At 69.9% G+C, this 56,455-nt stretch carries 56 protein-coding genes, 1 tRNA gene and 1 other RNA gene; 38 read left to right on the forward strand and 20 right to left on the reverse strand.

Annotated features, from left to right (window positions below; all coding sequences use genetic code 11):
* Positions 1–281: 281 nt before the first annotated feature.
* Together K6U06_RS17290 and K6U06_RS17295 are read left to right on the forward strand one after the other, a co-directional pair.
* Positions 282–773 (forward strand): hypothetical protein, encoded by a 492-nt coding sequence (locus K6U06_RS17290; protein WP_262323211.1) that lies wholly within the window; start codon positions 282–284, stop codon positions 771–773.
* The gene (locus tag K6U06_RS17295; RefSeq protein ID WP_262323212.1) at positions 773–1,402 is read left to right on the forward strand and encodes a hypothetical protein; all 630 of its coding nucleotides are present in this window, start codon (positions 773–775) and stop codon (positions 1,400–1,402) included. Before K6U06_RS17290 ends, K6U06_RS17295 begins: the two co-directional genes overlap by 1 nt.
* Positions 1,403–1,433: 31 nt before the next feature.
* On the opposite strand, the gene tadA is transcribed toward K6U06_RS17295, so the two are convergent.
* Complete coding sequence (gene tadA, locus K6U06_RS17300; protein WP_262323213.1) at positions 1,434–1,904, reverse strand: tRNA adenosine(34) deaminase TadA; 471 nt, start codon at positions 1,902–1,904, stop codon at positions 1,434–1,436.
* A gap of 141 nt (positions 1,905–2,045) precedes the next feature.
* On the opposite strand from tadA, the gene K6U06_RS17305 reads away from it, so the two are divergent.
* The 9 genes from K6U06_RS17305 (at position 2,046) to mctP (ending at position 11,809) form a co-directional block, all read left to right on the forward strand.
* Positions 2,046–2,576: an NUDIX hydrolase gene (locus K6U06_RS17305; RefSeq protein ID WP_262323214.1), complete on the forward strand. Its 531-nt coding sequence runs from the start codon at positions 2,046–2,048 to the stop codon at positions 2,574–2,576.
* A gap of 210 nt (positions 2,577–2,786) precedes the next feature.
* Positions 2,787–4,127 (forward strand): MCE family protein, encoded by a 1,341-nt coding sequence (locus K6U06_RS17310; RefSeq protein ID WP_262323215.1) that lies wholly within the window; start codon positions 2,787–2,789, stop codon positions 4,125–4,127.
* Positions 4,124–5,272 carry an MCE family protein gene (locus tag K6U06_RS17315; RefSeq protein ID WP_262323216.1) on the forward strand — a complete coding sequence of 383 codons (1,149 nt, stop codon included), beginning with the start codon at positions 4,124–4,126 and terminating at the stop codon, positions 5,270–5,272. The genes K6U06_RS17310 and K6U06_RS17315 overlap by 4 nt, the downstream gene beginning before the upstream one ends.
* Positions 5,272–6,297, forward strand: coding sequence for an MCE family protein (locus K6U06_RS17320; protein ID WP_262323217.1), 1,026 nt, complete (start codon positions 5,272–5,274; stop codon positions 6,295–6,297). Before K6U06_RS17315 ends, K6U06_RS17320 begins: the two co-directional genes overlap by 1 nt.
* On the forward strand, positions 6,294–7,538 hold the full coding sequence (locus K6U06_RS17325; protein WP_262323218.1) for an MCE family protein: 1,245 nt from the start codon (positions 6,294–6,296) through the stop codon (positions 7,536–7,538). Before K6U06_RS17320 ends, K6U06_RS17325 begins: the two co-directional genes overlap by 4 nt.
* On the forward strand, positions 7,535–8,731 hold the full coding sequence (locus K6U06_RS17330; protein WP_262323219.1) for an MCE family protein: 1,197 nt from the start codon (positions 7,535–7,537) through the stop codon (positions 8,729–8,731). Before K6U06_RS17325 ends, K6U06_RS17330 begins: the two co-directional genes overlap by 4 nt.
* Positions 8,728–9,816, forward strand: a complete 1,089-nt coding sequence (locus tag K6U06_RS17335) for an MCE family protein (protein WP_262323220.1) — start codon at positions 8,728–8,730, stop codon at positions 9,814–9,816. The genes K6U06_RS17330 and K6U06_RS17335 overlap by 4 nt, the downstream gene beginning before the upstream one ends.
* A 98-nt stretch (positions 9,817–9,914) precedes the next feature.
* Complete coding sequence (locus tag K6U06_RS17340) at positions 9,915–10,184, forward strand: DUF3311 domain-containing protein (protein WP_262323221.1); 270 nt, start codon at positions 9,915–9,917, stop codon at positions 10,182–10,184.
* 2 nt (positions 10,185–10,186) lie between these two features.
* Complete coding sequence (mctP, locus tag K6U06_RS17345; protein WP_410051079.1) at positions 10,187–11,809, forward strand: monocarboxylate uptake permease MctP; 1,623 nt, start codon at positions 10,187–10,189, stop codon at positions 11,807–11,809.
* A gap of 39 nt (positions 11,810–11,848) precedes the next feature.
* Here mctP and K6U06_RS17350 read toward each other — a convergent pair whose 3' ends face one another.
* Entirely contained in the window at positions 11,849–13,003 is a 1,155-nt protein-coding gene (locus tag K6U06_RS17350; RefSeq protein WP_262323223.1) for a TIGR04053 family radical SAM/SPASM domain-containing protein, read from the reverse strand.
* A gap of 229 nt (positions 13,004–13,232) precedes the next feature.
* Between K6U06_RS17350 and K6U06_RS17355 the strand changes: the two genes are divergently transcribed.
* On the forward strand, positions 13,233–13,940 hold the full coding sequence (locus K6U06_RS17355; RefSeq protein ID WP_262323224.1) for an endonuclease/exonuclease/phosphatase family protein: 708 nt from the start codon (positions 13,233–13,235) through the stop codon (positions 13,938–13,940).
* Here K6U06_RS17355 and K6U06_RS24805 read toward each other — a convergent pair.
* Positions 13,921–14,466 (reverse strand): STAS domain-containing protein, encoded by a 546-nt coding sequence (locus K6U06_RS24805; protein ID WP_410051075.1) that lies wholly within the window; start codon positions 14,464–14,466, stop codon positions 13,921–13,923. The two genes, K6U06_RS17355 and K6U06_RS24805, sit on opposite strands and share 20 nt — an antisense overlap.
* Before the next feature lie 75 nt (positions 14,467–14,541).
* On the reverse strand, positions 14,542–15,315 hold the full coding sequence (locus tag K6U06_RS17360) for a methyltransferase domain-containing protein (RefSeq protein ID WP_410051076.1): 774 nt from the start codon (positions 15,313–15,315) through the stop codon (positions 14,542–14,544).
* A gap of 185 nt (positions 15,316–15,500) precedes the next feature.
* Between K6U06_RS17360 and K6U06_RS17365 the strand changes: the two genes are divergently transcribed.
* The gene (locus tag K6U06_RS17365; protein ID WP_262323226.1) at positions 15,501–16,361 is read left to right on the forward strand and encodes an SCO6745 family protein; all 861 of its coding nucleotides are present in this window, start codon (positions 15,501–15,503) and stop codon (positions 16,359–16,361) included.
* A 233-nt stretch (positions 16,362–16,594) separates the two neighbouring features.
* Here K6U06_RS17365 and K6U06_RS17370 read toward each other — a convergent pair.
* Positions 16,595–16,679, reverse strand: a tRNA-Ser gene (locus K6U06_RS17370).
* Between the two features lie 57 nt (positions 16,680–16,736).
* On the opposite strand from K6U06_RS17370, the gene ffs reads away from it, so the two are divergent.
* The 5 genes from ffs to K6U06_RS17395 all read left to right on the forward strand — a co-directional run bounded on the left by ffs (position 16,737) and on the right by K6U06_RS17395 (position 21,243).
* Positions 16,737–16,835: signal recognition particle sRNA small type (gene ffs, locus K6U06_RS17375), an RNA gene on the forward strand.
* A gap of 175 nt (positions 16,836–17,010) precedes the next feature.
* A complete protein-coding gene (gene dnaX, locus K6U06_RS17380) occupies positions 17,011–19,143 on the forward strand; it encodes a DNA polymerase III subunit gamma/tau (protein WP_262323227.1) in 2,133 nt (710 codons plus the stop codon).
* Between the two features lie 25 nt (positions 19,144–19,168).
* Positions 19,169–19,528, forward strand: coding sequence for a YbaB/EbfC family nucleoid-associated protein (locus K6U06_RS17385; RefSeq protein ID WP_410051080.1), 360 nt, complete (start codon positions 19,169–19,171; stop codon positions 19,526–19,528).
* A 37-nt stretch (positions 19,529–19,565) separates the two neighbouring features.
* Positions 19,566–20,174: a recombination mediator RecR gene (recR, locus tag K6U06_RS17390; protein WP_262323229.1), complete on the forward strand. Its 609-nt coding sequence runs from the start codon at positions 19,566–19,568 to the stop codon at positions 20,172–20,174.
* Between the two features lie 13 nt (positions 20,175–20,187).
* Entirely contained in the window at positions 20,188–21,243 is a 1,056-nt protein-coding gene (locus K6U06_RS17395; RefSeq protein WP_262323230.1) for an alpha/beta hydrolase family protein, read from the forward strand.
* Here K6U06_RS17395 and K6U06_RS17400 read toward each other — a convergent pair.
* Positions 21,240–22,424, reverse strand: coding sequence for an acetyl-CoA C-acetyltransferase (locus K6U06_RS17400; RefSeq protein WP_262323231.1), 1,185 nt, complete (start codon positions 22,422–22,424; stop codon positions 21,240–21,242). The genes K6U06_RS17395 and K6U06_RS17400 overlap by 4 nt on opposite strands.
* A gap of 205 nt (positions 22,425–22,629) precedes the next feature.
* On the opposite strand from K6U06_RS17400, the gene mce reads away from it, so the two are divergent.
* The 3 genes from mce (at position 22,630) to K6U06_RS17415 (ending at position 24,714) form a co-directional block, all read left to right on the forward strand.
* On the forward strand, positions 22,630–23,049 hold the full coding sequence (gene mce, locus K6U06_RS17405; RefSeq protein WP_262323232.1) for a methylmalonyl-CoA epimerase: 420 nt from the start codon (positions 22,630–22,632) through the stop codon (positions 23,047–23,049).
* Positions 23,050–23,081: 32 nt separating this feature from the next.
* Positions 23,082–24,041: a type I methionyl aminopeptidase gene (map, locus tag K6U06_RS17410; RefSeq protein WP_410051081.1), complete on the forward strand. Its 960-nt coding sequence runs from the start codon at positions 23,082–23,084 to the stop codon at positions 24,039–24,041.
* Between the two features lie 190 nt (positions 24,042–24,231).
* Positions 24,232–24,714 (forward strand): hypothetical protein, encoded by a 483-nt coding sequence (locus tag K6U06_RS17415; protein WP_262323234.1) that lies wholly within the window; start codon positions 24,232–24,234, stop codon positions 24,712–24,714.
* 183 nt (positions 24,715–24,897) lie between these two features.
* Here the strand turns inward: K6U06_RS17415 and K6U06_RS17420 are convergent, their stop codons facing one another.
* From K6U06_RS17420 to K6U06_RS17430, 3 genes are all read right to left on the reverse strand, one after another.
* Positions 24,898–25,431: a DUF5666 domain-containing protein gene (locus K6U06_RS17420; protein WP_262323235.1), complete on the reverse strand. Its 534-nt coding sequence runs from the start codon at positions 25,429–25,431 to the stop codon at positions 24,898–24,900.
* Positions 25,432–26,226: 795 nt separating this feature from the next.
* Positions 26,227–26,796 (reverse strand): HAD family hydrolase, encoded by a 570-nt coding sequence (locus tag K6U06_RS17425; protein ID WP_262323236.1) that lies wholly within the window; start codon positions 26,794–26,796, stop codon positions 26,227–26,229.
* Positions 26,793–28,130, reverse strand: coding sequence for an MFS transporter (locus tag K6U06_RS17430; protein WP_262323237.1), 1,338 nt, complete (start codon positions 28,128–28,130; stop codon positions 26,793–26,795). The genes K6U06_RS17425 and K6U06_RS17430 overlap by 4 nt, the downstream gene beginning before the upstream one ends.
* Before the next feature lie 71 nt (positions 28,131–28,201).
* Between K6U06_RS17430 and K6U06_RS17435 the strand changes: the two genes are divergently transcribed.
* Complete coding sequence (locus K6U06_RS17435; RefSeq protein WP_262323238.1) at positions 28,202–28,603, forward strand: PaaI family thioesterase; 402 nt, start codon at positions 28,202–28,204, stop codon at positions 28,601–28,603.
* Between the two features lie 285 nt (positions 28,604–28,888).
* Here K6U06_RS17435 and K6U06_RS17440 read toward each other — a convergent pair whose 3' ends face one another.
* Positions 28,889–29,779 carry a L,D-transpeptidase gene (locus K6U06_RS17440; RefSeq protein ID WP_262323239.1) on the reverse strand — a complete coding sequence of 297 codons (891 nt, stop codon included), beginning with the start codon at positions 29,777–29,779 and terminating at the stop codon, positions 28,889–28,891.
* A 114-nt stretch (positions 29,780–29,893) separates the two neighbouring features.
* Between K6U06_RS17440 and K6U06_RS17445 the strand changes: the two genes are divergently transcribed.
* Together K6U06_RS17445 and K6U06_RS17450 are read left to right on the forward strand one after the other, a co-directional pair.
* The gene (locus tag K6U06_RS17445; protein WP_262323240.1) at positions 29,894–30,649 is read left to right on the forward strand and encodes an SCO6745 family protein; all 756 of its coding nucleotides are present in this window, start codon (positions 29,894–29,896) and stop codon (positions 30,647–30,649) included.
* A 52-nt stretch (positions 30,650–30,701) separates the two neighbouring features.
* Positions 30,702–31,577, forward strand: coding sequence for a 5'-3' exonuclease H3TH domain-containing protein (locus K6U06_RS17450; protein ID WP_262323241.1), 876 nt, complete (start codon positions 30,702–30,704; stop codon positions 31,575–31,577).
* A 215-nt stretch (positions 31,578–31,792) separates the two neighbouring features.
* Here K6U06_RS17450 and aat read toward each other — a convergent pair whose 3' ends face one another.
* On the reverse strand, positions 31,793–32,491 hold the full coding sequence (gene aat, locus K6U06_RS17455) for a leucyl/phenylalanyl-tRNA--protein transferase (RefSeq protein ID WP_262323242.1): 699 nt from the start codon (positions 32,489–32,491) through the stop codon (positions 31,793–31,795).
* Between the two features lie 268 nt (positions 32,492–32,759).
* Between aat and K6U06_RS17460 the strand changes: the two genes are divergently transcribed.
* The 3 genes from K6U06_RS17460 to K6U06_RS17470 are packed head-to-tail and all read left to right on the forward strand — an operon-like array spanning position 32,760 to position 35,526.
* On the forward strand, positions 32,760–34,301 hold the full coding sequence (locus tag K6U06_RS17460) for an acyl-CoA carboxylase subunit beta (RefSeq protein ID WP_410051082.1): 1,542 nt from the start codon (positions 32,760–32,762) through the stop codon (positions 34,299–34,301).
* Positions 34,298–34,486 (forward strand): hypothetical protein, encoded by a 189-nt coding sequence (locus K6U06_RS17465; RefSeq protein ID WP_262323244.1) that lies wholly within the window; start codon positions 34,298–34,300, stop codon positions 34,484–34,486. Before K6U06_RS17460 ends, K6U06_RS17465 begins: the two co-directional genes overlap by 4 nt.
* Positions 34,462–35,526 (forward strand): metallophosphoesterase family protein, encoded by a 1,065-nt coding sequence (locus tag K6U06_RS17470; RefSeq protein ID WP_262323245.1) that lies wholly within the window; start codon positions 34,462–34,464, stop codon positions 35,524–35,526. The genes K6U06_RS17465 and K6U06_RS17470 overlap by 25 nt, the downstream gene beginning before the upstream one ends.
* 49 nt (positions 35,527–35,575) lie before the next feature.
* Here the strand turns inward: K6U06_RS17470 and K6U06_RS17475 are convergent, their stop codons facing one another.
* A complete protein-coding gene (locus K6U06_RS17475) occupies positions 35,576–37,558 on the reverse strand; it encodes a protein meaA (RefSeq protein WP_262323246.1) in 1,983 nt (660 codons plus the stop codon).
* 161 nt (positions 37,559–37,719) lie between these two features.
* Between K6U06_RS17475 and K6U06_RS17480 the strand changes: the two genes are divergently transcribed.
* The gene (locus K6U06_RS17480; protein WP_262323247.1) at positions 37,720–38,340 is read left to right on the forward strand and encodes a class I SAM-dependent methyltransferase; all 621 of its coding nucleotides are present in this window, start codon (positions 37,720–37,722) and stop codon (positions 38,338–38,340) included.
* Positions 38,337–39,095: a Type 1 glutamine amidotransferase-like domain-containing protein gene (locus tag K6U06_RS17485; protein WP_262323248.1), complete on the forward strand. Its 759-nt coding sequence runs from the start codon at positions 38,337–38,339 to the stop codon at positions 39,093–39,095. The genes K6U06_RS17480 and K6U06_RS17485 overlap by 4 nt, the downstream gene beginning before the upstream one ends.
* Here K6U06_RS17485 and K6U06_RS17490 read toward each other — a convergent pair.
* The 3 genes from K6U06_RS17490 to K6U06_RS17500 form a co-directional block, all read right to left on the reverse strand.
* On the reverse strand, positions 39,053–39,736 hold the full coding sequence (locus tag K6U06_RS17490; protein WP_262323249.1) for a GNAT family N-acetyltransferase: 684 nt from the start codon (positions 39,734–39,736) through the stop codon (positions 39,053–39,055). The genes K6U06_RS17485 and K6U06_RS17490 overlap by 43 nt on opposite strands.
* Positions 39,737–39,746: 10 nt before the next feature.
* Positions 39,747–40,301, reverse strand: coding sequence for a peptidylprolyl isomerase (locus tag K6U06_RS17495; protein ID WP_316044732.1), 555 nt, complete (start codon positions 40,299–40,301; stop codon positions 39,747–39,749).
* A 76-nt stretch (positions 40,302–40,377) separates the two neighbouring features.
* Positions 40,378–41,241, reverse strand: coding sequence for a peptidylprolyl isomerase (locus K6U06_RS17500; protein ID WP_262323250.1), 864 nt, complete (start codon positions 41,239–41,241; stop codon positions 40,378–40,380).
* Between the two features lie 90 nt (positions 41,242–41,331).
* Between K6U06_RS17500 and K6U06_RS17505 the strand changes: the two genes are divergently transcribed.
* A complete protein-coding gene (locus K6U06_RS17505) occupies positions 41,332–42,549 on the forward strand; it encodes an aspartate kinase (protein WP_262323251.1) in 1,218 nt (405 codons plus the stop codon).
* The gene (locus K6U06_RS17510; RefSeq protein WP_410051077.1) at positions 42,549–43,565 is read left to right on the forward strand and encodes an aspartate-semialdehyde dehydrogenase; all 1,017 of its coding nucleotides are present in this window, start codon (positions 42,549–42,551) and stop codon (positions 43,563–43,565) included. The genes K6U06_RS17505 and K6U06_RS17510 overlap by 1 nt, the downstream gene beginning before the upstream one ends.
* A gap of 15 nt (positions 43,566–43,580) precedes the next feature.
* Here K6U06_RS17510 and K6U06_RS17515 read toward each other — a convergent pair whose 3' ends face one another.
* Complete coding sequence (locus K6U06_RS17515; RefSeq protein ID WP_262323253.1) at positions 43,581–44,246, reverse strand: glycosyltransferase family 2 protein; 666 nt, start codon at positions 44,244–44,246, stop codon at positions 43,581–43,583.
* 1,054 nt (positions 44,247–45,300) lie between these two features.
* On the opposite strand from K6U06_RS17515, the gene K6U06_RS17520 reads away from it, so the two are divergent.
* The 7 genes from K6U06_RS17520 (at position 45,301) to K6U06_RS17550 (ending at position 51,378) form a co-directional block, all read left to right on the forward strand.
* Complete coding sequence (locus K6U06_RS17520) at positions 45,301–46,275, forward strand: glycosyltransferase family 2 protein (protein WP_262323254.1); 975 nt, start codon at positions 45,301–45,303, stop codon at positions 46,273–46,275.
* Positions 46,272–47,078, forward strand: a complete 807-nt coding sequence (locus K6U06_RS17525; RefSeq protein ID WP_262323255.1) for a polysaccharide deacetylase family protein — start codon at positions 46,272–46,274, stop codon at positions 47,076–47,078. The genes K6U06_RS17520 and K6U06_RS17525 overlap by 4 nt, the downstream gene beginning before the upstream one ends.
* A 45-nt stretch (positions 47,079–47,123) precedes the next feature.
* Positions 47,124–47,375, forward strand: a complete 252-nt coding sequence (locus K6U06_RS17530) for a hypothetical protein (RefSeq protein WP_262323256.1) — start codon at positions 47,124–47,126, stop codon at positions 47,373–47,375.
* A 74-nt stretch (positions 47,376–47,449) separates the two neighbouring features.
* On the forward strand, positions 47,450–48,202 hold the full coding sequence (locus K6U06_RS17535) for a type II CAAX prenyl endopeptidase Rce1 family protein (protein WP_262323257.1): 753 nt from the start codon (positions 47,450–47,452) through the stop codon (positions 48,200–48,202).
* Between the two features lie 2 nt (positions 48,203–48,204).
* A complete protein-coding gene (locus tag K6U06_RS17540) occupies positions 48,205–50,019 on the forward strand; it encodes a hypothetical protein (RefSeq protein WP_262323258.1) in 1,815 nt (604 codons plus the stop codon).
* 109 nt (positions 50,020–50,128) lie between these two features.
* Positions 50,129–50,521, forward strand: coding sequence for a hypothetical protein (locus tag K6U06_RS17545; protein ID WP_262323259.1), 393 nt, complete (start codon positions 50,129–50,131; stop codon positions 50,519–50,521).
* A gap of 170 nt (positions 50,522–50,691) precedes the next feature.
* Entirely contained in the window at positions 50,692–51,378 is a 687-nt protein-coding gene (locus K6U06_RS17550) for a glycoside hydrolase family 16 protein (protein ID WP_262323260.1), read from the forward strand.
* Between the two features lie 63 nt (positions 51,379–51,441).
* Here the strand turns inward: K6U06_RS17550 and K6U06_RS17555 are convergent, their stop codons facing one another.
* The 4 genes from K6U06_RS17555 to K6U06_RS17570 all read right to left on the reverse strand — a co-directional run bounded on the left by K6U06_RS17555 (position 51,442) and on the right by K6U06_RS17570 (position 56,432).
* Entirely contained in the window at positions 51,442–52,248 is an 807-nt protein-coding gene (locus tag K6U06_RS17555; RefSeq protein ID WP_262323261.1) for a hypothetical protein, read from the reverse strand.
* A gap of 166 nt (positions 52,249–52,414) precedes the next feature.
* Positions 52,415–53,626 carry a glycosyltransferase gene (locus K6U06_RS17560; protein ID WP_262323262.1) on the reverse strand — a complete coding sequence of 404 codons (1,212 nt, stop codon included), beginning with the start codon at positions 53,624–53,626 and terminating at the stop codon, positions 52,415–52,417.
* A 146-nt stretch (positions 53,627–53,772) separates the two neighbouring features.
* Complete coding sequence (locus K6U06_RS17565) at positions 53,773–55,086, reverse strand: glycoside hydrolase family 16 protein (RefSeq protein WP_262323263.1); 1,314 nt, start codon at positions 55,084–55,086, stop codon at positions 53,773–53,775.
* Positions 55,087–55,355: 269 nt separating this feature from the next.
* Positions 55,356–56,432, reverse strand: coding sequence for a GNAT family N-acetyltransferase (locus K6U06_RS17570; RefSeq protein ID WP_262323264.1), 1,077 nt, complete (start codon positions 56,430–56,432; stop codon positions 55,356–55,358).
* Positions 56,433–56,455 lie beyond the last annotated feature (23 nt).

Consider the following 56,455-nt stretch of genomic DNA (forward strand, 5'->3'; position numbering starts at 1 on the left):
CGCAAGCCCGCCCACCGCATCGCCCAGTTCGCCCTGGCCGTCACATTCCTGCTCGTCGCCAAACTCATCGACTGGCGAAACCGCTGGTCACCGGCATCAACACCAATCCGCTGAGCCTCTTAGTGGAGCTAAGGATACTCGGTGGTCGCTGCGCCGGCCGGTGAGTTTCGTCCTCGACACCTTCATCGCCTGGTACGGCTCTCGCTGAACTGACCTCCGCGGGCGTGGCCGGAGCGGGAGGGGGTAGTACCAGGCCACGAGCCGACAGAGGAGGCACGCGGATGGCAGACGGGATCACGGGCGGCACGCTCGGACGGCTGGTCGGAAAAGCCAAGGCCAAGGTCGGCGAGGTGACCGGCCGCGACGACTTGGCGAGGGAAGGCCGGCTGCAGGAGAGCAGCGCCGACGCTGCAGCCGAGGCCTCGGCCCGCCGGGCCGAGGCCGAGGAGAAGTCCGAGCAGGCCGACCTCACCGCCGAGCGCGACCGGCTGCTGATCGAGCGGCGCCGGCTGGAGGCGGAGCAGTCGGCGGCGGAGGCCGAGCGCGCCGCGGCGCGCGACGAGCAGCGCCGGTCAGCGCAGATCGCCGCCGAAGCCGCCGCCGCCCGCGAGGCGGTCGCTGCAGACGAGGTGGCACGGGAGCGGCAGGCTGCCGAGCGGCAGACCGAGGCGGAGGCCGCTCACGCCCGGACCGTCGCTGACGCCGACCGCCTGGAGCGCGACGCGGCCAACGCCGAGGCGCGAGCCGACGCCCTGGACCCGGAGGGCTCGTGATGGCGTTGCCGGCGCCCGCCCGCCGGGCGATCACCTTGTACCTCGACGCGCTGCGCCTGCCCCTGGAGTGCATCGCGCCGGTGCTCGGTCAGGGCGACGCGTCGTCGCCGCTTCGCAGCACGCTCGTTCGGGCCGACGCCAGCGCCCGGATCGCCATCGGGCGAGCGGTGAGCGACGCCGACTTGGTCGTCGACGGCCAGCGGAGGCGGGTCGCCGCCGACCAGCGGGCCGGAGCTGACGACCTCCGAGCCGGGGCGGCTACCGCCCGAGCGCAGGCCGACTCGCAGCTGGAGCGCCGCCGCGAGGACGAGCGGCGAGCCGTCGCCGCCGCCGAGCGTGACGCCGCAGCACGCGCCGCGCAGGTCGACCGAGCCGAGCGCCGGGCGGCCAGTGCCGCCTCGCAGGGCGCGCAGCGTCGCAAGGCCGCAGCTCGGACCACCCAGGCCCGAACCGAGGGGCGCCTCGACGCTGAGGCCCGGCGCCGCCGGCTTGACGAGATCGCCGCCGAGGAGGCGGCCCTCGCCACGCGGCAAGCCGCGGTGCGCAGCGAGCAGGAAGCCGAGCGCCTCGACGAGGCCGCGGCGAAGGTCAAGCGCGCCCGGCGTAACGGGACGGCCGAGCCCTCCTAGGCGAGGCGACCGGCCCGGCGGGGGCGCGCCGTCAGCCGCCCTCGCCCGTCGGCGCCGCCCGGCGGGCCGCGAACCACCCCGACAGCAGCTCGGAGCACTCGTCGGCCCGCACCCCGATGCTCACCGGCACCTCATGGTTGAGGCGAGGATCGACGCAAAGGTTGTAAAGCGACCCGACCGCCCCCGCCTTCAGGTCGGCCGCCCCGTACACCAGCCTTCCCAATCTGGCGTTCACCAAGGCGCCGGCGCACATCGCGCACGGCTCGAGCGTCACATACAGCGTCGCCTCACCTAGCCGCCATTTCCCCAACCGATCTGCCGCGGCCCGCAATGCCAGGATCTCGGCGTGCGCCGTCGGGTCCCGATCGGTCTCCCGCCGGTTGCCGGCCGACGCCACCACCTCGCCGTCGACCGCCACCACCGCGCCAACCGGCACCTCGCCGTTGCGTCCCGCCTCGCGGGCCTCCGCCAAGGCGGCGTCCATCAGCTCGTCGTCGACCACTCGACCGCGCACGGTAGCCCAGGCAGGAACCGCGCGGGTAGCCGGCGAACCTTGGCGGGTCCGGACGCGACGTCGGGTGGTCCTTCGGGGCGGCGCTGGGGCCGTCCGGTAGGAGCGCCCGGCTCGCTTACCCTCACGGGCATGCGTTGGCGGGTGCACGGCGAGACGGCCATCTACGACTCCCCGTGGGTGGGGCTGCGCCTAGCCGACGTCGAGCTTCCCGACGGCCGGCGCTTCGACCACCACGTCGTGCGCATGCCGCTGCCCGCGGCCGGGGTGGTCGTGACCGGAGCCGACGGCGTGCTGCTGCTGTGGCGGCACCGGTTCGTCACCGACACCTGGGGTTGGGAGATCCCGGCCGGGCGGGTCGAGGCCGGCGAGGACCTCGCCGCGGGCGCGGCGCGCGAGGTCCTGGAGGAGACCGGATGGCAGCCGGGGCCCCTCCAACCGCTCACCTCCTACCACCCCTCCAACGGCCTGTCCGACCAGACCTTCCATCTGTTCAAGGCTGACAGTGCCACCCGCGTCGGACCGCCGACGGACTGGACCGAATCGGAGCGGGTGGAGTGGCTGCCCGTCGAACGCCTCCGCCACGAGATGCAAGTCGGGAAGGTCTCCGACGGCCTCAGCCTCACCGCGCTGTGCTGGTGCCTGGCGTTCGGGCACCTGTAAGGCCGCCTTCCCCCCGGGCCCGGCGGGAAGGAGAGCGGGTCGGACGCGTCGAATGACCTCTCGTAACGACTGACCGGCCCGCACAGGGGCCGACGGCACGACAAACCGGGGGATTCCGAGGTTGGCCCGATCCGAGGTGGCCGCCGCCTGCCCTGGTCACCGCTGGAGGTGGCCCGGTGCGGCCGGCGCAATCGAGCGCAGGCTCCTCCGGTGAGCGCGACCGCCCGGTCCTTCGAGGCTCACCAGCGGGCCGCCAACCGCCGGACCTTGCTGCTCGCCGGAGCGGGCGTCGCGCTCGTCGCAATCCTCGTCGCGGCGGTCGCCGGGATGGTCCTGTCGTTCAGCGGTGCCTTCACCGACTACGTCGCGGTGACCGCCACCTTGCCTCCGGGCCAGCCCGTCGACCCCGGCGCGCTGGTGACCTTCCGCCAGGTCCAGGTCGGCACCGTGCAAGGGGAGGGGCGCACCACCAGGGACGGGTCGGTGGTGGTCACCTTGCACCTGACCCCCTCCAAGATCACCAACATCCCCTCCAACGTCAGCATCGCCGTCGCTCCCGCATCGATCTTCGGGGTGCAGTCCGTCGTGCTGACCCCCTCACCGGCCGCGGCCGGCCGCCTGCACGCCGGGGAGATGCTGGCCGCGGCGACGACCGGCTCGGCGTCGCTGCAGGGCACCCTGGCGGACACCAACCGGCTTCTCACCGGGCTGCACCCGGCCCAGATCGACACCACCCTCAACGCCCTCGGCACCGCCCTCCAGGGGCAGGGGCCCTCTGTCGGGCAGGCCGTCGACCGCCTCACCGCCTACCTGGACGGCATGATCCCCCAGCTGCCGACCTTCAACAACGACATCGCCTCGCTGGGCCCGGTGCTCGACGGGCTGTCCGCCGCGGTCCCCAACCTCCTCGCCACCGCCTCCAACTCTGCGACGGTCGCCCAGACCGTGACGGGCTCCGCCGCTGACCTCACCAACGCCCTCGGTCTCGGGAGGTCCGTCGCCGACCAGAGCACCCAGCTGCTCACGAGCATCGACGGGGCGCTCCACGCGTTCCTCACCAACTTCCTGCCGATCCTCGTCGACGTCCAAGCCAACCCCGACGTCATCCCCCAGACGCTCACCAACCTCAACCTGCTGGCGACCAAGCTGTTCCCGGCTCTGGAGCAAGGCCCCTACGTCAAGTTCGAGGCTGGGATCTTCCTCTCAAACCCGATGGACTCCCTCTTCGCCGGGAGCTTTCTGCTTCCGGCGCCCATCGCCAACTCCGAGGCCCAGTACGCCTTCGCGTCGCTGATGAACCCCCCGACCTACACCGCCGCTAACTGCCCGTCCTACGGCACCGAGAAAGGCCCCAACTGCGGCACCGCAACCGCCGCCGCCACCCAGGCCGCGGCGTCGCGCGGTGTCGCCACCACCGCCGTCGCCCCCGCCGCTCAACAACAAGTGGCCACCGCGCTTTTGTCGCAGGCGTCGGGCGCCTCGCCGGCGACCACCTCCCCGGCGGCCGCCGCCGTGCTCGGCTCGCTGCTCGGCAGCCTGGGGTCGGCATGAGCAAGGCGCTGGCGGGGATCGTCGTCAAGCTGGCCGTGTTCACCGCCGCGTCGCTCGTGCTCACCGCGGTTGTGGTGGCCAGCCTCCTCGATCTCGACACCTCCCCCACCCACCGCTACAAGGCGCTGTTCACCAACGCGTCGTCGCTGCAGAACGGCGACCCGGTGCGCGTCGCGGGCGTCAAGGTCGGGCGGGTCAGCTCCGTGTCGCTGCGAGGCAACGACGCCCTGGTCAGCTTCACCCTCGACACGTCCCAGCAGCTGCGCACCACGTCACAGGCGCAGATCGAGTTCGAGAACCTCTTCGGGCAGCGGAACCTGACCCTCACCGCCGGCTCCGGCGGCGGCCCTCTACCGCCCGGCTCCACCATCCCCGTGTCGCGCACCCAGCCGGCGCTCGACCTGACCGACTTGTTCAACGGGTTCCAGCCGCTGTTCCAAGCTCTCACCCCCGCCGACATCAACCAGCTGACCGCCAACATCATCGGCGCTTTCCAGGGGCAGTCGACCAACATCTCGGGGCTGGTCACCGAGACCGCCCGGCTGACCAACAACCTGGCCGACCGCAGCCAGATCATCGACCAGGTCGTCAGCAACCTCAACACCCTGCTCACCACCGTCGCCGGTCACGACACCCAGGTCGGCCAGTTCATCGACAGCTTCGCGTCGCTGGCAGGCAACCTGGCGGGGGAGCGAGGCCTCATCTCATCGGCCATCTCCAGCGCGTCGACCCTCACCGGCGGCCTCAGCGGCCTGACCGGCCAGATCCAGCCGTCCCTGCAGTCGTCGATCACCGACCTCACCGGCGTCACCGCCGCCATCGCGGCCAACCAGACCTCCCTCGACGGGTTGCTGCGGACCACCGGCGGCACCCTGACGAGCCTGAGCGGCACCCTCCAGAACGGGACCTACGCCAAGTTCTACCTGTGCAACCTGACGGTCAACCCGGCGAAGCCGCTCCCGTTGACGCTCGTCGATCTGAGCACGCTGATCAACGGGTTGACCGGCGCCGGCGGCGCGCTCCCGGCGCCGGTCGCGTCTCTCCTCACCAACCTGACCGGCAGCCTGGCGCCGGTCACCAACGGCATCAACCTCCCGCACGGACCGCTCGGCGACCCGAGCCAGCACACCCCGAACTGCCAGTGATGAAGCCCTTCCGCGAGCGCAACGTCAAAATCGTCGCCGTCGTCGCCGCCGTCGTCTTGGTGGCCGCGGTGCTGGTGGCGTTCAACTTCGGCCGGCTGTTCAACACCACCGACCGTTACTACGCCGACCTGGCCGACGCCGGTCAGCTGGTCAAAGGCGAGAACGTCGAGATCGCCGGCGTCAACGTCGGCACCATCAACGGCGCCACGCTGCAAGGCAACCACGTCGTGCTGTCGTTCAACGTCAAGCACGGCATCCCGCTCGGCTCGACGACGACCCTGCAGGTCAAGGTCCTCTCACCTCTCGGCCAGGAGTACATCCAGCTCGATCGCAGCGGCCCCGGCACGATGCGCCCGGGTCAGACCATCCCCATCGAGCGGACGTTCGGCTCGCCGAGCATCGTAGGTACCGTCACCCAGTTCGGCACCGAGGTGTCCCAGATCAACCAGCAGCAGCTGGCCAAGGCCCTCACCGTCGCCGAGCAGGACCTGGCCGGCACGTCGCCCTCGGCCACCGCGGCGGCGATCCACGGGCTCGGCGCGCTCTCCAAGGTCATCGCCGACCGGCAGGACCAGCTGTCCAGCCTGGTCGCCGAAGCCCAGCAAGTCACCGCCACCCTCGACGCTCACCAGCAGCCGCTCCTGACGCTGATCGGCCAGAGCACGCTGGTCCTGCAGGTGGTGGAGGCCCGCAAGACCGACATCGACAACCTCTTGGCGTCGACGCAGTCCCTCAGCCGGCAGGTCAGCTCGATCCTGACCGATCCGAAGGCCAACCTGAGCGCCCTGCTCGCCAACCTGCAGACGGTGTCCGGGGTCCTGGCCAAGGACTCGGCGTCGCTCGGCCAGACCATCCCGATCCTGGCCGGCTTCTCGAAGTACGTCACCAACGCCACCGGCAACGGCCCGTACCTCGACGCGGTGGCCCCGACGCTGCTGATCGCCGACAACGTCATCAAGGAGTGCTCCAAGCCGGGAGCCGACACCGATTCCAACGTCCTGACCGGACAGGGGTGCAAGGCATGACCCTCCTCGACCCGGCTCTCCGTCGCGGGAGCGGCCCCGGTCGGCTGCCGGCGTGGGTCGGGGGCCTAACCCGCCGCGTCGGGCTGGTCCCGCTCGTCGGCGGGCTGGTCGCGGCGATCGTCGCCATCGGAGCGCTGGGCGTGGTGGTGACCCGCGGCTCCGCCCCGATGCGCACCATCACCGCGGTGTTCGCCCAGGCGCCGGGCCTCTACGCCGGCAACCACGTCGAAGTGCTCAGCATCCCCGTCGGGTCGGTCACGTCGGTCAAGCCCGGCGTGAACGGCGTCGTGGTGACCATGAAGGTCAAGCGCAGCGTGTCGATCCCGGCCGGCGCGTCGGCGGTCCTCATGGCCCCGCAGGTGGTCAACGACCGCTTCGTTGCTCTCACCCCTGTCTACAACGGGGGCCCGACGATGGCCGACCACGCGGTCATACCGACGAACCGGACCGTGATCCCGATGTCGATCGACCAGGTGCTGGGCACCCTGGACTCGTTGTTCAAAGCCCTCGGGCCGACCGCCGCCGACCAGCAGGGGGTGCTCGCCAGCCTGCTCAACGAGCTGAACAGCCAGCTCAACGGGCAAGGCCAGCCGCTCCACGACACCATCGCCGCCGCGGCGTCAGCCGCCACCGGCCTGGCCGCGGACGCCCCGCAGCTCGCCGGGACCCTGGACAAGCTCAGCTCGTTCGTCAAGACCCTGGCCAACGACAGCTCCAACTACGAGCTGTTCACCTCCACCCTCGCCGGCGCCGCCAGCCAGCTCAACGGCGAGAAGACCCAGCTGGCGGGCGCCCTCTCGACGCTCCAGCAGACCCTGGCCCAAGTCGCCAACTTCGTGAAGACCAACGGCACGACCATCGGCGCCACCATCCGCAACCTCGACGCGGCCGCGGCGGCCACCGCCAGCCAGCAGGCCAGCCTCGGCCAGGCCCTGCAGCTGCTGCCCCTCGCCGGCCAGAACCTGCAAAACGCGGTCGGTCTCGACATGACCGACCCGGCCCACCCGACGCCGATCCTGCAGGCCAGGGTGACGGTCCCCACCGCATCCCAGGGGCTCGTCAAGCAAGTGTGCGGCTCGACGCTGCTGCGCACCGTCCAGCTGTTCACCATGCAGTCGGCCGCTCCGGTGCTGGCACCGATCTGCTCGTTCTCCGCGGCGGCCACCGCCCTCAACGCCGCTCCCGGAACGCCCGCCGCCCCCGACCTGTCCCTAGCCGCACTCATGGACGCGTCCAAGTGAGCGGGCGACGAGTGCGCCGCCGGATGGTCGCAGTGGCAGCCGGCGTGGCGGCCACGCTGACCCTGGGCGGGTGCGGGCTGAGCCTGCAGTCGCTGCCCCAGATCGGCGGCAGTGGTGGCGGCGGCTACACCATCCACGCCGTGTTCAGCACCGTGGCGTCCCTGGCCCCCAACGCCAAGGTCCGCGACGGCGACGCGGTCGTGGGCCGGGTGAGCGCGATCCACGCCCGCAACTTCCAAGCCGTGGTCGACATGTCGATCCAAAAGGGTCTGGTCCTGCCGGTGGGCACCACCGCCGAAGCTCGCTTCTCGACGCCGCTCGGCGACGAGTACATCGCCCTCACCGTGCCGAGCGGCCCGCTGGCGTCCAGGTCCAGGTTGGCGCCAGGCGCCACCCTCGACGAGGCGCAGACCCACGCCGCGCCGACCGTCGCCGACACGCTCGCGGCGCTGGCGACGGTCCTCTACGGCAGCGGCTTGGGGCAGGCCAAGACCATCACCACCGAGCTCAACCAGATCCTGGGCGGACGGGGCCCGGAGTTCCAGAAGCTGCTGAGCGACGTCAACGTGACGGTCACGTCTCTGGCCGGCAACGACAGCGGCATCGACACCGCGCTGGCTTCGCTCGGGAAGATCTCGGCGCAGCTCAACGGCGGGACCGGGTCGCTTGTCGCCGCGCTCGACACCCTGCCCCAAGCGGCGCAGACGATCGACGCCAACAACACGGCGCTGGCCCAGCTCCTCACCAGCATCAACCAGCTGACCCCGGCGACCCTGGCGGTCATCTCCCACAGCGGCGCCAACCTGGTGCAAGACAGCCGCCAGCTGGCCCCGGTCGCGGCGCAGCTGGCCACCATCCAGGGCCAGGTCGGCACCGACCTGGCCGACCTGCAGCGGGTCATCGCCGACGTCGGCAAGACCGCGCCGGCCGGCTACGTCCAGGGAGACTTCTCCTTCGACACCACCTACCCGGGCGTGGGGTGCGTCCCCCACATCGGCGTGAACCTGGCGGCCTGCAACCCCCTCTACCCCTCCTCCAACGTGGCCCCGGAGAGCAAGCTGGAAGCCGACCCGGCGACGCCCAACAGCCCGCCGGCCTCGGGCGGCTCGTCCACCAGCGCCGCCTCCACCAGCGCCGCTTCGAGCGGCCAGGCGGCAGGCGCCGTCACCGAGATGGAGGCGGCGCTCCCGTGATCGCCAAGATCGTCACCCGCCTGTTCCTGCTCGCGGCCATCATCGCCGCGGGCCTCGGCTACATACTCTTCGGAGTGCTCGGTTTCCGCCTGGGCGCCCAGCCCTACAAGGTGACCGTCAACCTGCCCCGCAGCGGCGGCCTCTACAGCGGGGCGTACGTGGCCTACCGAGGAGTGGACGTGGGCCGGGTCTCCGGGCTGTCGATCACCCGCGACGGCGTCGCCGCCAGCTTGACCATCAACCCGGGCGCCAGGATCCCGGTGGCGAGCACCGTCGCGGTCCGGGACCTGTCCGCGGTCGGTGAGCAGTACGTCGACTTCACCCCGACCGCCGCGGCCAGCGCGCAGTCCGGCCCCTGGTTGCACGCCGGCAGCCGCATCGCCGTCGGTGCCAGCGGCGTGCCGGTCAACCTGGAGCAGGTCCTCACCGACGCCGGCAACTTCACCAACAGCATCAACACCAAGGCGTTCGGCCAGCTGCTCGACAGCGTCTCCACGGCGGTGCAAGGCAGCGGACCGGATCTCCGCAACGCCCTCGACGCCACCGAGCGGCTGTTCTCCACCCTCGAGACGGTCCAACCCCAGACTTCCACGCTGATCACCTCCGGCCAGCAGCTGCTGGCCACCGCCAAGGTGACCAACCCCGACATCGCCAGCCTGGCGGCCAACCTGGCCGCCCTCACCGCGCAGCTAGACACGTCGAGCGGCGACATCAAGAGCCTCCTGGCCAACGGCGTGAGCGCCGGCGGTCAGCTGCAGTCGCTCCTCAACGCCGACAGCAGCGCGCTGGTGTCGCTGACCGCGCACTCCGCGACCGTGGCCAATGTCTTCGCCCAGCACGACCCGGCGGTCCAGGCCCTGCTGCAGGTGCTGCCGACGGTCACCGCCGCACTCGGGTCGACGGTCTCCAACGGCGTGGTCCACACCCACTTCTTCATCGACGACGCCGACCCGGTCTGCACCTACGCCAACGCCCCGCTCGGGGAGCCCACCGCCCGCAGCGCCCCGGTAGACCTGTCACGGACCTGCACCGTCTCGGCGCCCAACCTCCAGCAGCGCGGCTCGGCCAACGCCCCCCAACCGTGACCGGCGGGCGGCGAAGATCTGTGCGCTTGGCTAGACACACCACGGGGTAGGCACTCCGGGATGCCGGCGGGGGGCCGGCGTCGCGGGAGGTGGTAGCCGTGAACGCAGACGTCGGCCTCGAGGCCGAGCCACTCGACCGGGGGAGCGCACTGCGCTACGCCTCCGTGGCGGTGCTGCTCGGCGCAACGTTCGTCGGGCTGCTGTGGGTGCCGAGCTACGCGCGGGTGACCCCGACGCTCGACGGCATCCCGTTCTTCTACTGGTACTCGGTGCTGTGGCTGGTGGTCAACGCGATCTGCCAGGTGATCGCCTACCGGATCATCCACCGCCACCGGCCCGCCCGCCCGGCTGCGGGGGTGGCCCGATGAAGATCAGCACCGCCCTCGACGGGACCGCGCTGGCGGTCTTCCTGGTCCTCTTCGGCGTCGTCACCGTGGTCGGTTTCGCCGCGGCCAGATGGCGGCGGCCGGCCACGCTGAACACCCTCGACGAGTGGGGCCTAGGCGGCCGGAACTTCGGCGGGTTCGTCACCTGGTTCCTGCTCGGCGGGGACCTCTACACCGCCTACACCTTCGTCGCGGTCCCCGGCGCCATGTACGCCGCCGGCGCAGTGTCCGGGTGGTTCGCGGTGGCCTACACCATTTTGGTGTGGCCCCTCGTGTTCGTCCTCATGCCACGGCTGTGGTCGGTGGCCCACCGCCACGGGTACGTCACCGCCGCCGACTTCGTGCGTGGCCGTTTCGGCTCGCGGGGGCTCGGCCTGGCCGTCGCGTTCACCGGGATCCTGGCTTTGATGCCCTACATCGCCCTGCAGCTGGTCGGCATCCAGTCGGTCCTTCAGGTGATGGGCGTGGGTAACGGGGCGTCGGGCTTCGTGAAGGACCTGCCCCTCATCGTCGCGTTCGTCATCCTCGCCCTCTACACCTACACATCCGGTCTGCGGGCCCCGGCGCTGATCGCGTTCGTCAAGGATCTCCTCGTCTACGTCGTCGTCCTCGTGGCCATCACCTACATCCCGATCCGCCTCGGCGGTTTCGCTCACATCTTCGCGGCGGTGAAGGCCCACTCGGTCAAGCTGGCGGCTGCGGCCGCCGCGAAGCACACCGCGTCGGGCTTCGTGTTCGTCCCCGGCCACAAGCAGTACTGGGGTTACGCCACGCTGGCCCTCGGGTCCGCGATGGCGCTGTTCATGTACCCCCACTCGGTCACCGGGGTGCTGGCCACCCGCGAGCGCGACACCATCCGACGCAACACCGCAGTGTTGCCTCTGTACTCGCTGGCCCTGGCCCTCATCGCCCTGCTCGGGTACATGGCGATCGCCTCGGGTGTCACCACCACCAACGCCCGGCTGGCGGCGCCGCTGCTGTTCCGGCAGATGTTCCCGAGCTGGTTCGCCGGTGTGGCGTACGCAGCGGTGGCGATCGGCGCCCTCGTCCCGGCCGCGATCATGTCGATCGCGGCCGCCAACCTGTTCACCCGCAACGTGTACCGCGACTTGCTGCGACCCCAGGCCACCCCCTCGGAGCAGGCGCAAGTGTCCAAGCTGGTGTCGCTGGTGGTCAAGTTCGGGGCTCTGGCGTTCGTGCTCGGGATGAACACCCAAAACGCCATCAACCTCCAGCTGCTCGGCGGTATCTGGATCCTGCAGACCTTCCCGGCCGTCGCCTTCGGGCTGTTCACCCGGTGGCTGCACCGGTGGGCGCTGCTGGCCGGCTGGTTGACGGCGATGGTCTACGGCACCTACATCGCGTACGGCACCTCCACCCCGACCGTCCACCACTTCGCGGTGTCGTCGGCGAAGGCCCCGCTGCTCGGCCAGACCGTGTACATAGGCGTCACCGCCTTGGTCCTCAACATCCTCGTCGCCGTTGTCGGCACGGTGATCTTGAGGCTCGTGCCCGGCACTGTCGGAGCAGACGAGACCGGCCACGCGGACTACCTAGCCGACGCCGGCGACCCCGGCCTCCAGGCGACCCCGATCCTCCTGGACTAGCCGGCCGGCTGAGCCGGGGCTACCCGGCTCGAACCGCTCCTAGTAAGGGCAGGCGGGGTCGTCGGCGAGCGCATCGCCGGTAGCGGCGTAGGCCCGCGCCCGGGACCCGCCGCAGCGATCCGAGTACTCGCAGCTCCCGCACCGCCCCGGGAATTCCGCGGCCCGGATCGCCTGGAGCAGCGGGTGCTCGGTGTAGATGTCTAGGAGGCCCCGGTCGCGCACCGAACCGAGGGACAGAGGCAGGAAGCCGGCCGGATAGACCTCCCCGTCGTGGGCCACGAAGATGATGCCCTTGCCGTCCCGGGTGGCGATCGTCGGCGCCAGCACCCTTGACGTCGCCTCGCCGAGCTCCCCCCGGAGCCGGTCGCGCAGCTGGCGGTACAACGTTCCCAGCCCGAACTCCGCGGCGGGGTCGTTGCCTTCGGCCCCGTCGCGCAGGTCCCGGGCCCGGCGGAAGAACGGCGCCTCCACGGTGCGCACGGTCATGCCGTACTGGGCTGCGTCGACGAGGAAGTGGCAAACGTCCTCGTAGTCGCCGGCGGCGATCTCGCTGACGCGCTGACCACGGCCGACGTTGATGAGGAAGAACACCTCCCAGGTCCGCACCCCGTGACGGAAGATCAGCGCGGCGATATCGGCGAGCTCGTGGACATTCTGGGCCATCACCGCAGTGTTGATCTGGACCGAGAAGCCGTTCGCCTGCAGCAGGTCGATGGCTCGAAGAGTGTCTTCGAAGTGTCCAGGGATCTGCCTGACGTGCTCGTGGGTGCCGGCCACGGCCCCGTCGAGGCTTAGCGACGCGGTACGCACGCCGTTGTCTCGAAGCATCCGCAGCGTCGCCTCGTTGAGGCTGTCGGACACCGACGGGGAGATGGCGACCGGCACGCCGAGGCGGTTCGCGTAGGAGGTGAGCGGCCCGAGGTCGCTTCGCTGCAGGCAGTCTCCGCCAGTCAGGATGAGCACGGGAGTCGGCCGGTCGGTGGCGGCCAGCTCATCGATGAGCGCCATCCCCTCCTCGGTGGTCAACTCGCCGGGCGCCGGGGAAGGCTGGGCGGTCGCCCGGCAGTGGACGCACGCCAGCGGACACGCCTTGGTCATCTCCCAAAACACCAAGCGCGGTTTGCGGTCGAAGTTGATCGGCCGCCGCCCGCTGTGGCCGTGCGCGGGGTGGTCCACTGTTGGTTCGCCTGTCATCCGGCTCCCGTTTCGAACGCGCGCCCGCACGGTTGCGGGCCCGCCAAGGATGCCCCCGGACTGCCCGGCGCCGGTAGGGCCGGAGGTCTCCTTCTCGGGGGCAACCGGTCCCGGCTGGGGCCGGTTCCCGCCCCGGCTTGGCTGGGGACCTGGTTGTGCTTGGCCGGCGTCGACGGTGGGCGCTCGAGGCTGAGCGACGGCGAGGACAGATCGGTCCTAGCATCCGCTCGTGCGGATAGCGACCTGGAACTGCTGCTCGGGTCCGACCGTGCCCAAGCTGGAACGACTCGCAGCGCTCGGCGTCGACGTGGCCGTGCTCTGCGAGTCGCCGCTCCTCGACCCCCGGGCGCCCGGGACCGTCCCTGACGATCAGGCGTCGTGGGTGTCGGCCGGTGAGCTTCCGAAAAAAGGCGTCGCCATCGCCGGGCTGACCACGAAGGTGACCGGCCTCGATGCCCGAAGCGCCGGCCGGTGGACCGTCGCGGCCGCCACGAGCGGAGGGCCGGCCGTGCTCGGCGTCTGGAGCGCGCCAAGTGACGCCGGGGCCGCGGCCTACAGCGCCCAGGTCGTCCGCTCCCTCGACGCGTACGCCGACCTGCTGACCGCCGGAGAGATGATCGTCGCCGGCGACTTCAACATCGGCCAGCACATCCCGGCCAGAGAAGCCAGGGACTGGACGCTCAAGGCCCGGGCCCGCTGGGAGTCCCTCGGGCTGGTCAGCGCCTACCACGCGTTCACCGGTGAGCCGTTCGGCTCGGCGACCACCGCGACTTACTACCACCGCAGGAAGCAGGACCAGCCGTTCCACATCGACTACGTCCTGGTCCCCGCCGACCGGCTCAGCTCGCTCAGAGGCGTCGATATCGGGACATACGACGACTGGGTCGCCTCCCGGAGAAGCGACCACGTACCGGTGATCATCGACCTGGACTGGTGACGCTCCTGGCGGCCCCGCACCTGACGTGATCCGACCCTGATCCGACCCCAGAGACAGCGGGCCGGGCGCTGCCAGGCCTGCCCGTTCGGCCCACCGCTGAAAGCAGCGGGTCCCGTAGGGGCGGTAGTGCGGGTCGCCCGCCGAGGACTCGGCGTGCGCGGCCCGGGCCACCTCCCGCCGGCGGGTCCTGCGTCGGTGGGACGCCTGCACCACCCTCGGGAGGGCGTCTGAGCGAAGCGAGCGCGCCAACACCCCCGAAGCGCAACGCTTCGAGGATCACAGGGACCGCGATGACCGTCACCTCCGTCCCGCGTGCGACCGCCGACCGGAGGCCGCTGAGCATGGCGGCGATACCGCCGCTGTCGATGAAACGCAACCCCACGGCGTCAACTGTCAACGTGGCGGTCGCTGCGGTAGAGGTGACGGCGTCGGCCAGCGACTCCGACCCCTCGGCGGTGAGCTCCCCCGACAAGCGGAGCCGCGGCGAGGAAGGGTCCGACTCGTCGCCATCGATCCGTAACGTCACACCCGCCTCGGTGCTGGCCGCACCCCGACAAGTTACCGTCGCTCTTAGACCGGCGACGTCCCAAAGGGCCGTCCGCTACTGCCTGCGGAGCTCGATGAGGTAGCGCTGCGAGTGGCACACAAACCGGCCGTCTCGATGGAGCTGCCCATGCAGCGCCGCCAGTCGGTCGTAGTAGCGCTCCACCGTGAAGTCGGGGACAGTCCAGGGCACCTTGCGAAGGAAGTGCACGACCGCAGCGATATCAAAGAAGACAACCTCCAGGGCTTGCTCTTGGATCTGCACGAGCTGCAGGCCGGCCGCGGCCGCGTCGGCCGACGCGACCTGTGACGACCGGCTTGGGTCGGAGCGCTGCGGTCCCATGAGGAACTCGTACAGTTCCCGGTTCGATCCAGGCCCGACCATTTGGGAGAAGAAGGTGCCGCCCCGCTGCAGCACCCTGGCCACCTCGGGCCAGACGACCTCCACCGGGTGGCGGCTCGAGACCAGGTCGAAGGCCCCGTCGCCGAACGGCAACGCTCCATCGTCGGCGGCTCGCACGACCCCGACCCGGAGGTGGCCAAGCCTCCGGGTGGCGAGCGTGGCGTTCGGCGGCCAAGACTCGGTGGCGGCCAGTCGGAACGGTCGCTGCGAGGTTTGCTCCAGCGCCCAGGCGAACACCTCGCCGCCTCCCGTTTGGATGTCGAGGGCAGAGCAAGCCTGCTGCAGCCGGCCGGAGAGAAGCCGTGCGTATCCCCACGACGGCCGCTGCTCGGTCGCCCGGCCATGAAACCACGAGAAGTCCCAGCCCTCGACCGGCACGTCCAAGCCCTCGGCTACCAGCGCGTCGAAGTTCACTGACGGAGGCTGCATTCTCCGCTGAGACCACTGCAACCGTATTCCCTGCCCGATCAACCGTGTTCCCTGCCCGATCAACCGTGTGCAACTGCCGGAATAGATGACGCGTTAACTAGGGCGGTCCCCGCGACACCCACCAAAGGCTCGCCCGTGAACCGGACCCACCGCGTCAAAGGGAGCGGAGCCGTATCGTGCCGTGAATGAGAGCTTCCCTGGATCCGGTCGTGGCCAGAAAGACCTGGAGGACCGTCGAGCCGCTCCACGGAATGATCTACTTCGTTCCCGAGGCGGTCCAGCGCTACGCCGCTTTGGGACTGAAGGGTCGGTCCGGCTATTTCGCCTCTCGCTCGGCGGCGATGGGCCCCGTGGGAGCCGAAGCGATCGTCGCCACGTTTTTCAACTTCTGGCCGCCCCTGGTGCACAGCTCCATGGCAGACGTCTGGTCGACCACCGCACCAGAGCAGATCCTGCACGCTCGTTTGGAGGCAGCCGACGCCGCATTGCGCCGGGCGCTCGGTGACGCCGTCGGATCGCAAGCGCTGGCCCAGGCCGCGCGGCTGGCTCGGGTCGCCGCCGAGGCCGCTGGAGAACGGCCGCAGGGACGTCCCCTCTTCGCCGGTCATGCCAGCCTGCCCTGGCCCGACGAGGACCACTTGGTTCTCTGGCACGCTCAGACCATCCTGCGCGAGTACCGCGGCGACGGGCATGTCGCTGCGCTGTGCAGCGCCGGTGTCGGCGGCGCTGAGGCTCTAGTAATCCACGCCGCCACCGGCGAGGTGCCCGCGGCGGTCCTGCGCACCACGAGGGCATGGCCTGAAAGCGAATGGGAGGACGCGGTCGAGTCCGTCCGCTCCCGGGGATGGCTGGCTGAGGACGGGACGCTGTCGTCCGAGGGAGCGGCCCACCGCCAAGGCGTGGAGGACCTGACCGACGCGCTGGCTGTACACCCATACGCAGTTTTGGGGGAACAGTGCTGCAGCGAGCTGCGGGCTCTGGCCCGGCCGCTCAGCCAAGCCGTCGTGTCAGCCGGGATGCTCCGGCCGGCTACCACACTTGAGTGACGGCCAGCCGACACGGCGCGGGTTGTGGCAGAGCTGAGCCCAGGATCCGTAGGTATCCGGCCCGAGAACGCCGCAGCGTGGATGGCGGTCTCCTCGTCGGTGACTCCCGGCAGCCGGAGGCGCTCGCAACGGGAACGTGCGAGCCGAGGACCGGGCCGAAGCTGGCCCTGGCTCCCGGGTGCGCCCAGGCGCGGCGAACCCTGGCCAGAACTGCCTGGCCAGGGTTCCCACGGCGGAGAGGGTGGGATTTGAACCCACGGTGGGTTGCCCCACACACGATTTCCAATCGTGCCGATTCGGCCGCTCTCGCACCCCTCCGTGGACTGCGGGGAGCTAGGGTACCCTGTATCGGAGTGGCCTGGCAGCCGGCGCGGCGGTTGGGTCCTGCGCAACGATGCACCGTGAACCGGGTCAGGGCCTGACGGCAGCAGCTCTCAGCGGATCGCAACGTGTGCCGCAGATCGCCTGACCGCCGCGCCGACCGCCAGGCCGCTGTCGCGCCCACGCGGCTTGTCCGAGGCGGCCTCTCCTGAAGCCGAGGCGGCCTCTCCCGAAGCCGAGGCGGCCTCTCCCGAAGCCGAGGCGGCCAATGTGGTCGCGGCGGGCCGGCCGACCGGGCCGTCGGTGGCCTGTCCTAGGGTGGGCGGCGATGTCTGACGAGCCCGCCGAGGTCTCCTACCAGTCCCTCTACCGCCGCTACCGGCCGCAGCGCTTCTCGGAGGTGCGGGGCCAAGACCACGTCACCACCGCGCTGCGCAACGCGGTTCGGCAAGAGCGCGTCGCTCACGCCTACCTCTTCAGCGGGCCGCGAGGCACCGGCAAGACCTCGACCGCCCGCATCCTGGCCATGGCCCTCGACTGCGAGCATCCCGTCGACGGGGAGCCGGACGGCACCTGCCCGTCGTGCGTCGCCATCCGGCGCGGCTCGTCGATGGACGTGCAGGAGCTGGACGCCGCCTCCAACCGCAAGCTCGACGAGATGCGCGACCTGCTGTCGCGGGTGTCGCTCGGGACCGGGGGCCGCTGGAAGGTTTACATCATCGACGAGGTCCACCAGCTGACCCCCGACGCTGCCAGCGCCCTGCTCAAGACCCTCGAGGAGCCGCCGGCGCACGTCGTGTTCGTGCTGGCCACGACCGACCCGCAGAAGGTGCTGCCGACCATCCGCAGCCGCACCCAGCACTATGAGTTCCGGCTCCTCTCGGCCGACACTCTCGGGGGTCTCCTCAACGACGTCAACCAGGCCGCCGGCCTCGGCGTGGCGCCCGAGGCCATCGACCTGGTGGTCCGTCGAGGCCACGGCTCGGCCCGTGACGCCCTTTCGGTCCTCGACCAGGTGGCTGCCGCGGGCGAGGCGGAGGACGAGTCCTCGGCCGTCACCGACATCGTCGAGGGTCTCGCCGACCGGGACGCCGGCCGGGTGCTGATCGCGGTGGCGGAGGGCATGGCCGCCGGGCGGGAGCCCCGCAGGTTGGCCACCGACCTGCTGGAGCACCTCCGCAACGGCTTCCTGGCCTTGACCGCCCGCGGGCTGGTGCACCTGCCCGACGACGCCGCGGCGGTCGTGGAAGGTCAGGCCCGCAGGATGGGTTTGGCCGGAACCGTAAGGGCGTTGGAGGCCATAGGGCAGGCGGCCGCGGATATGCGCGACTCGGTGGATCCCCGAGTGACCCTGGAGGTCGCCTTGGTACGGGTCGCGGCCCCTGCGGCAGACACCGACGTGGCCGCGCTCGCGGCGCGCCTGGAGCGCCTGGAGGCGGCCATTGCCCACGGCGCCCCGAGTGCACCGGCGCCGGAGCTCCCCATCGCTCGCACTGGAGGCCGCCCGCAGCAACCGGCCGCCCCCGAGGCGCCTGCCGGGCCCGCAGTCCCGCCCTCCCGCCCGGACCCCGCCGCCCGGATGCAGGACGGTCCGGCGCGCCTCGAAGGACCGCCGACGGGCCCGGCGGACCCCGCTCCGCCACCGCCAGGGCAGCCGGGCACCCTCCCAGGCCAGGCCGTCGGCCCGGGCCAGGATGTCGGTACGGGGCAGGACGTCGCCTCGGGCCAGGACATCGGTGCCCGCCCCCGACCGAGCGGCCGGCCTCCGAGGACCGACCGGCCGGCCCGCCGCGACGAGCCCCGTCCCACCCTGGGCGCGCCGCCGCCGGCCCCCAGACCGGGGCCTCCCGGCCCGCCAGCGCCGGGAGGGGGACGGCCTTCCCCGCCCGGACCGGCATCCCCGTCGCCGCGCCCGACGATCGGCGCCCACCGGCGTGGCGGCGACGTCGTGCCCGGACCGCAGGCGAAGGCACCGCCGGTCCCGCCTGGGCCTTCCGGCACCGCGCGGCCCCGGCCCGAACCAGCGGCGCCGGCCAACCTCGGCGGCCCACTGCCCACCAGGGACCAGCTGACCAAGGCGTGGGGTGACACGGTGCTGCCGGCCTTGCCGGCCCGGGTCAAGGCCTACCTCTCCCAAGGCCGTTTCGTGGCGGTGGAGGACGCCGTCGCGGTGTTCGCCCTTCCGGACCAGGGCCTGCTGAGCAGGGCCGCGGCCGTCCAGGGCGACGCCGAAGCGGCGCTGGCCGCGCACTTCGCCCGGCCGGTCCCGCTCCGTCTGGTGCTCGACGACGGCGCCGCCCCGGCTCGCCCGGACGGACCGCCGCCAGAGCCGCAGGGGTCCGCCGACGACGACTTCTCGAGCTACGACATCGATGACCTCGAAGACGCCGGTCCAGGGGTAGTCTCGCCGGAGCAGCGCCTGCTGGAGGCGTTTCCTGGCGCCGAGGAGGTCACCCAGTGAGGGTCCGCGTGTGGAGCGCCCCCCGATGAGCGTGGAGGGGCCGGGCGGCCAGAGCGGCGTCCCCGACCTGGGAGCGCTGCTGTCCCAAGTCGGGCAGATGCAGCAGAACCTGGCCGCCGCTCAGCAGCAGGCGGCCGAGACGGTGGTCGAGGGCAGCGCCGGCGGTGGGGCGGTGCGCGTCGAGGTCACCGGCGGCCTGGACTTCCAGTCGGTGACCATCGATCCGTCAGTCGTCGACCCGGCGGACGTCGAAATGCTCCAGGACCTCGTGCTGGCGGCCCTCCGGGCCGCGGTCGAAGCGGCCCAGTCGTTGCAGGCCGACGCGCTCGGCGACGTCGGCTTCGGTGACGGGCTGGGCGGCATCCAAGGGCTGCTAGGCGGCTGATGGCGGCCCCGCCCCACCGCCCCGCCGGCAAGGCGTGATGTACGCAGCACCGGTCCAGGACCTCATCGACGAGCTGGGCCGGCTCCCCGGCGTCGGGCCGAAGTCCGCGCAACGGATCGCGTTCCACATCCTCAAGCTCCCAGCCGACGACGCCATGCGACTGGCCCGCTCCATCGACGTCGTCAAGCGCACCGTGTCGTGGTGCCGGCGGTGCTTCAACATCGCCGAGGGCGGAGACGACGCCGAGTGCGACATCTGCCGGGACGACCGGCGCGACCCGACGGTGCTGTGCGTGGTGGAGGAGCCCCGCGACATCGTCGCGGTCGAGCGGACCCGCGACTTTCGGGGTCGCTACCACGTGATGCAGGGCGCCATAAGCCCGATCGACGGCATAGGACCCGAGCAGCTACGGGTCCGGGAGCTGCTGGCCCGCATCGAGGGGGAGGGCGTCGGCGAGATCATCCTCTGCTTCAGCCCCAACATCGAGGGGGACGCCACCGGCCTCTACCTGGCCTCCCTCCTCAAGGCGCTGCCGGTGCGGGTCACCAAGATCGCCAGCGGACTACCGGTGGGCGGCGACTTGGAGTACGCCGACGAACTGACCCTCGGGCGCGCCCTGGAGGGGCGGCGCGAAGTCGACGCCTGACGGGAAGCCAGCGGTGAGCGCCCGTCACGGCCCTGGTGTGGTGGCCGTGGCCGCGTGCGTCGCCATCACCGCCGGCGCATGCGCGCCGGGCCCCGACGTCAGCCCGACTCAGACCGCGGCCCCGACGACCACAATCGAGGCGCCCCGGCCCCGGCCGACCGTCCCGTCGCAGACGACCGCGGATCCCACCACCCTTCCCCCCGTCCCGCCGGCGCCAGCTCCTACTCCCGCCCCGACCGCTGCGCCGCCCGCCACCGCGCAGGTGGCCTCGGTGACACCCGGTCGCTATCCCCTCGTCACCGACACCCTGCCGTTGGTCGACGTCAGCCGGCCCACGATCAGCAACGGCCAGACGGTGTCGACCACCCGGGCCCTGACCACCCTGGTGTGGCGCCCGGCGGTCCCCGGGAGGTGGCCGCTTATCGTGTTCGCCCACGGGTTCCAGGTCGGGCCGACGCCCTACACAGCGCTCCTCGAGGCGTGGGCGTCAGCCGGGTACGTCGTCGCCGCTCCCGAGTTCCCGCTCACCGACTCGGCCGTCGCGGGCGCCAACACCGACGAAAACGACATCCAGAACCAGCCGGCCGACGTCCGCTTCGTGCTCGACGCCCTGGTTGCCCCCTCGACGCCGTTGTCCGCGGACATCGACCCCACCCGGGTGGTGTGGGCCGGTCACAGCGACGGGGCGGAGACGGCTCTGGCCGCGAGCCTGGCGCCCGCGCCCGCCGGCGAACCGGAGCCGCGAGCGGTGCTCGCGATGTCGGTGTCGCCGCTCGAAGGCGTCACCGCTACCGCCAACCCGCCGCTCATGGTCACCCAGGGAGACGCCGACACCATAAACCCTGCCGCGTTGGGGCAGAAGACCTACGACGAGGCGGCGGGACCGAAGTTCTACATGGACCTGCTCGGCGGTGGCCACCTGCCGCCCGTCGAGGCGGGCAGCCAGTGGCTGCCGTCGATCGAGGCCGCCACGCTCACCTTTTTCCACCTCTACCTCTACGGCGGCTCCCCGGCCGACGTGCTGGCGGCGGGCACCCGGCCGGGTCTGTCGACCATGAGGGAGGATTAGACGCTGCGGATCACCAGCGCGTCGCCCTGGCCGCCACCGCCGCAGAGAGCCGCCACCCCGGTACCGCCGCCCCGCCGGCGCAGCTCGTGGAGCAGCGTCAGCGCCAAGCGGTTGCCCGAAGCCCCAATCGGGTGGCCCAAGGCGACGGCGCCGCCGTTGACGTTGACCACATCCTCGGACAGGTGGAGGTCGTCCATCGCTCCGAGGGCCACCGCCGCGAACGCTTCGTTGAACTCGAAGAGGTCGACGCCGGCGACGTCGAGGCCGGCCTTGCCGAGCGCCTTCAGGGTGGCGCGCGACGGCTGCAGCATCAGGTTGGTGTCGGGCCCGGCGACCATCCCGTAGGAGAGCACTTCGCCGAGGGGGGCGACGCCGTAACGCCCGGCGGCGGCCTTGGACATCACCACGACGGCCGACGCCCCGTCGGAGATCTGGCTGGCGTTGCCGGCGGTGATCGAGCCGTCCTTGGCGAACGCCGGGCGCAGCTTGCCCAGCGACTCGGCGGTCGTGCCGGGACGGACCCCCTCGTCTGTGTCGACCACGACCGTGTCACCCTTGCGCTGCGGGATGTCGACCGCGGTGATCTCGTCGGCGAACCGGCCGTCTTTGATGGCCCTGGCGGCCCGCTCGTGGGACAGGGCGGCGAAGGCATCCTGGCGGGCCCGGGTGATGGCCGGGAACTGCGGCAAGTAGTGCTCCGAGTCCAAGCCCATCGCCTCGTGGGTGTGGGCGTCCTCGAGGCCGTCGTGCATCAACGCGTCGCGCACCACGGTGTCGCCCAGCCGGTAGCCGGAACGGGCCCCGAGCAGCAGGTGAGGCGCCTGGGTCATCGATTCTTGCCCGCCGGCCACCACGACGTCCGCGTCGCCGGCGGCGATCATCAGATCGGCCTGGTAGATGGCGTTCAGCCCTGAGAGGCACACCTTGTTGACGACGGTGGCGGGGGTGGTCATCGGGATCCCCGCCTTGCTGGCCGCCTGGCGGGCCGGTACCTGGCCGGTCCCGGCCAGGAGGACCTGACCCATGATCACGTAGTCGACATCGGCGGGTGCCACCCCAGCCCGCTCCAGCGCCGCAGCGATGGCGAAGCCGCCAAGCTCCGCGGCGGAGAGGGAGCCGAGCGCCCCCGACAGCTTGCCGATAGGTGTGCGAGCTCCAGCGACGATGACCGATCCGGGCATGGTCCCTCCAAAGGATGGTGCGACGGGTGTTGGCGACAGATGTCTGGCGGTGGGCGTTGCGAACGGCCGCTGCGCAGCGTCGGCTCGAGCTGGGCCCGCGACGACAAGTCATCGTACCGGGAGGCGGTGACAGTCCCCGAGGGCGGCCCGGCGCGCCGGCGGCCGGCTCAGGTAACTGCGGGCCTGACGGCTGTACCCTTGAGGCATGACCGCCACCGACGCCGGCCTGTTCACCGAGATCGATCACGTGGCCATCGCCGTGCGCGACCTGGACGCGGCCATCGCCTGGTACCGGGAGGCGTTCGGCGCGACCGTCGATCATCGCGAGGTCGTCGAGCATGACGGCGTCGAAGAAGCGCTGCTCAAGGTGGCCGACTCCTACGTCCAGCTGCTCACCCCGACCCGGGACGACTCGCCCGTCGCCAAGTACCTGGCGGCCAAGGGAGAGGGCCTGCACCATGTCGGCTACCGGGTTGCTGACTGTGCTGCGGCCCTCGACGCGGCTAAGGCAACGGGGGTCAAAGCCATCGACGCCGCGCCGAGACCGGGATCACGGGGGACGACGGTGGCGTTCCTCCACCCGAAGACCGCTTTCGGGACCTTGATCGAGCTGGTCCAGGAGTAGAGGTGAGCTCCTCCTCACGAACTGCGACCGCTTTGGGAGCCGACCACGCAGCTGGCGGCCCGGCCGCCGGCATCAAGTCCAACGACCCGTGCTGGTGCGGGAGCGGCCGGAAGTACAAGCGCTGCCACCGGGGTATGGAGGGCCGGGTTCTCGAGGGTCGGGTCAGCCCGATGCTTACCGTGCCTGCGGGCATCCCCCCGACTCCGTACTACGCCACCGGGGTGGTCGAGCGAACCGACGAGCGAATGGTCAAATCCCCCGAGATCATCGCGGCGATGCGCGTCGCGGGACGGCTGGCCGCCGAGGTCCTCGCGGTCACCGGTGCTGCCGTCGCGCCCGGCGTGACCACCGACGAGCTGGACCGGGTCGCTCACCAGGCGTACATCGATCGGGGCATGTTCCCGAGCACGCTCAACTACCACGAGTACCCCAAGTCGATCTGCACTTCGGTCAACGAGGTGATCTGCCACGGGATACCCGACGACCGCCCGCTCGAGGACGGCGACATCGTCAACATCGACGTAACCGGCTACATCGGTGGGGTGCACGGAGACTGCAACGCGACGTTCTACGTCGGGTCGGTGGACGACGAGTCCCGACGGCTGGTTGAGACGACCCGCGAGTGCCGCGACCTCGGGATCGCAGCGGTCCGCCCCGGACGGCCCATCTCCGACATCGGACGGGCCATCCAGCAGCACGCGGAGGCGGCCGGCTACAGCGTCGTGCGCATGTTCGTCGGGCACGGCATCGGCCAGCAGTTCCACATGTCGCCGAGCGTCCCGCATTACTACACGCCGGACGCGTCGACGATCATGGAGCCTGGCATGACCTTCACCGTCGAGCCGATGATCAACATCGGCGGCTGGCGGGAGAAGATGTGGGGCAACGGCTGGACGGCCGTGACCGTAGACGGGTCCCGCAGCGCCCAGTTCGAGCACACCCTGGTCGTCACCGAGGACGGTGTAGAGGTGCTCACCCCTGAACCCGCCTGAGGGCTCCGGGGCCCTGCCTCCCGTCGCGCCCCGGCCCGGCCCGGGTACGGCGCCCGCCCCGGGTTCCGGGTCCGGCGCGGGTTCGGGGACCGGGCCTCCAAGTGAACCGCCGGAGGGCGTCGGCTCGCCGGCCGGAGCGCGGTTGACGGCTGACCCCGAGACACCCCGGGCCGCTGGACGAGCGCGGCGAGTGTTGGAGTGGGTGATACCGGATGGCAACCCGTCCGGTGTCGTGTACGGCACGATCGTCACCGCCGCACTCCTCGCCGTGGAGAGCACCCGCCGCGAGTCCCTCCCCGCCGCGGCCGGCTCGGTCCTTCTGGCAGTGGTGATCCTGTGGCTGGCCCACAGCTACTCCGTGGCCCTGGGCGACCGTCTCCACAAGCCGGCCCCATGGACGCTGCGCCACCTCTTGGACGTAGCCAGGCACGAAGCCCGCCTGCTGCAGGGTGCGTTCCTCCCGATCGTGGTGCTCCTCGTCAGCGGCGCGGCCGGAGCGTCGGACCGCACCGCAGTACTCGCCGCGCTGATCGGGGCGGTGATGACACTTCTAATCTTGGAGCTGGCGGCCGGCGTGGCGAGCCACCTGGGCCGGGTCGCGCTCGCCGGGCAGGTGGCGCTCAGCCTCGTCATAGGAGCCGGCATATTGCTGCTGAAGGCGGTCGTCCACTAGCGAGACAAAGCGAACACCCACGTCAGCGAGCCCAATCTCAGGCCCGGGCCCGTCCGCCGCTGAACTCGCTGCTAGGGGGACCAGCCGCTCGGGCCTGCTCTGGGTTCATGAGATGGGCTGCCCTTGCGATCAGCCGACCCTTCCCTTCGGGTCAGGCGCTGCTCGGGTCAGGCGCTGCTCGGGTCAGGCGCTGGGAGCGGCGGGGCGGGGGCCCCAGTCTCCCCGGGAGCCGGGGGAACCCATCCGGCCAGCCGGCATCGCGCCGGGCGCCTCGCGAACCCTGATGACGTCGGCGGTCAAATGGGTCAGGGAGTCCTGGCTGCCCTCCGCCACGATGTAGCTATCCACCTTGACGGTAGAAGCCAACGCAGCGGTGGGGCCCGAGTAGTACTTGGTCGCTGGCGTGGTCGACACGGAGAGCGTCTGCCCGTCAGGCCCCACCAGGGAAATCTGTGCGCCGGTCACGTTGGTGACCCGGCCGGTAAGCGTCGGCTCGACGATCTCGACCCTCGTGGCGGTCACCGTGCCGGTCCCCGGAGCGACCGTTGAGGTGGCGTTCGGGCGAGGGGCAGCCACGTGGACGATGTCACCCACCTTCACCGCCGACAGCGAGACCGACTGCATCTCCTTGGTGAACTTGGTGGTCGCGGTGGTGTCCACCGTCTCGGTACCAGCCTCGGTGCGAAGCGTCAGGGTCGTGCCGCTGATGGCGGTCACCGTGCCACCGTGTCCAGGACCGCCAAACCCGGGGCCTCCGGGACCGAATCTGCGACCGGCAGGGTGGCTGCTGGGTGAAGGTGCGGGCGCTGTGGAACTCGCAGCAGACGATGACGTGGTGGTGGAGGAGCCCGCAGCCGTGGATCCCGCGGCTGCGGATATCCCTGTGACCGCTGCGAACGCAGCGCCCGAGGCCAAACCCCCGATCGCCACCAGCTTGGTCGCCCGGGATATCTTGCGCCCGGCTCCGTTGGACCTAATAAACCCGTTGCTCATGTGGCGACCGTATGCCCGCTGCATGAACGGGACCTCAAGGCGACCTGAGAGTGACCTGAATCCTGCTTGGCCCGCTTCGCCGGCCGGGCCTGGACGTTGTCGAGAGGAGTGAGCGGTGGAACCGCGCCGCACCTCAACGGTCCGGCCGCCTCGCTGCCTCGCCGCCTCGCCGGTGGATGGAACCCGCGACACACCTCGGACCGTCGGCGGGGGTCTGTCGCGCTTTGCACCGCCGCGAGCCATGCGGGCCGCGACAAACCAACGCCCGCCGACCCGGGTGTGTCGCGGGTTGCATTCGACCAGCCACTCGCCGGAGCAAGCGGTGGCAGCGGTCGCGAGCTGGAACCCCGCGGCCACCCCCGGCTCGGCCCCCGTCGTGATTGAGCAGCGCGTTGGGCACATGGGTCGCTCCCTCGCTGCGGTCGTCGTCGCCACCGCGTGCTGTAAGGCGCGGTCCCCGCATGTCAGTGCTACCAGCCGCCTGCCGGCGCTTGCATGTCGCCGCCTCAGCTCAGACCCTCACAACGTGTCCCACTGAGCCGGCTCGCGGAATACCTCGGCTCTCATCCCGGCCTCCCGTGCGGCTGCGACGTTGGCTGGGCGGTCATCAACGAAGATCACCTCGTGGGGCTGAGCGGCGAGCCGTTCCAAGGCGAAGGCGTAAGCGGCCGGATCCGGCTTCACTGCCCGGATGTCGTAGCTGAAGATCCGGGGAGCGAACTGCGCCAGCCACGGCTGAGCGTCGATCGCCGTCGCGACCTCGAGCGGCGCATTGGAAAGGATCGCCAGCTTCAGCCCACGAGCGGCGGCGCGAGCGACTCCGTCGAGGCTGGGCCGGTTGGGCCGCAGCCATCCCTCCACGTCGACCTCGATCAGCCGGGGCAGGCGTTCGCCGGGAGATTCCCCGATCAGTGACGTCCAGTACTCCTCGGCAGTGAGATCACCACGGTCGTAAGCGGGGCGGTGCCGCCAATAGGCCTCCTCGAAGTCGCCGCTTTCCATGCCGCACAGGCGGGCCAGGGTCGCCACGGAGCTGTCGGGCTGAGGATGGCAGAGCACCTCCCCGTAGTCGCAGAGCAACCAGGTCAACGGGGATTCTCCCCGCCGCCGCCGCCGCCGTCGTCGTCGTCGTCGTCGTCGTCGTCGTCGCCGCCGTCGTCGCCGCCGCCCGGCGTGCGGTCCCCAGAGCCGTAGCCGGCGGGGCCGTAGCCAGGGGGGCCGTTCCCGGCGTCGAGCGCCGGGGCGAGGACAGCGGCCGTCACGGCCACCGCGACGACGACCACCAGCGCAGCGGCCAGCCCGGTGACGTCAGCGATGGCCCCGATTAGTGGCGGTCCGGCCATCAGCCCTATGTAGCCGCAGCTGGTGACCAGCGCCAGGGACGGGCCGGCCGCCCCGAGGCGGGGAGCGGCGGAGAAGACGAGCGGCACCACGAACGACAACCCCAATCCCAATACCCCGAACCCGATCAGCCCGACGACCGGTCTCCCCGAGAGCAGCGAAGTGCCGAATCCGGCGGCGGCGACCAGGGCGGAGACCCGGACCAGGCGGACCGCACCCACTGCGTGGCCCAGGCGGTCCCCGATCAGCCGGCCTGCAGTCATGGTGGACGCGAAGACCGTGTAGCCGAGGGCGGCGAAGCCCGCCGACGCGCCGAGCGACCCATGGAGGTAGACGGCGCTCCAGTCGTTGGCGGCCCCCTCGGCTAGGAAACAGCCGAAGGCGACGACTGCCAGGGCGGCGAGGGTCCACGACGGGCGCGGCATCTGATGTCCGTGCCGGCGATCGCGCCGCGGTGCGGCCGACGCCGTCGGTCCGAGTGCCGCCACCGCGACCACCCCGCCGGCGGCGGTGAGCGCCGACGCTACGACGAGATGCCAGCCGACCGCGACGTTGGCGGCTGCGACGGCAGCACCGATCCCGGCGCCGACCAGCCCGCCGACGCTGTAGGAGGCGTGCAGCCCGGACATGATCGGGCGCCCGGCCAAGCCCTGCAAGGCGGCGGCCTCGGTGTTCATTGCCACGTCGACCATGCCGGCGCCGACGCCCCATGCCAGCAGCACCACGAAAAGGACGGCGGTGCTCCCAGCGAGCGCAGCCCACGGCAGCGAGATGGCGTAGACCGCCAGACCGGCAGCGATGACGGTCCGGGGCCGGAAACGGGTGAGGGCCGCCCCCGTTGGAGCGGTCGACGCGACCAGGCCCACCGCCGGGCCGAGCAGCGCGACACCGAGCGCCCCGGCGGAGAGGTGCAGCGCGCCCTTGACTGCAGGGATGCGCGCCGCCCACGTCGCGGCCAGGCCGCCGAGGAGGAAGAACACCAACGTCAGGGCCATCCTCGCCTTGCGCAGCTCAGGCGCCAGACGGCCAAGCGATACGGCAGGACGCCCCCCGGAGCGGGCTTCCACCACACGCGACGACACCGGTCCAAGGTAGCGGGCCTGACGGGCCAGGGATCCCTATCCTCGCCCCTGTGTCGCTGCCCTCGCCTGTGATGACGCCCGCTGAGCTCAACCAGTTCTTGTCGGAGGGGTTCCCGGATCGAGAGCTGCCCTATATGGTCGAGGCGGTCACCGATGTCGGCGTGCGCCTCCGCCTGCCCGTCGGCCCGGAGCACCAGCGGCCCGGAGGCTCGGTGTCGGGGCCCACGATGATGTCCCTGGCTGACGGTGCGGCGTGGACAGCCACCCTCTCGCGTATCGGGCCGGTGGCGATGACGGTCACGAGCAGCCTGTCGATCAACTTCTTGCGCCGCCCGCCGCTCGACGCCCACCTGCTCGCCGAGGCCGAGTTGTTGCGGCTCGGTCGGCGACTTTCGGTCACCGACGTGCGGATGGTTTCAGAGGACACCGGAGTCTTGGTGGCGCAGGCCACCGTGACCTACTCCATCCCCTGACGCCCCCCAGTTCGACGTCCAGTCGTCCACCGACGTCGGAGGACAACTGGACGTCGGGCGCAGCAGGGAACTCAGCGGCCGTCCACCGACCCGTCCCAGCGCCCACACGGCCCGCAGCGGCGAAAAGTCACAGGCCGGTAAGTGGCCGCAGGCGGCAAGTGGCCGCGGCCGGTTAGTGGCCGCAGCCGGTTAGTGGCCGCAGCCGGCAAGTGGTCGCAGCCGGTTAGTGGCCGCAGCCGCAATTGGCCCCGAAGCGGGGAAGGGGCCTCAGCCGGGGGCAGGGCCTCAGCCCACGATGTCGATCGGCGTCCCCACCGGGAGGACCGCGAGCTGGGCCAAGTCGGCGTCGTGGAGCCGGATGCAGCCGTGGGAGACCCGGGCGCCGGTCGTGCCGATCTCGGCGTCGGCCCCGGCGGTGATCGGCCCGTGGATGGCGATGATCGCATCGCCGGAACCCTCCCAACTCTGGATGGCGTCGGAATGGGCCGAGGTGTCGAGGATGAGCGGTCCGTAACCGGGCTCCGAGTGGGCCTCGTGCACCGCCACGAAATACTCGCCGGTCACCGTAGGGGTGGCCGCGACGCCGATGCCGGCGGGGAAGTCCATGATCTGCGCGCCCGAGCGATAGACCATCAAGTGGCGCTTCGATAGGTCGACGACCAGCGCGTAGGGGGTCACGGAGGTCGAGACGGCGTTGGCCAGTACCCAGGCGGTCGAGCCGTTGGGCCGCGTCGGAAGCCGCACGTCGAGCCACTCGCCCTGGCTGGCGACGACCGGGAGGGTCAGCGGGTAGTGGTACCAGGTGCCGACGGTCCCGGCCTGGGCTCCCCCCGGAGCGGCGTACACCGGGATCGTGCCGAGCGGAGTGGCCAGCTCGGTCGAGGTCGGAACGGTGTAGGCCGGGGCGCTGGCCGGTGGTGCCGGCGGGGAGCTCGCGGGGGTGGTAGCCGGCGCGGCGAGGACGCTCGCGGGAGCAGCGACGGGTTCTGGGGCCAATACGGGTTCAGTCCGGCTAGAGGCAGGGAGCCCGGCGATGGCGGTGGCGCCGGCGGTGACTGCAACGGCGAGCGCGGCCAAGCCGAGGAGGCGTGCCGCGACCTGCTCCCGGGCGGGCCGGCCCTCTAACCCGCTCCTCCTGCCGGCGTGCCCCCGCATCACCTCAAAGGGTCCCCACATCACCTCAAAGGGTACTGGTAAGCATCTGCTGGCGCGGTAGCCCCGCGCCTCGCCGGGCGGGCCCGCGGGACAGGCAACGCCGCCGGCAGCAGCTCAACGCTACGGTGCGGGGTCGTGACCAACGCAGCGCTCATCGAACCTGTCAGCACCCTGCTCGGCGGCGCGGGAGGGGCCTGGTACTTCACCCCCGAGACGCTGGCCGCGGGCAAGGCAGTAGGGCTCGACGGAAGCCGGTTTTACTTCGTCGGCCGCGGCAGCGTGCTGGGTCGGGTGGACTGGCGGGTGGTGGCCAGCGCGTTCGGTTACTTCTCGCCGTCGATCCTGGAGAAAATGTGGACGACGGGTCTCCAGCGCTGCGAGCTGGAGACGGCGCGGACCGCTCACCTCGACGCCCTGGCCGACTTCGGCCGTCTCCGCTTGAGCGACGCCACCGGCCTCGAAGGGTTCTGCTCCGCCGCGGAGCTCCTGGTCGACGCCGCCTCCCGGGACTTCAGCGGCTTGACCCTCTTCGCGGGCTACGCGGCCCAGCCCGTCCCTGAGGACGTCCCGGCCCGCGCCATGCACCTCACCGCGGTGCTGCGGGAGCTGCGGGGGTCGGCCCACCTAACCGCGGTGGTCGCGGCCGGGCTGGCCACCCCCGTCGCCCACATCATCCGCCGTCCCGACGCCTTGTCGATGTTCGGCTGGCGGGAGGGGGAGATCCCCGAGCCCACCGAGGATGATCATCGCCGTCTGGCGGACGCCGACCGGATGACCGACGCCCTCCTCGAGCGGTTCTATGACGCCCTGGAACCGAACCAGGCGGCCGCCCTCCTGGCGGGAGCGGAGGCGATCGTGGACGCCATCGGCCGGGACGCGGCGCACCTGTGACGGCGCACCTGTGATCACGTGCCTGTGATGGCCCCACAGTGACGGCCCGCCGGTGAAGGTCCACCTGGTCGACGGGACCTACGAGCTTTTCCGCCACTTCTTCGCCCTGCCGTCCCACCGGACGGCAGCAGGGGAGGAGGTCGCGGCGACCCGAGGCGTGCTCGGGTCGGTCCTCGGCCTGCTCGGCGAGGCCACCCACATCGGGGTGGCCACCGACCACGTCATCGAGTCCTGGCGCAACGAGCGATGGCCCGGGTACAAGACCGGCGCCGGCGTCGACCCGTCCCTCGTCGCGCAGTTCCCGCTGCTCGAGGATGTCCTGTCGGCACTGGGCGTGGTGGTCTGGCCGATGGTCGAGTGGGAGGCCGACGACGCCCTGGCCAGCGCGGCCAAAGTGGCGGCCGCGGACCCCGTCGTCGACCAGGTGCTGATCTGCACGCCGGACAAGGATCTAGGGCAGTGCGTGACCGGCACCCGAGTCGTGCAGCTGGACCGCAGGCGCCGGCAGGTCCTCGACGCGGACGGCATCCGGGCCAAGTTCGGGGTGGACCCCAAGTCGATCCCCGACTACCTGGCGCTGGTCGGTGACAGCGCCGACGGGTTTCCTGGCCTGCCGGGGTGGGGCGCCAAGTCGTCGGCCACGGTCCTGGCCCGCTTCGGCACCCTGGAGGAGATCCCCGCCCGAGGCCAGGATTGGCATTTGAACGTTCGCAACGCCGGTGTGCTGGCAGCCACGCTGGCCGAGCGACGGGACCTGGCGCTCCTGTTCAAGGAGCTGGCCACCTTGGTCACCGACCCGCCGGTCATCGCAGGCGTCGCGGAACTGCGATGGGAAGGCCCCGAGAGCGGGTTCGGGGCGCTCTGCGAGCGGATCGACGCCCCCGAGATGCTTCAGCGGGCTGAGCGCCTGGCCGCCGCCAGGGCCTGACGGCTCACCCTGGGCTGACACCATGCCCGGGCCTGACGCCGCCGCCCTGGCTGAATCCCCGACCGGACCCAACGCCGCCGGCCGGACCCAACGCCGCCGACCTGGCCTGAAGCTCCGGCCGCCCCCGACGTAACGGCCGGACCCGACGTAACGGCCGGACCCGACGTAACGGCGGCCGGTCCCGACCTAACGGTCGTGATGCCGCACCCCCGGCCCTACCACTCCACCTGGGCCGGTGCCGCCAACGCCTCTGCCAGCAGCTCGTGGTAGCGGGCTCGGGGAACCTCCACCGCCCCGACGCTTCGCAGGTGGTCGGTGGCCCACTGCACGTCGAGCAGCACCGCACCGCCGGCGGCGAGCCGCTCGACCAACCCGACCAGCGCCACCTTGGACGCGTCGCTCGCCCGGTGGAACATCGACTCGCCGGCGAACAGGCCTCCGATGGCTACCCCGTAGAGGCCGCCGACCAGATCGTCGTCGCGCCAGGCTTCGACGCTGTGCACCCAGCCCAGGCGGTGCAGCTCCAGGTAGGCGGCCTTGATCCGCCGGTCGATCCAGGCCCCGGGCCGGCGACGATCGGCGCAGGCGTCGATGACCTCGCCGAACGCAGTGTCGACCCGGACTTCCATCCGGGCGCAGGACTTGCGCAGCGACCGGCTGATCCGCAGTCCGTCTAGGGGGATGACCCCCCGAGGGTCGGGGGACCACCAGGCCATCAGCCCCCGTCGGGCCGGCATCGGGAACAGCCCGGCCCGGTAGGCGGCCAGGACCGTTCCCGGCTCCAGGTCGGCGCCGACGCCGATCACCTCCGAGGTACCGGCCGCGGCGTCGATGGCCTGCGCTCCCTGCGGGAACGCCCACCGGGACGGCGGCGGCTCGACGGGGTGGCGCGGCGGGCGCCTGTGCTCAGCCATCAGGGCGCGAGTCTGGCCCACCGGGGCCGAGCCACCCAAGCAGCCGCCCTCGGCCCCGACCGGCCCAGCGCCGGACCAGCCCGGCGCCGGACCGGCCCAGCGCCGGACCGGCCCGCCCGGCCAGGCGCCCCCGCCCCCGGGCCGGATAGCCTCGGCCCCGATGCCGGAGCAGACGCAAGAGACCCCCGTTACCGACGCCGAGGCCCCCGCCACCGACGGCGACGCCGTTCCCGCGGACGCCCCCAAGGTGATCCCGACCGGCCACACGATGGCCGAGCGCTTGGAGCAACTGGCGCAGCGCAAAGCCGCGGCCATCCATGCCGGTCCGCCCCACGCCATCGAGCGCCAGCACTCGAAGGGGAAGATGACCGCCAGGGAGCGGATCGACTACCTCTTAGACGACGGCAGCTTCCAGGAGCTGGACATGCTGGCCCGGACCCGGGCTCCGGGGACCCCCGAGGACAAGCGGCCCTACACCGACGGGGTGATCACCGGGTTCGGGACCATCGACGGACGCAAGGTGTGCCTGTTCAGCCAGGACTTCACCGTCGCCGGCGGGTCCCTTGGCGAGGTGTTCGGCGAGAAGGTCCACAAGATCATGGACCTCGCCACCACCCTCGGCGTGCCGATGATCGGCATCAACGACGGCGGCGGCGCCAGGGTGCAAGAGGGCGTCGTCGGCCTCCACTACTTCGGCGGCATCTTCAAGCGCAACGTAGACGCTTCCGGCGTCGTCCCCCAGATCAGCGTGATCATGGGCTCCTGCGCGGGGGGCGCGGTGTACAGCCCGGCGATGACCGACTTCATCTTCATGGTGCGCGACACCAGCCAGATGTTCATCACCGGGCCCGACGTGGTCAAGACCGTCACCGGCGAGGAGGTCACCCTCGAACAGCTGGGAGGCGCCCTCACCCACGCCACCAAGTCCGGCGTGGCGACCTTCGTCGCTCCCGACGAGAAGACCTGCCTCGACGAGGTCCGCTACCTGCTCGGCTTCCTTCCCTCCAACAACATGGAGGAACCGCCCCGCGTCGACACCGGTGACGACCCCGAGCGTCTCGTGCCCGAGGCCGGCGAGCTGATCCCCGCCAGCCCGAACATGCCCTACGACATGAAGAAGGTCATCGCCGCGGTCGTCGACGACGGCGACTTCGTCGAGTACTTCCCGATGTGGGCCATGAACCTGGTGTGCGGTTTCGCCCGCATCGACGGCTACGTCGTCGGCATCGTCGGCAACCAGCCGCAAAACCTGGCCGGGGTACTCGACATCGAGAGCTCCGAGAAGGGCGCCCGCTTCGTGCGGACCTGCGACGGATTCAACATTCCTCTCGTGACCTTCGTGGACGTGCCCGGGTTCATGCCCGGCACCGACCAGGAGTACGGCGGGATCATCCGCCACGGCGCCAAGCTGCTCTACGCCTACTGCGAGTCGACGGTGCCCCGCATCCAGGTCATCACCCGCAAGGCGTACGGTGGTGCGTACGTGGTCATGAACTCCAAGTCGATCGGCGCCGACCTGGCCTACGCGTGGCCCTCCGCGGAGCTGGCGGTCATGGGTCCCCAGGGAGCGGTGGACATCGTCTACCGCCGGGAACTGGCCGAGTCGCCCGACCCCGCCAGCCGCCGGGCGCAGCTGGTGGAGGAGTACACCGAGCGCTTCGCCAACCCTTACCTGGCCGCCGAGCGCGGCTACGTCGACGACGTGATCGACCCGGCCGACACCCGCCGCGTCCTGGCCCGCAGCCTGGACCTGCTGCGCACCAAGCGCGAGGAGCTGCCGAAGCGCAAGCACGGGAACATGCCGCTGTGATCCGTCCGGAGCCGACCGAGGAGGAGGTGGCGGCGATCATCGCCGCCGTGGACGCGCTGTGGCCTCGCCCGGTGCTGGCCGAGGAGGCGCCGCTGGCGAACCCGTGGCGCTTCTCGGGCCGGTCGTGGGCACGCCCGCTCACTGCCCGCCGGGATCGGCCGTGGCTGACCTACCCGCCGGGGTAGCTGCCTCAGGAGGTGGAGAAAGGGGCGACTGGGAGCTGACGACCGTCGCCGACGACGAGGCCGTCTTCTTCCGGGGGGCCGAGGTTCGGCGCATGGAGGGCCTGGAACCGGGACGCACGTACCGCGCCTTCGGGCAGGAGTTCACCACGCTGCCCCGCCCGCCGGGGGAGCGACTGGCCACCGTGGCCACGGTCAACGACGTCCACTTCGGGGAGACCGTCGCCGGCCACATCGAGGGCATGGACATCGGCCCGGTGATGCGCAGTGCCCCCGGGGAGCGCCCCTACCCGGAGGTCATGAACTCCGCCGCGGTCGCCGAGATCGCCTCCCTGCGCCCCGACGCGGTGGTGGCCAAAGGGGACCTGACCGCCACCGGCACCCCCGAGGAGTACGCCGCTTTCGAGGGGTGCTACCGGCCGGTGTTCGGCGACCGGCTGTTCGTCACTCGCGGCAACCACGACAACCGGGCGGCGGGTGCCGCGTTCGACTGCCCCCCGGCTCAGCGCATCGACGTGCCCGGGGCGGTCCTGGCCCTGCTCGACACCTCCCGGCCGGGGCAGGGCGGAGGGGCGCTGGACCAGCGGCAGCTCGACTGGCTCGACGACCTGGCGGCCGGGCTCGACGTGCCGCTGCTGGTGTTCGGACACCATCCGTGCTGGCAGGACCTCCCCGGCGACTGGGCCGGGGAGGGCGCCAGCTTGGACCCCGCCTCCTCCGCGGCCCTGGTCGCTCTCGCGGCCCGCCGCCCCGCGGTGGTCGGGTACGCGGCCGGGCACACCCACCGCAACCGGGTCCGGTACTTCCCCGAGACGGGGACCGCGCCGTTCATCGAGGTCGCGTGCGTCAAGGACTTCCCTGGCAGCTGGGCCGAGTATCGGGTGTTCGAGGGGGGGATCCTGCAGGTTCACCGCCGTCTGAGCCGTCCCGAGGCGGTGGCCTGGAGCGAGCAGTGCCGGGCCATGGTCTTCGGCCTTTACCCTCAGTACGCGTTCGGCGCGCTTGGTGAACGGTGCCTGGCGTTACCCCCACGCTGGGGATGAGATTGTGGATTACCGGGGGACGGGCGCGGGAAAAGTACGCCGCCTCCCGCTACCCGCCGGCGGCCGATGTCCGCTCGACCAGGTCCGCCAGCTCGGCCATGATGCCCGTCAGGTGGAAGTCCTTCGGTGTGTAGACCGCGGCGACGCCGCTGGCGATCATGGCCTTCTCGTCCTCGGGCGGGATGATCCCGCCGACCACGAGCGGGGCGTCGACGCCGTGGGCGCGGAGGCGGTCGAGCACGTCGGCGGCCAGGCCCAGATGCGAGCCGGACAGGATCGACAGGCCGACCAGGTCGACGTCCTCGTCGCGCGCGACTGCGGCGATCTGCTCGGGGGTCTGGCGGATCCCCTGGTAGATGACCTCGAAGCCGGCGTCGCGGGCGGCCACCGCGATCTGCTCCGCTCCGTTGGAGTGCCCGTCGAGGCCCGGCTTGGCGACCAGCACCCGGGCAGGGCCGCCCCGCCGCGCAGCCAACGCCTGGACCCGAGCCCGAACGGCGTCCATCCCTGCCGCCGCCGACGCCGCCGCCCGGGCCGTGCCGATGCCCGTCGGGGCCCGGTACTCGCCCCACACCTCCCGCAGCGCGCCCGCCCACTCGCCGGTCGTGCCGCCGGCGCGGGCCAAGGCGATGGTCGGCTCCATCAGGTTGCCGGTGCCCGCCGCGGTCGCCCGCAGCTGGTCCAGGGCCCGGGCCACCGCGTCGCGGTCGCGCCCCGCCCGCCACTCCGCCACGTCCTCGACCAGGGCCGCCTCGACGGCGGGATCGACGCGCAGGATCGACTCCTCGCCCCCTAGCGGCGACGGCTCGGTGGTGGTGAAACGGTTGACCCCCACCACGGGAAGCTCCCCGGACTCGATGGCCCGGGTCCTCGCCGACTGGCTGGCGACCAGCCGGCGCTTCATTTCTCCGACTGCTTCGAACGCACCACCGAGCTGCAGGATCTCGTCGAGCTCGGCACCGGCCTGCTCCACCAGCGCCGCGGTCCGGCCCTCGATCACGTGGGACCCAGCGAAGATATCGTCGTACTCGAGCAGGTCGGTCTCGAACGCCAGGATCTGCTGGATGCGCAGCGACCACTGCTGGTCCCAGGGGTGGGGGAGCCCGAGCGCTTCGTTCCACGCCGGCAGCTGCAGGGCCCGGGCCCGGGCGTCGCGTGAGAGGGTAACGCCGAGCGCTTCGAGGACGATGCGGGGGACGTTGTTCTCCGGCTGCTGCTCGGTGAGGCCCAGCGAGTTGACCTGCACGCCGTAACGGAACCGGCGCAGCTTCGGGTCGCTCACCCCGTAGCGCTCCTTGCAGATGCGGTCCCACATCTGGGTGAACGCCCGCATCTTGCACACCTCCTCCACGAAGCGGATCCCGGCGTTGCAGAAAAACGAGATCCGACCGACCACCTCCGGGAAGTCCTCGGGCGCGACCTGACCCGACTCCCGGACCCCGTCGAGGACCCCGACCGCGGTCGCCAGCGCGAACGCCAGCTCCTGCTCAGGGGTGGCCCCGGCCTCCTGCAGGTGGTAGCTGCAGACGTTGATCGGGTTCCACTTCGGGGCGTGGCGGACCGTCCAGGCGATGGTGTCGACGGTGAGGCGCCGGCTCGGTTCCGGGCCGAAGATGTAGGTGCCCCGGGAGAGGTACTCCTTGACGATGTCGTTTTGGGTCGTCCCGGCCAGCGCGCTGGCGTCCACGCCGGTCTCCGCCGCGTGGGCGACGTAGAGCGCCAGCAGCCACGCCGCGGTGGCGTTGATCGTCATCGACGTGTTCATCTCGTCGACGGGGATGCCGTCCATCAGCTGGCGCATGTGGCCCAGGTGGACGACGGGAACCCCGACCTTGCCGACCTCCCCCGCGGCCTGGGGGTGGTCGGGGTCGTAGCCGGTCTGGGTCGGCAGGTCGAAGGCGATCGACAGGCCGGTCTGACCCTTGGCCAGGTTGGTGCGGTAAAGCTCGTTGGACGCCCTGGCGCTGGAATGGCCCGAGTAGGTCCGCATGACCCAAGGCCGGTCGGGCTGGCGGGGCTCGATGGTGGTCATGGGACAGTCTCGCACGGAGCGCCACGCACCGGCTCAGGCGAGCGTCCCCTACTGCCGATACCATCGGTGCGTCCCGGAGAAGGGGACTCCGCCCCGGCCGCGCGGGGATCGGGCCCGGGGCCCGGTCCCCGTCGTTGCCCGGGCGGTTACGGTGTTCGCCGATGTCCCGCCGCTGCCTGGTCGACGCTGTCCTGGCTCACTCGTTGCAGCCGCCGACGGTCATCAACCGGCACCGGGCCTGGCTGACCGGGCGGGCCGCGGGTCGGGTGCTCGACGTAAGTCCTCGCTGGGACGCCAACTGGCCAGACGATCACCAAGGGGGCCGGGCGGCCCTCACCGTTCTCGGGGAGGGCATCACTCGGACCCCGGATGGCCACCCCGCTCGGCTGGCCGGGACAATCGACGGGTTCGAGCCCCCGCCCGGTGGCTTCGACGCCATCGTGTCCACCATGGCGATGTGCTGCGCAGAGGACCCGCCCGCCACTGCGCGGGCGCTGGCCGCGTCATTGGCTCCCGGCGGGAGCCTCCTCCTGGTCGAGCACGTGGTCGGGGTTGGAGTGACAGGGCTGGTCCAGCGAGGCGCTGCTCCGTTCCTCGCCGTCGGTGACGGTTGCCGCGTCGACGTGGACCTGGGAATGGTCCTGCGCCGTGCCGGCCTCGATCTGGTTGAGGTCACCCGGTTCCCCGTGCGGTCCCTGCTCGGCCTTCCCATCCCTTTCATGGCCGCCGCGGCACGGGTTCGTTCCTGTGCTGCCGGCCCCGAGCCCGCAGGAGATCCATGACCGACCACACCGCCCCCGACCAGCACCCCGCCATGGTGGGACACGACCGTCCTCTGACTGAGACGGGCGATCCTCCCTCCACCCCGCCGAACGCCACCGGACCGCTGGCCCTGGTCGGAGGGGGAGAGTGGCAGCCAGGCTGTGACTTCGATGCCGACCTGTGGGCCGACGCTGGCCGTCCGGAGGTGGTCGTGCTTCCGACCGCCGCGGCCTACGAGCACCCGCAGCGGGCCGTGGACACGGCGGCCCGCTGGTTCGCCGGGTTCGGGGCCAAAGTCTCGCCGTGCATGCTGCTCGGCCGGGCGGACGCCAGCGACCCAAAGCTGGTCGAACAGATCAAAGACGCCCGCATGATCTACCTCGCCGGGGGGTCGCCCCTCCACCTTCGCTCCGTGCTGAAGGACTCGCCGGCTTGGAGCGCGCTGCGCACGGCGTGGGAGTCAGGCGCCACCGTGGTCGGTTCCTCGGCCGGCGCGATGGTCCTGTGCGACCCTATGATCGACCCTCGAGGCGGGGCGCTGACCCTGGGTCTTGGCCTAGTGCGCCACCTTGCCGTCCTGCCCCACGCCGCATCGTGGTCGCCGAGTCGGGCTCAGCGGACCTTCGACCTGGCCACCGGTCATCTGCGAATCGCCGCGATCGACGAGCGCACCGCGTTGGTGCTCGACCCGGGCGGTCACTGGCGCTCTGCCGGCGCCGGTGAGGTCACCGTCTACGTAGACGGCCGGCGCTCCGGGCTGGACTCGCTGACCTGACCAGGAGGTAGCAGCGGCGCCTCCCCGTAGCGTCGCTCGGCTCTGTAGACCTCGAAGCCGAGGCGAAGATAGGTCCGGACCGCTACGACGTTGCTGCTCTCCACGTAGAGATAGACGTGGTGCACGTGCTGCGAGCGCAGGTGGGCAACCCCTGCTGCCACGGTGGCCGTACCGAGGCCCCTGCCGGCGCGGGCAGGGTCGACGCCGGCGATCACCAGTTCGCCGACCGGGCCGGTGGGGCGGCGGTGAAGTCGGGTCCAGCAGAACCCAGCCAGTTCGGGTCCCTCCCACGCCAGGCGGATGGCGTCGGGCGGGTTGCCTACGGTGTCGAGCTCCCGTCGGAGGCGCTGGCCGTCCCACTGCTCCTCGGGATGCCAAGCGAACGCCCGTCCGATCAGCCCGAGGAGCGCGGCTTCGTCCAGTCCAGGGCGGAACGGCTCAGTCGCCGCCGGGGGCGCAGCCGGCGGCGACAAGAGACGCATCTGGTAGAGGGTTCGCGGGCGCTCGTCCCCCGAGGTGGTCTCCACCGCCTCGTCGATCTCCTGGGCCAGGCGCTCGAGGAGCCGCCGGCGGCCCGGGGAGCGAGCGGCCCACCACACCGTGCGGACGACGAGCGGCTCCACCCGGCGGCTGAGCGCCACGGCTGCGGGTTCAGTCCGCCTCGGTGATGCTCACCGATTCGATGGTCACCGTCTCCTTCGGCTTGCCCGAGCCGGTGCCAATTGCGTCGATCGACGCGACAACGTCGAGGCCGTCGATGACCTGCCCGAACAGGCTGTACTGAGGGGGGAGGCGAACTCCGCTCGGGCCGCTGATGATGAAGAACTGGCTGCCGTTGGTGTCGGGCCCGGCGTTGGCCATCGCCAGGGAGCCGAGTTGGTAGCGGCCGGCCGCGGGCAGTTCATCCTCGAAGCGGTATCCCGGTCCGCCGGTCCCGTTTCCCAGAGGATCGCCGCCCTGCAGCACGAAACCGGGGATCACCCGATGGAAGGCGATGCCGTCGAAGTAGTGGTATCTGGCCAGCACAACGAAGTTGTTGACGGTCTTGGGGGCCGCTACGGGGTCGAGGGCGATCCGGATGGTGCCCTTGGAGGTGACCATCTCGGCGCTGTAGCGCTTGGCCGGGTCGATGCACATGCCCGGCGCCTCATCGAAGTGCTGGGTCTTGGGGCTTGATCCATCGGTGGCAGGGCAGGGGACAGGCACGTCGGCTCCTCGAGATCGTGTTTGTCCCAGGCTGGCACGCGACCGCTGTGGGGGACCAGCCGGGGTCGCGGCTCTCTCAGGACTCGGTGATCTTCACTGAGGAAATGATCACCGGAGTGCGCGGCGCCCCGCCCAAACTCCCTGAGTTGACGTTCAGGCCGAGTATCTTCTGCAACACGTCGAGGCCAGCCGTCGTGTGCCCGAAGACCACATAGGTGCCCTGCGAGTTGAGGTTGGAGCAGGCCGTGCCGGCGCAGAAGAAGAACTGGGCGCCGGCACTATTGGGAGCGGAGGTACGCGCCATGACGAGGTCGCCGGGCGCGTAAGTGTATCCGGAGCCCTCGTCGGGGATCGTGTACCCCGGGCCCGAGTCGCTGGCGGACTGGGTGTGGGGCGACCCGCCCTGGATGATGTCGATGGAGGTGTCGGTCCGGAAGATGGCCGTCCCGTCGAAGTAGTGGTAGCGAGCGAGCACGACGAAGTTGTTGACCGTCTTCGGTGTCTTGGTGGTGTCGAGCGCGACCGTGACGGTGCCCTGGTTGGTGACAAACGTCGCGCTGTAAGACTTGCCTGCATCCAGGCAGCTGGGCGGGGCGGAGGCGAAGGTGGTGATGTGCGGCGACGAGCCGTCAGCCTTCGGGCAGGTGGTGGCGGTCGTCAGTTTCCCGCCGCTGACCGGCGCGACCGTCGGCGGCGTAGCCGACGGAACGGTCGTGGTCGCAGCGCCGGTCGTGGTGGCCGGTGCTTTCGCGTTGGTGGTCTTGGCCTTACCGGAGGAGCCCCTGGTGCCGACATAGACCGCGAGGCCTAGGAACACCAAGACCACGGCCGCGATGACGACCAGCTGCCGCCTGCGTTGCGAGCGGCGTTGCGCTGTTTGGAGTTCGGCCATGCGGGCCTGACGGCCGGCCCGCTGACGGGCACGCTTTTCTGAGGGCACGGGGCGACAAGTTAGCTGCGCCCGGGCGGCCGGTCACCTCGTGCGAGCGCGTAGCTGATGGCCCAGTCGGCGAGGCGGTAGCCTTGCTGGGTGGCACTCGTCGTACAGAAGTTCGGTGGGACGTCGGTCGGCGACGGTGAGCGGATGCGTACTGTCGCCGACTACATCGCCCGCACAGTGCGCCGAGGCAATCAGGTCGTCGTGGCGGTTTCCGCCATGGGCAAGGAGACCGACCAGCTCTTGCACTTGGCCTCAGAGGTGTCCGCGACGCGTCCCGGCCGGGAGATGGACATGCTCATCACCGCCGGCGAGCGCAAGGCGATGGCCCTCCTCTGCATGGCCCTCCACGACCAGGGCATCCCGGCCGACAGTTTCACCGGCAGCCAGGCCGGTATCGTCACCGACACCGATCACACGAGGGCCAAGATCGTCGCGGTCCGGCCCGATCGGATCCGCAAGGCGCTCGACGCAGGCCGTGTGCCGGTAGTCGGTGGGGCTCAGGGTGTCTCGGTCGATCGGGATGTGACCTTCCTTGGTCGGGGCGGTACTGACACCACCGCAGTGGCGCTAGCGAAAGCGCTCGACGCCGACGCCTGCGAGATCTACACCGACGTCTCCGGGGTCTTCAACGCTGATCCCCGCATCGTGCCCGAGGCCCGCCGGCTCAAGCGGCTCAGCTTCGAGGAGATGCTGGAGATGAACGCCGCTGGGTGCCCCAAGCCAGCGATGCGTTCAGTGGAGTTTGCCCGCAACCACGGCGTCCGCCTGCATGTCCGCTCGGCGTTCACGTGGGAGCCGGGCACGTGGATCACAGAAGAGGATGCTTCGATGGAACAGGCCATAGTGTCCGCCGTCGTCTCGGACAGCTCCGAGGCCAAGCTCACCGTCACCGGCGTGCCGGACACCCCGGGGATCGCGGCGCGGCTGTTTCGTGCCCTCGCCGACCGGAGTATCAACGTTGACATGGTGGAGCAGAACGTGTCGATGGCGGGCACCACCGACATCTCGTTCACCGTCCCCCACGACGACTTGAGCACCGCGCACGCCGTCGTGGATGGTCTGCGGGTGGAGCTCGGCGCGGTCGGCGTCACCGCCGACCCCGACATAGCCACCGTGTCGATCATCGGCGCAGGAATGAAGACCCAGCCGGGTGTCACCGCGGCGATGTTCGAGACGCTGGCGGCGGAGGGGATCAATATAGAGATGATCTCGACATCGGCGATCCGGCTCACCTGCGTGATTCGAAGCGACGTGGCCGAACGGGCGGTTGTCGCATTGCACAAGGCGTTCGAACTGGAGGCTGGGTGATGGCGCCGGTCGTGGGTGTATACGGTGCTACCGGGCAGGTCGGGGCGGTGATGCGCCAGCTTCTCGCCGAGCGGCAGTTCGCCTACGACGCGCTCCGGCTGTTCGCGTCGGAGCGCTCTGCGGGCCGCAAGATCGACGGGATCACGGTCGAAGACGTGGCCACAGCCGATCACCGGGGCGTCGACATCGCGCTCTTTTCTATGGGTGCGGGCGCATCTCGGCAGTGGGCCCCGGTCGTCGCCGATGCCGGTGCGGTCGTCATCGACAACTCGTCGGCCTGGCGAATGGACCCCGAGGTACCGCTAGTCGTGCCCGAGGTCAACGCCGGCGCGATCGACCAGCGGCCGCGAGGCATCATTGCCAACCCCAACTGCACGACCATGGTGTGCATGCCGGTGCTGTCCCCGCTGCACGTCGAGGCTGGGCTCATCTCGCTCACCGGTGCCACCTATCAGGCGGTGTCGGGGGCGGGCCTGGCCGGCACCGCCGAGCTGGCCGCGCAGATCTCAGCTGCCGCTGACAAGGCCCCGGAGCTGGCCTTCGACGGCGCTGCCCTCACCCTGCCGGCCCCGGAGGTCTTCCCGGCTCCTATCGCCTACAACGTCATTCCCCACGCGGGGAGCATGGTCGACGACGAGACCTCCGAGGAGCACAAGTTCCGCGACGAGAGCCGGAAGATCCTGGGAATCCCCGGTCTCTCAGTGTCGGTCACTTGTGTGCGGGTACCGGTCTTCACCGGCCACTCGATCTCTCTGCACGCCACCTTTAGGGAGCCGCTGAGCGCCGAGCGGGCGACGGAGCTTCTCGGCGACGCCGTAGGAGTGCGGCTGGCCGACATCCCAACACCGCTCGACGCGGCCGGTGGCGATGTGTCGCTGGTCGGGCGCGTTCGGGGCGACCGCACCCGCCCCGACGGGACCGGGCTGGTGCTGTTCGTGGTAGGCGACAACCTGCGCAAGGGTGCTGCGCTCAATGCCGTGCAGATCGCAGAGTCACTGAGCGCTTCTAGGCCCTAACCAGCGGTTGGCTAGCTAGTGCGGCCGGATCCGCTCAGCGATGATCGTGCGAAGGACCCTCCACCCGTCGCGAGCAGCGTGGAGGTTTGAGGTGCCCGAACGACGGTCAGCCTCGTAAGACGGCACTTCCACCACTCGCAGCTTGGCTTTGATGGCCTTGATATTGAGGAGGGTCTCGACCTCAAACCCGTTGGTGTCGACCGCCAGGCGATGGAGGTGCCGGCGCCAGAACGCGTTGTAGCCGTAGCAGAGGTCTGTGTAGTCGCTCCCCCACAGTCGGTTGACGAGGACGTTCAACGCCATGTTGCCGAAGCGACGGATGCCCGAAATGTCGGACGAGCCGCCGCCGGTGACGAAACGCGTTCCCTTGGCGAAGTCGGCGCCGGTGCGAAGCGCGGCGATGAACCGCGGAATCTCGGCGGGATCGGTCGACCCGTCCGCATCGAGCATCACGATGATGTCGGAGGTGGAAGCGGCAAACCCGCAGTTCAGTGCGTTGCCTTTGCCTTTGGCGTCCTGGGTTACGATGAGCGCGTCAGGCCGGTGCGCCCGCACGACATCGGGCGTCCCGTCGGTCGAGTGGCCGTCGACGACGATAACCTGCTCCACCCACCCAGGGATCCGGCTGAGCACGAACCCGATGTTCTCCGCCTCGTTCAAGGTCGGAATCACGACGCTCACCGTCGGAGGCAGTTCTTCCTCCTGTCGAACCCGGTTCGGCGGCACGAGAGGCGTGACGGCGTGCAGGCCAACCCCCTGAGGAGTTCTTGCGTAGTCGGGGCGCTCCTGGTTGGACATGTCGACCTCTCGAGCGGGTGGTCAGTTGGGATTGGGGACCCACCTGAAACCACCAGACGGCCGATGTGAAGCGTTCAGCACGTTGAGTGGCGAAGCGGGTTATGCGACATCACCGAGCGTAACGAGTGGAAGCCGCCTCGACAACCCGGCGCTCGCAGAAGCGAGCATTCAGGAATTAGCCCGCCACGCAGGGCCGTCCAGCGGAGCCCGGATCAGCGGAGCGCACCCCCATCACCACACTGCGTGGTCGTGTTGGTCAAAAACGAATACTCGTTGCAGTCGCACACCGCCGAATTGTATGCTCTGAGTGACGTCCAACTCGCACAGTAGTGCAGTGCGGGCGACGATCTCAAGGAAAGAGACAATCATGCGGGCATCACTCAAGGGCGTCCTCGCCGGGGGCGGAGCGGTCTTCCTGTCGGCAGTCCTCTGGGCTGCCCCGGCCAGTGCGGCGGGTCCTACCAGCGCCACCGTCGCGCTCAGCACGACGAGCACAACTGCGGCGGCAGTGTGCACCACCCCGCCAACCGACCCGACCCCGTCTTCGGGAAGCTCCCCGGTCGTTCCCCTATCGGGTAGCAATAGCGGGGGCTCGGCCTCAACGACCCCCCCGGTGCTGGCGAGCTCGACCTCTTCGCAGCTCGCATTCACCGGTACCGACGCCCTCGCCATGGGCCTCCTCGGCGGGGGTCTCGTAATTGGTGGCGGGGTCCTGGTTATGACGGTACGCCGGCGCTCCGCCGAGAGCTGAGCATCCTCCCAGACGACACCCTGGGGGCAGCGCGTTTTGCCGGTTTGACGGTTTCGACGAGCACCGGCCCGCCGGTAGCCCGAGGGTGGGCAGGTGTACCGTTTACCCGTCATGGCTAGGAGAGCGCGCCCGTTCGCAGGAGCAGGTGAGGATCCCATCGTCCTGGAGGACAACGCCAGCCTGACGGTGTCGGTGGTGATCTGCGCGTACACCGAGGCCCGATGGGCCCAGACTCTTGATGCCATCGGCTCCGTTCGACGCCAGCCGGCACCTGCAGAGGTCATCTTGGTCGTCGACCACAACGACGGGCTGCTCGCCACAGCGCTCAGGGAAGTACCGGCGGATGTGAAGGTCTATCCCAACGAAGATTCCAAGGGACTCTCCGGCGCCCGAAACACCGGGGTCAGGCGGGCCGGGGGAGCGATTGTCGCCTTTCTAGATGACGATGCCGTCGCCTCGGATGGATGGCTCCCCGCTTTGGTCGTCCCTTACGCAGATCCCAACGTTCTCGGTGTCGGCGGGTTGGTCTCGCCGCGCTGGCCGGATAGCGGACGCCCGAATTGGTTCCCCGCTGAGTTCGACTGGGTGGTTGGCTGCAGCTATACCGGTCAGCCCACGGCTCCCGCTGCCGTGCGCAACTTCATCGGCGCCAACATGTCCTTCCGAGCCACTGTGTTCGCTGCTGTCGGGCTGTTCGCGACGCACGTCGGCAGAAGCGCCACAGCACCCCTCGGCTGTGAGGAGACGGAATTCTCGATCCGTGTCGCGCAGCGGCTAACCGGGTCGGTCCTCTGGTATGAGCCAAAGGCATCCGTTGACCACGTCGTGAGTGCGGACCGTCTGCGGATCGCCTACTTCGCCCGACGGTGCTTCGCCGAGGGACTTTCCAAGGCGGTCATCGCCGATCTGATCGGCAGTTCCGATGCCACCGCGTCCGAGCGCACCTACGTGACTCGCACGTTGCGCCACGCCGCCGGGCGTGAGCTGGCTGCAGCGGCGCGAGGCAACGTCGGTGGCCTGGGTCGGGCGGTGGCGATAGCTGGCGGGCTGGGGCTCACTGCACTCGGGTACGCGCTGGGGAGGGTCGGGCTCGGCGCTCAGGCGCTGAGGCTTATCGACCCGGCGCGCAGATCCGTGGCGACTAGCCCAGTTGCCTCGTGACCGTTCCCATTCTGATGTACCACGACATCGTGGACGGTCCGGAGGTCCGCGACGAGTTCGAGGTTCCCTTGGCGCGATTCTGCGAGCACCTGGACGCCCTCGCTGCCGCCGGCTGGAAGACGGCGCCGCTGTCGTCGCTGCGGACCACGGGTGCAGATGCGCGGACCGTGTTCTTGACTTTCGACGACGGGTTCACCAGCTTCGGGAAGATGGCCGTACCAGCGCTCTCGGCCCGGGGGTTCCACGCCACGGTGTTCGTCCCGTCCGGCTGGGTCGGCAAGCCCGCCGCATGGGTGGAGACGGGCGGCGCTACGCCCACGGTGATGAGCTGGCCGCAGCTGCGGGGCCTCGACCCCGACCAAGTGGAGGTCGGCGGGCACGGCCACAGTCACGTCGCCCTCGATCGGCTGACCGACGACGAGCTTCGCGCCGAGCTGACAGGTGGCCGGCGGGTTCTGGCGGAGGGAATCGGACGGCCCCCGACGCTGCTCGCCTATCCGTTCGGCTACCACACTGCCAAGGTTCGGAGGGCCGCAGCGGAGGCCGGCTACTCGGATGCCTGCGAAGTGGGGTACGGGCTCCAGCCGTCGCCTGGTGCCCGCCGGTATGCCCTTCGTCGCCTCATCGTGCGCCCCGGGATGGACGGCCCTGCTCTCGTGCGGGTCCTCGAGGAAGGTCAGCGAGGTCAGCTTCGCCAAGCTGTCGGCTCCCTTCTGCGGCCGGCCTGGCGGGTCGTTCGCCAGTGGCGGGAGCCTCCAGTGCGCCTGGTGCCGTTGCCGAGCGGCCCCGACCTCAGCCGCTGATGGTCGATGGGTCGGCAGTGGCTCGCGCCAGCGGAGCTGTGTGACATGGACACGTACTTTCTTCCGTCGGTGTACCGCTATCTGGCGACCCACAGCATCGTCGCCATCAGCGCCAGCTCGGGCGGGGTCGTCGCGGTGATTCTCATCGCTTCTTTCTGCGGCCGGGAGCTGTTTCGGGTGTCGGTAGCCGCCCAAGCGGTCCGGCGGGTTGGGCTGCGTCGATTCTCCATCTTGACTGCGGGGGCGGCGCTGGTGGCGGCGGTAACGGTGTTGGAGCGCTTTGCGGTGCTGTCGTGACCGCATCAATCGATGCCGGCGAGAGTGCCCATGAGGCATCCCTGCGGATAGCGCCGTTCTCCGCGGGTGCAGCTTTGCTGCTGGCGGTGGTAGTGGCGTTCGCCGAGAGCGGCTACCTCGAATGGAACGGCCTGCTGGCACCCGCGGTAGCTGTCCAGGGCGGCGTGGCTCTCCTCCTGTGTTGTCTGGGTGGCTGGCGAGCCCTTCTTCCAGTGCGGTCACTCCTCAGCCCGATCGTTGGGCTTGCCACCGCGCAGGTAGTAGTACTGGCCATGCCGCTGCCCTTGTTGACGCCAGCGGAACGACTCGCCATCCAGGGTTTCGGTCTTTGGCTGGTTTACCTCGCGGTCAAACGGGCGGTCTCCCCGTTGCCGTTCAGGTTGCTCGCCGCCGGCATCCGCGACGCCTGGTGGCGCCAGCTGAGCCACCCGCTTCTGACCTCCATCACCTTATTGGCCGCCATACCGGCGGGAGCACTGGCGGCCGCCGCGTTGCCGTCCCTGCACTTCGCTCTCGGCACGGGTCGAAGCCTTTATCTCGAGGCGCTGGCCGCCGCAGTGATGATTGGCGTTCCCGAAGAGCTCCTGTTCCGCGGTTCGTTGAGCTCCCCCCTCCATGACGCCGTGGGTCGGCTCGGCCCACCCGTGGAAGGTTTGCTGGTCGCCTCGGTGTACGCCGGTTCGCACCGGTACCTATTCCTCGTGTTGGTGTTCGCTCTCGGGACCGCAGCGTCTGCTGTGCGGGTCAGGACGGAGGCGACTGGAGCCCTCTGTGTCGCGCACGCGATTGCTGCGGGACTGGCCGTGGTTTTGCTGGCGGGCCGCTGACAGTGGCAACGACCCTGAAAGTCGACCGGCTCGTCAGGGCATCGATCCTCGGCTCTGACCCCCCGAGCCGGGGCCGTCGGCGGTTGTGGACCGCCGCCGTCGTCGTGCTCGTCGCACTCGGGGTCATTGCCTTCTCGAACATGGATGCCGCGGCCGCCGGTCCTTACGGGATGATCTCCGTGGTCCCCGTGTTGGCGTGGATCACCACGATTGCCCTCACCCTCAGTTTCGTGGTGGTCTTGCGCCGCGCTGCGCAGGATCCGCTTCTACCGGTGTTGCACGTCCTCGGCCTGATCGTGTTGATGTACGGGGCCTCCCCGCTGGGAGAGAAGGTCGCCCGGTGGTCGGTGGCCTGGTACACGGCCGGCTTCATCAACCAGGTCGCCTCTACCGGGCACGTGCTCCTGCATGCTGATGCCAGGTGGAGCTGGCCGGGTCTGTTCGGAGGTGTCGCTTCGCTGATGGCGGCGGCAGGGGTGAAGGACGCTTCTCACCTGCTGTTGTGGGCCCCGGTCGTCATCAGCATCGGATATGTCGCGCCGCTCCTCTCGATTGCTCGTTCGCTCACCAATGACCCCCGGGTGGCGTGGCTGGCCGTTTGGGTGTTCTTCATAGCGGACTGGACCGGGCAGGCATACCTCTCGGACCAGGCCGTGATCTTCCTGCTGTTCCTCGCGAGCGTTGCGCTCGCCCTCCACTTTTTCGGGCACTCTCCGGTTCCCGGCCCCAAACGCAGGGGAGGGCGCTGGCCGCTAAGGGTTCTCCACAGGCTGCAGCTGGCTGCTGCCTCCGAGGCAGTGGGTGATCCCGGGGGGGCGAGGACTTCGACGTCGAAGCAACGCGTCGCGGCGCTGGCGATCCTGGTCCTTATCGCCGCGGCCGCCACTGTGAGCCACCAGCTGACGCCCGTCGCTCTAGTCCTCGACTTGCTCACGTTGGTAGTGCTGGGTCGAATGTCGGCGAGAAGCCTGCCGTTCCTGATTGCCGGCATGGTCGGTCTCTACATCAGCTTTTTTGCCGTCGACTTCTGGTCCGGCCACTTGGCCCAGCTGTTCGGCATCAACGGCGGCGGCGGGTCATCGTTCTCCCAGAACGTCGGCTCCCGGATCGCCGGGGCGCAGGCCCACAAGATCGTGGTCTACCTCCGGCTGCTGTTCACCGCCTCGGTGTGGGGGCTTGCTGCGGTGGGGGTGCTCCGCCGATTGCGGGTCCGACGCTTGGACGTCACAGCAATCGCCTGTTTCGTTCCCCCGCTCGTGCTGCCGATCGTCCAGCCCTACGGCGGCGAAGGTCTCATCCGGGCCTTCCTCTATGGGCTTCCATTCGCCGGGCTGCTAGCGGCGCACGCGCTCATGCCGGGGCGCGACTCCGGCCGGCTGAAGTGGATAGGGCTAGCCGCCATCTTGGTCCTCGCCGTTCCGACCTTCGTAGTGGCGGCGTACGGCAACGAGCAATTCGAGGAGATGCGTCCCGGTGAGGTCCACGCCGTCCAGTGGTTCTACGCCCACGCGCCGCCGAGGTCTGTGATGGTGAGCACCGTGCCCAACCTCCCGGGTCCTTTCCTGAACCTGGCCAGCGAACCCTTCGTCAGCCCGCCGGTCGCGTCGGGCTCTGCTCTCGTCCACCTGGTCCGGTCGTATCCGGGACGGCCCGTCTATGTGTTGTTCTCCGCCGGGCAAGAGGCCTACGGCCAGATCCAAGAGGGTTTGCCCGCGGGCTGGGAGCAGGCAGCGGAACGGACCGTCACCGCCAGCGGGCACTTCGTGGTGGTCTTCCAGCGTCCCGACGCCGTCCTATACGCCTATCGCAGCAGATGATCCAAAGAATGGACGATCCCCGGATAGTGTCGAGCCTCGTCCGGCGAGAGCCGTGGGTCGCCGACCGTCCGATGTCTGTAGCTACGATCTTTTCCGAAGGCTGACGAACGTGGAGCAATCCGACTCCTTGGCCCCGAAAGCGACCGCTGGCGTCGCTGCTGACGCTGCTGCGCGACGGTTGCGTGGGGGCAGGGCCGCTGACGGCCTCCTGCTCGCCTCCGTCGCGGTAATGGCCGCCGTTACCCATATCAACCTGCCGTCGGCGCTGCGCGAGACCCTTGTCATCGCCTACGTCCTGACCGTCCCCGGCTGGTCGGTGGCCCGGTTGCTGCGGCTGGCGCGCCTCGATCTCGAGGTGACGGCGGCCCTAGCGGTTTCGTTCGCGCTGCCGCTCGTCGCTGGCTGGCTGATGCTGGCGCTCGGCTCGTGGCATCCCTACGCGCCCTACCTGCTCTCCCTAGCTGTCACCGCGGCGGCCGCGGTGTGGGCGCGGCTGGGATGAGTGCCTCGGTCGTCGGGGAGCGGCAGCTGCTCAGTGAGGGCAGACGGTCGCGGCGTCCCCGGCGCTGGCTCTTCGCCTCGGCACTAGCTGTCGCTGTGACGTGCGTGGCTGCTGGTCTGTTCCTTCTGCGCAGTCAAGGTCTTCCGGTTCCCGGGTCGAACAGGGATTGGGTGCTCACGGGCTACGACAACTTTTCTGGAACCGCCCTCGATACACAGAACTGGTGGGGTGCCTACTCGGGCCAGCCCGCCGGCGATCCGAGCGGGTGGTGGGAGCCAAGTCATGTGGCGGTGACCGGCGGGAATCTTGTCCTCAGCACCTATCGGGCGAACACGCCGCAAGGCATGCGGTGGGTGTCGGGTGGTGTCGGGCAGATCAACGATCGAGCCCAGACCTATGGGCGTTACTTGGTTCGGATGCGCTCAACCGGTGGCAAGGGGATATCCGCGATTGCTCTCCTCTTCCCGACGGGAACCTGGCCTCCGGAGGTGGACTTCTACGAGGACAGCCCGCTCGACAACCGCAGGACCTCCATGAGTGCCACGCTCCACTACGGACCTCGCGACGACGACATCATCCAGCACACCCTGCGTAACGTCGATTTCACCAAGTGGCATGTCTTTGGCGTCGACTGGACGCCGGGCCACCTCGTCTACACCATCGATGGGCGTCCTTGGGCTGAGGTGTCGAGCAGCCGTGTCCCTGCGGTGCCCATGACCCTCGACATCCAGTCCCAGGCGCTGGCTTGCACGCAGACCTTCCACGGCTGTCCGGACTCCACGACGCCGCCAGTGGTCAAAACAGAGGTCGACTGGGTCGCCACCTACCGGATGGCTCCTGGACCCGCTAAACCCTGATCCCGACGTTGATGCACCGTACTGGCGAGGAAGGGCCGGACGGCGCGCAGTGCCAGCAAGCGGCTACCAGCGGTCGTGGACAACCATGAGGTCGTAGATCGACCTGAACCCAGCCTCCTTCAATAGGGAGTCGAGCTGTCTCTGCGAGGCCGACGTGTCGTAGGTGGCCGCGATCGGATCCATATGCACGATCGCACAAGCATCAATGACGCCCTCTCGCAATCCCATCTGGGACCAAAGCACCTCGATACCCCATCCCATCCCGATATCCGGGAGGGGGAGGACCTTGGCCCGCCCCGACGGGCTAACGATGTAAAGAGGCCCCGACTCTACGAAGGATGTCCTCCTTGCCTCCCGTCGAGGACGACGCAACAAGAGTGGATAGGTGACCCAACTAGCCCAGCTGTGAGCCGGTTGAAACAGGTCCAAACCGTGGGACGCACCCACGCTGATGCAGGTAGCAAGGTCTCCTTTGCTAAAACAAACGTCGTCGTCGGCGATAACGACGAATGCTTCAGGTGGTATTGACCGGTGTGACAAAAGGAGGTTGACGAGGTGCAGTTTGGGGCCCGGGCCGCTGCCGACCGTCAGGTGCTCGAGTGAGGGGCACGGTTCGTCGAGCGCCCAGAGTCGAACGTCTACCGAGGGGCCAGCCTGGGCTAATAGTGCCCGGAGTTTCGCTGAGTTGCGGTACCTATATATCGAGACCAGGACCGTTTCCGGGCAGACCCCCGGAGAAGTCGCGAGTGCTCTTTGAGCGACGTTCTCCCGGTACCGTCGGCGGATCGGTGTCATCCGTTCCAACCACCGCTGGATCACGAGCCGGGTGTTGTGGGCGAGAAAGATCCAACCCGCGGTGAGCCGCCTCATGATCCTCCGATCCTACCGGCCCACTCGCTTGGAGTCGTTGGTGGCGGATCGCATGGACCGCGGCCCGCCGAACAAGGACGCCAGCGTCGGAGCGCCCATTTGCCGAATCCGGCGGTCAACCACCCTACGGCGGCCAGGGCCGCCTGATACCAGGTGGTGTCCGTGCCTACCGGAAGTCTGCGCGACTCCGCAGGTACGCTACCGGGCCACTTACCATACCTAGGAGATGCTCGGCTCGCAGACGGGCGGGAAGCTTGATTGCGTCGTGGGTGGGCTTGCGGACGGTACCGTTGGACGAGCGCACCAGGAGAGCGATCGCTCGGGGGAAACGTCGACCGATCTCGAGGAGGTGGCGAGGGTCGCTCAACACAAGCGAGGTGTACATGGCGGTGAGCCCGATGCCGTATCCCCGAATCTGCTTGTGTAGCTCCCCGACGGTCTCCCGGTGTCGGTGGTAGACGATGGCGGCGGGCTCGACGCTGAGTTGGCTCTTGCCATCGAGCAGGCGTAGGAATACCGCCAGCTCCTCTCCACCCCGAGCCCGGGTGCCGGGTCCGAGCGCGACGTCGAAGCCGCCGAGCGCTCGCAGGCGCTCCGTCCTGAAGGCCATGTTGGCGCCGGTCCCGAACCGGCCCGGCGCATAGGGGAACAGAGCGTCCTCGGCGTCTTCCGGGGCGCCAAACGTCGCGGGCGACAGACGACGATTGAATCCCCCGAAGAACTCTTCGAACTGCATCTGCGCGGTGGTCACGATCTCACGCGGAAGGACCATCCCCGTTACGCAGTCGGCAGCCGGGTTGCCGAGGAGGCCGTGTACCAGGCACCGCAACCAGCTGGCGTCGGCGATGACGTCGTCATCGGTGAACGCGACGATTGGCCCGGTCGCTTCCCGCAATCCCCGGTTGCGTGCGGCCGACCCGCCCGTGATCGGCTCGTGGACCACCTTTACTCGCGGTCCCGAGCCAACACCGGACAGCAGCTCCGCTGCGTCCTCCGTGCGGGCGGTCTTGCGGTTGTCGACCACGACGATGTCAAAATCCGGATAGTCCAGATGGCGGAGGGATTCGACACATTCCTGAATCTCCGGTTGGCGTTGGAACGCGGAAGCGACCACGACCGTGGCGTGCGGCAACTTCTCGTCGCCAGAGGGGCGGTCCCGATCGTCTAGACGCCAATTGATCTCGCTCGGTAACTCCGAGCGCAGCTGTTCCGCAAGTGGCGTGTCGGGTTTACGGACTATCCGCTGCATGATCACCGGTCGACGCTCGACTCGTAGGAGCACGTCCACCTGCTCGTAGATCCGATCATCGAAATCGATGTGACCCTCCCAGCGGTCGCGGTCTTCGTGGTCGAGGACGATGATCCTGGTAGCCGCCACCCGCGCCGAGCCGCTCGCGGGCCCTCTTGTCGAACTCCGAACCACTGACTCTCCTCAGCCGTCCGCGGACCGACCGCGGATGGTTGTTAGCCTACAGAACGCCGAACTTTTTCAAGTGCTTTCATGCCCTTGGACGGCAGGCGGGGCTAGTTCATGCCGTACGCCGCGACCCAGTCGACATCCATGTTGACGACGGGCTGAGCGGGTGTGGCGTTGTTGTCGGTCCCGATCAACTGTGTCTGCAAGTCCAGCGCCATCGGCACGGTAGGTACCTCGCTGCTCGTGACTGAGCCCCAAACCTGCCCGTCTACAGTGTAGACGAGATGGCCCGGAGTCCAAGTGACCCCGAAGGTGTGCCACTGGGTGAAGTCGATACCGCTCAGCGATCGCTGGATCTGGCTGTTGTCCGCCCCGTAATGGAGGGTGGCCGCCATGCCATCGCGAGCGTTCGACGTCGGAGAGTCTTCGTAGAAGTCGATCTCGGGAGGCCAACTCGAACCGTCTGGCCATAGCAGGGCGATCGCCGAGATGCCCGCGCCGCTGTCGGTGCGCATCCGAACCAAGTATTGACCGTAGAGGTTCGTCTGGTGAGAGCCGAGTCCACCGCTCACCCACGAGTTTTGGCCGAGCTGAGGGTTCCAGTCCTGATACGTGGAGAGGTGCAGTGCTCCTCCCGACACGGTGGTGTGGGACCGGGACCACCAAGCGAGGGGGTCGCCCCCCGGCTGCCCAGAGTACCGGTACCACAGTGAGGAGTTGATTGACGAGCCATCGAAGTTGTCGTCGTAGAGCAAGTGGAAGCCGTCCGGTGCGGTCGTGGGCATCGCCACGCCCGACGGATCGGACGACCCGGCGCTCGGCTGGGCGGGGGCCGGCGGAGTCGTCGCCGGTGGAGCTGTGGTGGTGGTCGGCGGGACCGACTCTCCGCCGGGCCGGAAGGCCAGAACGGTGGCGCTGCGAGTCCCGAGGACGTAACCACCGGTTCGGAGAGAGGACACCCCGACTACTTGACCGCTGGGCACCGCTGAGCCGTAGAACGAGGCGTCGCCGAAGGTGAACACGCCGCCGTCGGAGGCGACGAGCCAGTAGCCCTGCCCATCGGAAGTCGCGGCCATACCGACCACCGGCTGGTTGAGGCGCACGTTGCCGGTAGAGCCGTGGAAGCTGGCGTCGCCGAAGTCGAAGATCCCGCCGTCGGAGGCGACGAGCCAGTAGCCGTGCCCGTCGGGTGAGGCGGCCATGCCGACGATCGGCTGGTTGAGGTGGACGTTGCCGGTAGAGCCGTAGAAGGCGGCGTCGCCGAAGTCGAAGATCCCGCCGTCGGAGGCGACGAGCCAGTAGCCGTGCCCGTCTGGTGAGGCACTGATCCCGACGATCGGGCGGTTGAGGTGGGCGCCGGCCAGGGAGCCCAGGTTGGTCGCGTCGCCGCTCGTCACGACGTCACCGGACGCGGTGACCATCCAGGCGCCAGCGCCATCCGGCGTCGCGGCTTGGGCGACAATAGGTTCGGAAGTGGCAGCGGATGCCGAAGGGACTAGCCCGAGCGTGGCGGCGATGCAGCAACACGCGGTACCGGCGGTGGCCATGAGGCGGAGCGCTCGGGTGTCTCGGCGGCGTACCGCCCGCGAGGCGGGGGAGATGGCGACCCTGTGCATGGTCGTTACGTCGGCTTGGCGGAAGACCTCCTCAAGCCGGACCTAGTTAGAAGAAAAACCGGCAAATCAGACCATCACGACGGCTGGCGGATCCGTCCGATCCCCCGAAGCGTTCGTCTGGCGGCGGCCCGCAAGCCCTCGTGGGCGAGTACGAAGCGGCGCGCCTGTCGGAGCGGGGCGCTCCGGACTCGAAATGCTGCCGCCCGCACGGATGGGATCGTGATGTCCGCCTCGGCGAGCGGCTCGGAGGAGTTGGCGAGGATCTGCTTGAAGCGCTCGTCTCCCTTCCCCAAGTCGAGTCGCGACACGCCCTTGGATGAAGACGCTTCGGCCATCATCCAAAAGAGCTGCAGCCCGGGCGAGTAAGCACCCCACTGGGATGAGAAGGCCGGAAACCAGCAGGCCAGCAGGTGCTCAGACCGAATCCCGAAGTGCACCGCAGCCAACTCACCGTCGAGCCTCAGCGTGGAGAGAACGCCCGCGCAGCCGGTCGCGTCGCTCTCTAGAAGCTCCTCCAGCGCGCCGGTGATCCAAGGCTGCGCGAACCGGTTGCGCCGGCCGGTCTGGAGGTATTGCCTGCTTTTCCACTCGACGAGCGTCCGAAAGGCGCTGCGGTCAGGATCGTTCCAACGGAACTCCACCTCGTGCCGTCGCTGCATCGTGCGAAGCTTGCGGCTCATCGAGCGGAAGGTCCCAGGGGACGAAGTTCGGCGTCCTTCCTCGTAGGCCCGGAAGTCGTTCCCCACGTCGATGATCCAGCTTTGCGTTCGCTGCGCCCGGGGCGCGAGCCGCTTCGCGTCCTGCTCCGAGAGGTGGTCGAATCGACACACCGCCAAACCACAGCTGGCAAGTAGCTCGTGCGCTGAAACCTCAAGGCGCGGGCTGGCAACGATTCCTTGCCAGTCGCTGATGCCGTACCCCAGCGCTCGTCCTGCACGGCCGCGCTGCTGGAAGGCGAAGAAGCCGCATTCGCCGCAGGACATCTGCAACACGGCCACGCGCACGTCATTGCGCACGCGGTCGAGGACAAGGGCGAACTCGGGGGAGAAGAAGGGACTGGCGAGGTGGGCAGCGCTCTGCTGGAGGCGCCGCCAGGTCTCGAGTCGATCGGCGTCGAGCTGGCTGGGCCGGACGACCCGTACCGTCAGCACCGGACTAAGGCCATGAGCACCGC

It is taken from the genome of Acidiferrimicrobium sp. IK (assembly GCF_025499425.1).
Classification (GTDB): Bacteria; Actinomycetota; Acidimicrobiia; order Acidimicrobiales; family Palsa-688; genus Acidiferrimicrobium.

Coding starts and splice junctions, on each gene's coding strand:
- K6U06_RS17290 (WP_262323211.1), top strand. CDS start 282: ATGGCAGACGGGATCACGGGCGGCACGCTCGGACGGCTGGTCGGAAAA.
- K6U06_RS17295 (WP_262323212.1), top strand. CDS start 773: ATGGCGTTGCCGGCGCCCGCCCGCCGGGCGATCACCTTGTACCTCGAC.
- K6U06_RS17305 (WP_262323214.1), top strand. CDS start 2,046: ATGCGTTGGCGGGTGCACGGCGAGACGGCCATCTACGACTCCCCGTGG.
- K6U06_RS17315 (WP_262323216.1), top strand. CDS start 4,124: ATGAGCAAGGCGCTGGCGGGGATCGTCGTCAAGCTGGCCGTGTTCACC.
- K6U06_RS17320 (WP_262323217.1), top strand. CDS start 5,272: ATGAAGCCCTTCCGCGAGCGCAACGTCAAAATCGTCGCCGTCGTCGCC.
- K6U06_RS17325 (WP_262323218.1), top strand. CDS start 6,294: ATGACCCTCCTCGACCCGGCTCTCCGTCGCGGGAGCGGCCCCGGTCGG.
- K6U06_RS17350 (WP_262323223.1), bottom strand. CDS start 13,003: ATGACAGGCGAACCAACAGTGGACCACCCCGCGCACGGCCACAGCGGG.
- K6U06_RS17360 (WP_410051076.1), bottom strand. CDS start 15,315: ATGCAGCCTCCGTCAGTGAACTTCGACGCGCTGGTAGCCGAGGGCTTG.
- K6U06_RS17365 (WP_262323226.1), top strand. CDS start 15,501: ATGAGAGCTTCCCTGGATCCGGTCGTGGCCAGAAAGACCTGGAGGACC.
- dnaX (WP_262323227.1), top strand. CDS start 17,011: ATGTCTGACGAGCCCGCCGAGGTCTCCTACCAGTCCCTCTACCGCCGC.
- K6U06_RS17385 (WP_410051080.1), top strand. CDS start 19,169: ATGAGCGTGGAGGGGCCGGGCGGCCAGAGCGGCGTCCCCGACCTGGGA.
- recR (WP_262323229.1), top strand. CDS start 19,566: ATGTACGCAGCACCGGTCCAGGACCTCATCGACGAGCTGGGCCGGCTC.
- K6U06_RS17400 (WP_262323231.1), bottom strand. CDS start 22,424: ATGCCCGGATCGGTCATCGTCGCTGGAGCTCGCACACCTATCGGCAAG.
- mce (WP_262323232.1), top strand. CDS start 22,630: ATGACCGCCACCGACGCCGGCCTGTTCACCGAGATCGATCACGTGGCC.
- K6U06_RS17435 (WP_262323238.1), top strand. CDS start 28,202: ATGACGCCCGCTGAGCTCAACCAGTTCTTGTCGGAGGGGTTCCCGGAT.
- K6U06_RS17440 (WP_262323239.1), bottom strand. CDS start 29,779: ATGTGGGGACCCTTTGAGGTGATGCGGGGGCACGCCGGCAGGAGGAGC.
- aat (WP_262323242.1), bottom strand. CDS start 32,491: ATGGCTGAGCACAGGCGCCCGCCGCGCCACCCCGTCGAGCCGCCGCCG.
- K6U06_RS17460 (WP_410051082.1), top strand. CDS start 32,760: ATGGCCGAGCGCTTGGAGCAACTGGCGCAGCGCAAAGCCGCGGCCATC.
- K6U06_RS17475 (WP_262323246.1), bottom strand. CDS start 37,558: ATGACCACCATCGAGCCCCGCCAGCCCGACCGGCCTTGGGTCATGCGG.
- K6U06_RS17480 (WP_262323247.1), top strand. CDS start 37,720: ATGTCCCGCCGCTGCCTGGTCGACGCTGTCCTGGCTCACTCGTTGCAG.
- K6U06_RS17485 (WP_262323248.1), top strand. CDS start 38,337: ATGACCGACCACACCGCCCCCGACCAGCACCCCGCCATGGTGGGACAC.
- K6U06_RS17510 (WP_410051077.1), top strand. CDS start 42,549: ATGGCGCCGGTCGTGGGTGTATACGGTGCTACCGGGCAGGTCGGGGCG.
- K6U06_RS17530 (WP_262323256.1), top strand. CDS start 47,124: ATGGACACGTACTTTCTTCCGTCGGTGTACCGCTATCTGGCGACCCAC.
- K6U06_RS17555 (WP_262323261.1), bottom strand. CDS start 52,248: ATGAGGCGGCTCACCGCGGGTTGGATCTTTCTCGCCCACAACACCCGG.
- K6U06_RS17565 (WP_262323263.1), bottom strand. CDS start 55,086: ATGGTCACCGCGTCCGGTGACGTCGTGACGAGCGGCGACGCGACCAAC.